Consider the following 56,884-nt stretch of genomic DNA (forward strand, 5'->3'; position numbering starts at 1 on the left):
GGCCCACCCGAAGCCGAAGCAGCCGACTCACCAGGCGCGGCCTGGCTCGCCGAGCCCTCACCCGCCGTGCGGGTTCGCCGTACCGGGCGTTCGCGTTCGGCTGCGGGGCGGGCCGGGCCTCGGGTCGGGCGGTCGCCTGCGGCGCGGGCGCCGCGGGCCGGAGCCAGGGGGAGTTGGCCCTTCAGGGGGCCCCATTCGTTCGGGTCGGGGACGCCGGGGGGAAGCATCTGGCGGCGCTTGGGGCCGCCGTGTTCGGACTCGCCGGGTTCCTTCGCGCCGGGCCAGGCCTTGGCGACGCGTGCGGCCAGGACGAAGTCCTTGCGCAGGGGGTGGCCTTCGAAGTTCTCGGGCAGGAGCAGGTGGTCCAGTGCCGGGTGGCCTTCGAAGGTGACGCCGAACATCTCGTGGGTCTCGCGTTCGTGCCAGGCGGCGCCCGCGTAGACACCGACGGCCGAGGGCAGGGTGGGGGCCTCGTGCGGAACCGTCGTACGCAGGAGGAGACGTCGGAGCGGGGACAGCGCCGCGACGTGGGCCGTGACGCGCAAGCCCGTGCCCGGTTCGTCGACCGCGCTCAGCCAGTCGAAGTACGTGCAGGTCAGGCGGTCGCGTGCGGTCTCCAGGGCGGAGATCCAGGTCGTCGGCGGTACGTCGACGGTCAGGACCTCGTACGACTCCTCGGCCGTGGCGTCCGGGCCGAAGAGTTCCTCGACGTCGGCGGGGAGCCAGCCGACCGCGGTCATCGCCCCTCCCCCGGCGTCGGGTCCGAGCCCGGGGCGGGGGCCGGCGGCTGCACCAGACCGCTCTGCAGCGCCGCCGCCGAAGGACGGGCGGCGCCGCTTCCGTACCGCTCCCCCAGCGACTCGCGGGCGATCTTCTCCTGGAGCTTCAGGATGCCCTGGAGCAGCGCCTCGGGCCGGGGTGGGCAGCCGGGGACGTAGACGTCGACGGGGATGATCTGGTCGACGCCCTTGGTGACGGAGTACGAGTCCCAGTAGGGGCCGCCGCAGTTGCTGCACGCGCCGAAGGAGATGACGTACTTGGGTTCCGGCATCTGCTCGTAGAGGCGCTTCACCGCCGGCGCCATCTTGTCCGTGACCGTGCCGGACACCACCATCAGGTCGGCCTGGCGCGGGCCCGGCGCGAAGGGGATGACGCCGAGCCGGATGAAGTCGTGGCGGGCCATCGACGCGGCGATGAACTCGATCGCGCAGCAGGCGAGGCCGAAGTTGAAGACCCAGAGCGAGTAGCGGCGGCCCCAGTTGAGGATCACCTTCATCGGCTCGGGTGCGAGGCGTGCGAGGGCGCCGAGCCGCTTCGGCTCGGGAAGCAGCACGGGCTCGGTGCCGGCGGGGGTCACGTCCATGCCAGGACGCCCTTCTTGTATGCGTAGAGCAGGCCCACGGCCAGGAAGCCGAGGAAGATGAACATCTCCACCAGGGTCGTCGCGCCGTAGCCGGGGGCTGCGAAGACGGTCGCCCAGGGGAACAGGAAGATCGAGTCGACGGCGAAGATCACGTACAGGAAGGCGTAGACGTAGTAGCGGACCTGGGTGTGGGCCCAGCCCTCGCCGACGGGGTCGACGCCGCACTCGTACGTCAGGAGCTTCTCGGGTGTGGGGACCACGGGCCGCAGCAGACGGCCGGCCCCGAAGGCGACGGCGACGAACAGCACACCGACGACGGCGAGCAGCCCGACGACCGAATAGGACTGGAAGTAGTCCGCCGCGACGACGGTCGTGGTGACGACGGTCGGTTCCGGCACGTCCGTCCCTCGCTCCCTGAAACTCGGACTGGGTCCTTGCGACGATTCCGCGGCTCCGAGGACCGGCCGGGAACCACGGACGCCGCCGTTCGACGATCTGTACGCACGGGAGTCTAGGCCCTGATAAAGGCAGGGTAAGCAGCCCGTCACGCCCTGGCATGCGGGGGTGGGGTTTTCCTCAGTCGATCCTGGCGGTCTGCCTCATGGCGCGGGTGCCCGCCGCCGGGCACGCTAACGCATATGACCGAACGCATCCCGTCCTCCGACCCGAGCGGGGCCACGACGGTGGCAGGACCGGACGACCGCCCGCCGCCGCCCCGTCTCGCCTATGACCGGCACACCTGGAAGGAGATCGCGCATCTCCTGGCGAACCTTCCGGTCGCGCTGCTCGGATTCACCTATGTCGTGACGGTGCTGTTCACCGGCTTCGGTCTGACGATCACGGTGATCGGGTTCCCGCTGCTGGCGGCCGGGCTCAGCGGCGCGCGGCTGCTGGGCCGGATGGAGCGGGCGAGGGCCAGGGCGCTGCTCGGGGTGCGGGTGGACGAGCCGAGCAGGCTGCCGCTGCGCGGCTCGGGCGGCTTCCTCCACAAGCTGTGGATGTCGCTGAAGGACCCGGTGGGCTGGCGCACGGTGCTGTACGAGTTCATACGGCTGCCGTGGGGCGTCCTCACCTTCGCCACCACGCTGACCTCGCTGTTCGTGCTGTGGCCGGTGCTGCCGTTCATCGCGCGGGGCCTGACCAACGCCGACCGGGCCATGGTGCGCGGGCTGCTGTCGCCCTCCGACGAGCTGGAGCGGCGCATCGCCGAGCTGGAGTCGGACCGGGGGGTCGTGGTCGACACGGCCGCCGCGGACCTGCGGCGCATCGAGCGGGATCTGCACGACGGGGCGCAGGCCCGGCTGGTCAACCTGGCCATGGGGCTGGGCCTGGCGAAGGAGAAGGTGCTGGAGGACCCCGACGCGGCGGCGGCGATGGTCGAGGAGGCGCACGGCGAGGTGAAGCTGGCGCTCCAGGAGCTGCGGGACCTCGCGCGCGGCATCCACCCGGCGGTCCTGACCGACCGCGGTCTGGACGCGGCCCTGTCCGCGGTCTCCGCGCGCTGCACGGTCCCGGTCAAGGTGACGGTCGAACTGCCGGCGCGGCCGGCCGCGGCCATCGAGGGCATCGCCTACTTCACCGTCTCGGAGCTGCTCCAGAACGTCAGCAAGCACAGCGCGGCGAAGTCGGCGTCGGTGGATGTGTGGCGGACGAACGACCGGCTGCTCATACAGGTGTGGGACGACGGCCGCGGGGGCGCGAGTCTCGACGGCGGTACGGGGATGAGGGGTCTGGCCGAGCGGCTGGACGCCGTCGACGGGCTGTTCGTCCTGGAGTCCCCCGAGGGCGGCCCGACGACGGTCACGGCGGAACTGCCCTGGCGCGACCGCACGGACGACTCCGGCACGCGCGCCCCCTAGTGGGTGTCCGGAGGTAGGGAAAACCCCCCGTCCAAGACGCCGACGGACTCCATGGTCCGCCGACCTGCGGCGGAGCAGGGTGGTGGTACGGGAAGACAGCCGCAGGACGAGGGAGAAGGACGACACCGATGGCCACGGAGTACGGACAGGGGTACGGGCTCGACGGCAGGCCGGGGTTCCCCGGGAGCACCGAGCGGCGGCACCGGCTGCCCGCCGCGCTGCGGGCTCCGGTCGAGGGCCGCACCTGGCGTGAGCTCGGATATGTGCTGCTCAGCCTGCCGATCAGCATCCTGCTGTTCACCTACGCGGTCACGATGGTGTCGCTGGGGGCGGGACTGCTGGTGACGTTCCTCGGCATTCCGGTGCTGGCGGCGGCGCTCGCCGGGTGCCGTGGCCTCGGGTCGCTGGAGCGGCTGCGGGCGCGGGCGCTGCTGGACCTGGAGGTGGCCGGCCCGGAGCCGCTGCGGATGAAGAAGCCGGGCGCCATGGCGTGGGTGGGGGCCGTCCTCAAGAGCGGCGCCTCGTGGCGGGCCCTGCTGTACGCGGTGCTGCATCTGCCGTGGGCGGTGTTCTCGTTCGTCGTCGCCGTGAACCTCTGGGTGCTGGGCTGGGCCCTGCTGACGTACCCGCTGTGGTTCTGGGTGTTCCCGATGTACGCGGGGCAGGACGGGATCCAGCTGTACGGCGACGAGACGCACCGGGTCTACCTCGACAACCCCTTCGAGATCACGGTGACCGCGCTGGTGGGTCTGCTGCTGACGATCGCCACGCCGTGGATCGTGCGGGCCCTGACGATGGTGGACCGGCTGCTGGTGCACGGGCTGCTCGGGCCGTCGCGGCTGGCCTCGCGGGTGGTGGAACTGGAGTCGGACCGGGGGGTCGTGGTCGACACGGCCGCCGCGGACCTGCGGCGCATCGAGCGGGATCTGCACGACGGGGCGCAGGCCCGGCTGGTCAGCCTGGCCATGGATCTGGGGCTGGCGAAGGAGAAGCTCCAGGAGGATCCGGAGGCGGCCGCGCGGATGGTCGACGAGGCGCACGGTGAGGTGAAGACGGCACTTCAGGAGCTGCGGGACCTGGCCCGGGGCATCCATCCGGCGGTCCTGACCGACCGCGGTCTGGACGCGGCCCTGTCCGCGGTCGCTTCGCGCTGCACGGTGCCGGTGCAGGTCGAGGTCGATCTGGCGGAGCGGCCGGCGCCGGCGATCGAGGGGATCGCGTACTTCACGGTGTCGGAGCTGCTCCAGAACGTCAGCAAGCACGCACGGGCGACCTGGGCCGGCGTGGAGGTGTGGCGGACGGAGAACCGGCTGATGCTCCAGGTCGTGGACAACGGCGTGGGCGGGGCCGACGTGGCCCAGGGGTCGGGGCTGGCGGGGCTGGCGGAGCGGCTCGACGCGGTCGACGGGATCCTGGTGGTGGACTCGCCGGCGGGCGGGCCGACCCGGGTGACCGCGGAGTTGCCGTGGCGGGGCGCGCACGTGAGGTGACCTTCGCCTTCCCCCCTCCCGAATCGGTCGGATCGGCCGGGCAACCAGCCGGTCCACCCCCATCCAGCGCTCGTTCCTGAAATGCTGGAGCGGTCGCACGGGTGGGCGCGGAGCCGTTGTGGGCTGCGGACGGGCGGCGTCGGGCTCTGGGGGGCCGAACATCGTGGAGGACAGGGTGCGGGTGGTCATCGCCGAGGATTCAGTGCTGCTCAGGGAGGGCCTGACCCGGCTGCTGACCGACCGGGGGCACGAGGTGGTCGCCGGGGTCGGTGACGGCGCGGCGCTGATCAAGACCATCACGGAGCTGGACGCCCAGGGAGAGCTGCCGGACGTCGTGGTCGCCGATGTGCGGATGCCGCCGACGCACACCGACGAGGGGGTGCGGGCCGCGGTGCAGTTGCGCAAGGCGAACCCGGGGCTCGGCGTGCTGGTGCTGTCGCAGTACGTGGAGGAGCGCTACGCGACGGAGTTGCTCGCGGGGTCCAGCCGGGGCGTCGGCTATCTGCTGAAGGACCGGGTGGCCGAGGTGCGTGAGTTCGTGGACGCGGTGGTGCGGGTGGCCGAGGGCGGTACGGCCCTCGACCCGGAGGTCGTCGCGCAGTTGCTGGGCCGCAGCCGTAAGCAGGACGTGCTCGCGGGGCTGACCCCGCGGGAGCGGGAGGTACTGGGGCTGATGGCCGAGGGGCGGACGAACTCGGCGATCGCCCGGCAGCTGGTGGTCAGTGACGGAGCGGTGGAGAAGCACGTCAGCAACATCTTCCTGAAGCTGGGGCTCTCCCCGAGCGAGGGGGATCACCGCCGCGTGCTGGCCGTGCTGACGTATCTGAATTCCTGACCGGACGGCCAGTTCCCGACCGAACCACGAGGCGGGTGCGGAGCGTCTTGGAGGACAGCACCAGAGATCGGACGGCAGTGCAACCCGGGGCGCGCGAACGTCTCAAAGTCGTGTCCAACATGCGAATGACCCGAAGAAGGCGACCCTTGCGGTCGTAGTGTTGATCCTGGGAAGGCCTGCGGGAAGGCCTTCCCGGACAGCCGCCTCGAGGGAGGTCCAGTTCAGTGACCAGCCAGGTCAGTAGCCCAGCGGAGCAGGCCGACGAAACTGTCGTAGGAGAGCAGCGCAAAGCGGCGGGCACGAAGGACGTTCGTCGCCTCGACCGAGTGATCATCAGGTTCGCGGGGGACTCGGGTGACGGTATGCAGCTCACCGGTGACCGTTTCACCTCGGAGACCGCGTCGTTCGGCAACGACCTGTCGACGCTGCCGAACTTCCCGGCCGAGATCAGGGCGCCCGCCGGGACCCTGCCGGGTGTGTCGTCCTTCCAGCTGCACTTCGCCGATCACGACATCCTCACGCCCGGTGACGCGCCGAACGTGCTGGTGGCGATGAACCCGGCCGCGCTGAAGGCGAACATCGGCGACCTGCCGCGCGGTGCCGAGGTGATCGTCAACACGGACGAGTTCACCAAGCGGGCGATGCAGAAGGTCGGCTACGAGACCAGTCCGCTGGAGGACGGGTCGCTGGACGGCTATCAGATCCACCCGGTGCCGCTGACCACGCTCACCGTGGAGGCGCTGAAGGAGTTCGACCTCACCCGCAAGGAGGCCGAGCGCAGCAAGAACATGTTCGCGCTGGGCCTGCTGAGCTGGATGTACCACCGGCCCACCGAGGGCACGGAGAGATTCCTCAAGTCGAAGTTCGCGAAGAAGCCCGACATCGCGGCGGCCAACATCGCCGCCTTCCGGGCCGGCTGGAACTTCGGCGAGACGACCGAGGACTTCGCCGTCTCCTACGAGGTCGCCCCGGCGGCCACGGCGTTCCCGCCGGGTGTCTACCGCAACATCTCGGGCAACCTGGCCCTGTCGTACGGCCTGATCGCCGCCTCGCAGCAGGCCGATCTGCCGCTGTACCTGGGGTCGTACCCGATCACCCCGGCGTCGGACATCCTGCACGAGCTGAGCAAGCACAAGAACTTCGGGGTGCGGACCTTCCAGGCCGAGGACGAGATCGCCGGTATCGGGGCGGCGCTGGGCGCGGCCTTCGGCGGTTCCCTTGCCGTGACCACGACGAGCGGCCCCGGTGTGGCGCTGAAGTCGGAGACGATCGGTCTCGCTGTCTCGCTGGAGCTGCCGCTGCTGATCGTGGACATCCAGCGCGGTGGCCCGTCGACCGGTCTGCCCACCAAGACCGAGCAGGCCGACCTGCTCCAGGCGATGTTCGGGCGCAACGGCGAGGCGCCGGTCCCGGTGGTCGCGCCCCGCACGCCGGCGGACTGCTTCGACGCCGCACTGGAGGCCGCGCGGATCGCGCTGACGTACCGGACGCCGGTGTTCCTCCTCTCCGACGGTTACCTGGCCAACGGCTCCGAGCCGTGGCGCGTCCCGGACCTGGAGGAGCTGCCGGACCTGCGGGTGCAGTTCGCGCAGGGCCCGAACCACACGCTCGACGACGGCACCGAGGTGTTCTGGCCGTACAAGCGCGACCCGCAGACCCTGGCCCGGCCATGGGCGATCCCGGGCACGCCGGGGCTGGAGCACCGGATCGGCGGCATCGAGAAGGAGGACGGCTCGGGCAACATCTCCTACGCCCCGGCCAACCACGACTTCATGGTGCGCACCCGGCAGGCGAAGGTGGACGGCATCGAGGTCCCGGACCTCGTCGTGGACGATCCGCACGAGGCCAGGACCCTCGTCCTCGGCTGGGGCTCGACGTACGGGCCGATCACGGCCGCGGTACGGCGGCTGCGCCGGGCCGGGGAGTCCATCGCGCAGGCGCATCTGCGCCACCTCAACCCCTTCCCGAAGAACCTCGGCACGGTCCTCGAGCGTTACGACAAGGTGGTGATCCCCGAGATGAACCTCGGGCAGCTCGCCACGCTCATCCGGGCGAAGTACCTGGTGGACGCCCACTCGTACAACCAGGTCAACGGTATGCCGTTCAAGGCGGAGCAGCTCGCCTCGGCTCTGAAGGAGGCCATCGATGGCTGAGACGTCCACACAAGGCACGGGCACCATCGAGGCGCTTTCCCTCGTCCCCAAGGCCGAGGGCAGGCAGTCGATGAAGGACTTCAAGTCCGATCAGGAAGTGCGCTGGTGCCCTGGCTGCGGCGACTACGCCATCCTCGCCGCGGTGCAGGGCTTCATGCCCGAGCTGGGGCTGGCGAAGGAGAACATCGTCTTCGTCTCGGGCATCGGCTGTTCCTCCCGCTTCCCGTACTACATGAACACGTACGGGATGCACTCCATCCACGGCCGCGCACCGGCCATCGCCACGGGTCTGGCCAGCTCCCGCCGCGACCTGTCGGTGTGGGTCGTCACGGGTGACGGTGACGCGCTGTCCATCGGCGGCAACCACCTGATCCACGCCCTGCGCCGCAACGTCAACCTCAAGATCCTGCTGTTCAACAACCGGATCTACGGTCTGACCAAGGGCCAGTACTCGCCGACCTCCGAGGTCGGGAAGATCACCAAGTCGACGCCGATGGGCTCGCTGGACGCGCCCTTCAACCCGGTGTCGCTGGCGATCGGCGCGGAGGCGTCGTTCGTGGCGCGGACCGTCGACTCCGACCGCAAGCACCTGACGGAGGTGCTGCGCCAGGCCTCCGCCCACCAGGGCACGGCCCTGATCGAGATCTACCAGAACTGCAACATCTTCAACGACGGTGCCTTCGACGCCCTCAAGGACAAGCGGCAGGCCGAGGAGGCCGTGATCCGGCTGGAGCACGGCAAGCCGATCCGCTTCGGCAGCGACCTGGCCAAGGGTGTCGTCCGGGACCGGGCGACCGGTGATCTGAAGGTGGTGGCGGTGACGCCGGAGAACGAGGACCAGGTGCTCGTCCACGACGCGCACGCCGAGTCCCCGACCACGGCGTTCGCGCTGTCCCGCCTGGCCGACCCGGACACCCTGCACCACACGCCGATCGGTGTCCTGCGCTCCGTCGACCGGCCCGTCTACGACACGCAGATGGCCGACCAGTTGGACAGCGCGATCGAGCAGCACGGCAAGGGCGACCTGGCGGCGCTGCTGGCGGGCGGCGACACCTGGACGGTCGTCGGCTGAGCATGCCCCTCGCAGAGCGAGGCCCGGGACCGTCTCAGGACGCGGCCCGGGCCTCGTCGTATGCCCGGCGGGCCTTCTCCACGTCGTCCATGCGCCGGTGCGTCCACTGGGAGAGGGCCCGCACCTGCTCGGCGGCCTCGCGACCCAGATCCGTGAGGGAGTAGTCGACGCGGGGCGGGATCACGGGCTTGGCGTCGCGGTGGACGAGGCCGTCGCGCTCCAGGGTCTGGAGCGTCTGCGTGAGCATCTTCTCGCTGACGCCCCGGCCCCCGTAACGGCTGATCGCCCGGCGCAGCTCGCTGAACCGGTGCGGGCGGTCCAGAAGCTCGATCAGTACGAGCACGCCCCAGCGGCTGGTGACGTGCTCCAGCACCAGCCGGTACGGACACAGGACCTCGGCCTCGCTGTTGATTACTGCCATGCCAGTACCTTACTTCAAAGTGGGTACTTTCCAACAGTTAGCGCCTCTCGTAGGGTTAGTGCCATCGCACCCCACAAGGAGAGTCGCCCTCATGAGCATCATCGTCACCGGAGCCACCGGAAACCTCGGCCGTCACGTCGTGGAGCAGCTGCTGGAGAAGGTCCCCGCCGAGCAGATCACCGCGGTCGTCCGCAACGCGGAGAAGGCCGCCGACCTCGCGGAGCGCGGTGTGCGGATCGCGCTGGCCGACTACAACGCCCCGGCGTCCTTCGACGGGCTCTTCTCCGCCGGTGACAAGGTGCTGCTGGTCTCCGGCAACGAGTTCGACAAGGGTCGTGTGCAGCAGCACAAGGTCGTCATCGACGCCGCCAAGGCGGCCGGTGTGGCCCTGCTCGCCTACACCAGCGCCCCGGGCACGCTGACCGCCGCGCTCGCCGACGACCACCGCGGCACCGAGGAACTGCTGCTGGACTCCGGCGTTCCCTACACCCTGCTGCGCAACGGCTGGTACCACGAGAACTACACCGAGAACCTCGCCCCGGTGCTGGAGCACAACGCGGTCGTGGCCGCCGCCGGCGAGGGCAAGGTCTCCTCCGCCTCGCGCGCCGACTACGCCGCTGCGGCCGTCGCCGTGCTGACCGGCGAGGGGCACGAGAACAAGACGTACGAGCTGGGCGGCGACACCCCGTGGAGCTTCGCCGAGTACGCGGCCGAGCTGAGCCGCCAGACCGGCAGGGAGATCACCTACAACGCGGTGTCGACCGAGGTGCTCACCGGAATCCTGACCGGCGCCGGCCTGCCCGAGCCGCTGGCGCGGACGCTCGCGGGCGTGGACGCCTCCATCGAGAAGGGCGAGCTGGTCGTCTCCACCGGCGACCTGTCCCGGCTGACGGGCCGCCCGACCACCCCGCTCTCCGAAGCCATCGCCGCGGCGCTCAAGGGCTGATCTCCCCCGGCGGGCCCCTGAGACGCCACCGCCCCCGGCTGTCATGACCGTATGCCGATACGGACATGACAGCCGGGGGCGCCCGGCGTTACCGTCGTGGACGCGGAACACCACGTACGGAGGAGGGACCCGTGAGCGGCAAGCCGAGGGGTGAGCGGCACATAGGACTGCTGAACGGCTTCGCGGCCTACGGGATGTGGGGGCTCGTCCCCCTCTTCTGGCCCCTGCTGAAGCCCGCGGGGGCGGTGGAGATCCTGGCCCACCGGATGGTGTGGTCGCTGGTCTTCGTGGGCGCCGCCCTGCTCGTGCTGCGCCGCTGGGCCTGGGCCGGTGAGCTGCTGCGGCAGCCGCGCAGGCTGGGCCTCGTCACGGTCGCCGCGACGGTCATCACCCTCAACTGGGGCCTGTACATCTGGGCCGTGAACTCCGGCCACGTCGTCGAGGCCTCGCTCGGGTACTTCATCAACCCGCTGGTCACCATCGCGATGGGTGTGCTGCTGCTGAAGGAGCGGCTGCGGCCGGTGCAGTGGCTGGCGGTCGGGACCGGCGTCGCGGCGGTCGTCGTACTGACCGTCGGGTTCGGCCGGCCCCCGTGGATCTCCCTCGGCCTCGCCTTCTCCTTCGCCACGTACGGGCTGGTGAAGAAGAAGCTGAACCTCGGCGGCGTGGAGTCGCTGGCCGCCGAGACCGTGGTCCAGTTCCTGCCCGCGCTCGGCTTCCTGGTGTGGCTGACCGCGCGGGGCGACTCCACCTTCACCACCGAGGGCGCGGGGCACGCGGTGCTGCTCGCCTCGGCCGGGATCGTCACTGCGCTGCCCCTGGTCTGCTTCGGCGCCGCCGCCATCCGCGTGCCCCTGTCCACGATCGGCCTGTTGCAGTACCTGACGCCGGTCTTCCAGTTCCTGCTCGGCGTCTTCTACTTCCACGAGGCGATGCCGCCGGAGCGCTGGGCCGGGTTCGCGCTGGTGTGGCTGGCGCTGACGCTGCTCACCTGGGACGCCCTGCGCACCGCCCGCCGGGCCTCCCGCACGCTGACCAGCGAGATCAACGTGCCCAGCACCACCAGGACCACCGGCACGGTGAGCGCCGCCCGGAACGCCGACAGCGTGGCCTCGGAGCCGGACCCGGTGGACGCCAAGCCGTAGACCGCGGTCACCGCCGAGATGCCGATGGCGGAGCCGAACTGCGTGGCGGTGGTCAGCAGACCGCCGGCCAGGCCCTGCTCCGACCCGGTCACCCCGTCCGTCGCCGCGATCGTCAGCGGTCCGTAGGCCAGGGCGAAGGCGAGGCCCGAGAGGAACAGGGTGGGGAACATCGCGGCGTAGGACCAGTCCATGCCGACCGGCAGGAACAGCGCGTACGCGATCACGGCCAGGACGAAGCCGCCGACGATCACCTGGGCGTTGCCGAAGCGGGCGACCAGTTTCGGGGTGAGCGTCGGGGCGAGGACGGCGTCGACGCCCATGACGATCAGGGCCACCGCCGTCATGAGGGGTGACCAGCCCCGCAGTTCCTGGAGATAGAGCGTGACGACGAACTGGAAGCCGAAGAAGGCCCCGAGGAAGAGCAGCGCTCCGAGGTCGGCGCGCACGACGGGGCCCTGGCGCAGGATGCCGAGGCGGACGAGCGGATCCGGGCAGCGGCGTTCGACCACGACGAAGGCACCGGCCAGGACGAGCGCCGCGAGGCCGGAGACCACGGTGAGCGGCCAGTCGTGCAGCCCGTGCTCGAGGCGTACGACGGTGTAGGCGGCCAGCAGCATGGCGCCGGCGGCGGTGAGCACGCCGGGCAGGTCGAACCCGCGCCGGCGGGCGGGCGGCCCGTCCTGCCGGGGCACCAGGCGTACGGCCGCGGCGAGCAGCGCCGCTGCCAGCAGGACCGGCGCGAAGAACACCCAGCGCCAGCCGAGCTGGGTGAGCAGACCGCCGATGACGAGGCCGAGGGAGAAGCCGGCCGCGCCCGTGCCGGCGAAGACCAGCAGGGCCTTGTTGCGCTGCGGCCCCTCCGCGTACGAGGTCGTGATCAGGGAGAGCGCGGCCGGGGTCATGAACGCGGCGGCGACGCCCGTGACGAATCGGGCGACGACCAGCATCCAGCCCTCGGTCGCGAAGCCGCCGAGCCCCGAGAAGGCGAGGAAGACGGCCAGCCAGAGCAGGAACATCCGCCGCCGCCCGAGCAGATCGGCCGCCCGGCCGCCCAGCAGGGTGAAGCCGGCGTAACCGAGCACGTAGCCGCTCATCACCCAGGCCGCGGTGTCGGTGGCCAGACCGAGGTCGGAGCGGATGGCCGGGATCGCCACCGCCATCATCGCGACATCGATGCCTTCGAGAAAGATCGTCCCGCAGAGGACCAACAGCAGCGCCCAGGCACGGGTGCCCATGAGTCAACACTCCTCTTGTCACCGGTGGTTACGCAAGTGAGGGTCGGTTCCCTCTTGTAACCACGACCACCCTGCGGCAGCATCGACAGACATGGAAGAAGGCACTTCGAAGTCACCGAGTAACTGCGCGAGCACCGTGGACTACGGCGACGCCGATCCCTTCCAGTGGGACACCCGCGAGGACTGCCAGGTCCGGCAGATCCTCGACCGGATCGCCGACAAGTGGTCACTGCTCGTCATCGCGCTGCTGGAGAACCGGCGGCTGCGCTTCACCGAGCTGCGCCGGGAGATCGACGGGGTCAGCCAGCGGATGCTGACGGTGACGCTGCGGTCGCTGGAGCGGGACGGCCTGGTGAAGCGGACGGTGCACCCGGTGGTGCCGCCGCGGGTCGAGTACGAACTGACCTCCCTCGGCCGGACCCTGCACACCACCATCCAGTCGCTGGTGACCTGGACGGAGCGGCACCAGGAGGAGATCGCGGCGGCCCGCAGCGCCTACGACGCCCGTGAGTCGGAGGCGCGGGCCGCGGAGGCTACGGCGTCCTAGGAGCCTGGCGGGACCGGTGCGCCCGGGCCTTCTCGCGGTTGCCGCAGTGCTCCATCGCGCACCAGCGGCGGCGGCCCGGGCGGGAGGTGTCGACGAAGAGCAGGTAGCAGTTGTGGGCCCCGCATTCGCGGACGCGGTGTGCGTAGGGGCCGGTGAACAGGTCGATCGCGTCCCGGGCGACCGTGGAGAGCAGGTGGGCTCCGGTGGCGCCCGGGGCCCAGGCACGGGTGCCGTCCGGCTCGATGCGGGGGACCAGCGGCGGCCCGGCCGCGGCGGCGTTGACGACGTCCAGGTCGGCGGCTTGCAGCGGGCGGCCGTGGGCGCGGTCGGCGGCGAGCGGGAACACGGCGTCGCGCAGGGTGCGCACGCGCTCCAGCTCGTCCTCGGTGACGGTGATGTCCAAGCCGTCCGGGAGACGGCTGCGGGCGATCCAGGCGACCAGGTCGGCGGGCTCGTGCAGCACCTCGTACCGCGCGAACTCCCCCGGGCCGCCCGTCGTCAGCAGCTCCAGGCACAGGGCGCCGGGGTCGAAGCGGAAGACCTTCCCCCCGTACGAAGTCAGCCTCAGTCCCGGCGTTTCCGTTGCGCGCTCATTCACGTAACCAATATAAGTGGTTACATGGCCGACAACACTCCGCACCCCCTCCACTGGAAGATCGTCATCGACTGCGCGAACCCGCAGGCACAGGCCGACTTCTGGGCCGCCGCGCTGCGCTACGAGGTCGAGGACAACAACACGCTCATCGAGAGGCTGCTGGACTCCGGCGCCGTACCGGCCGACGTCACGGTCGAGTTCCACGGCCGGCGCGCCTTCCGGGACCTGGTCGCCGTACGGCATCCCGACGACCCGTACGACAAGGAGAGCGGGACCGGGCTGGGGCGGCGGTTGCTGTTCCAGCGGGTGCCGGAGGCGAAGACGGTCAAGAACCGGCTCCACCTGGACCTGCACCCCGGTCAAGGGACGCGCGAGGACGAGGTGGTACGCCTGGAGAGGCTCGGGGCGAGCGTGCTGCGGCGAGTGGCGGAGCAGGGCACGGCATGGGTCGTGATGGAGGATCCGGAGGGAAACGAGTTCTGCGTGCACTAGTGCGGCGACAACCCAACTGTCTGGCCACTTAAGGCTCTTGACGGATATTCAGCCGGGGCTTCACCATCCAGGCACCCCATTCACTGTGGGCGCCCGTGGACACCCACGGGCTTCCCCATGGAATTCGGAGCCCCCACATGAAGCTCTCCGCATCCGCGCGTGCCGTGGCGGCAGGTGCCGTGGCGACCGCCATGCTCCTGACCGGCGGTGCCGTGGCGGACGCCGCGTCCGCTCCCCCAAGACCGGCCGCCGCGCCCGACATACCCCTGGCGGGCGTCAAGGCCCACCTCTCCCAGCTCCAGTCCATCGCCACCGCCAACGGCGGCAACCGCGCGCACGGCCGCGCCGGCTACAAGGCCTCGATCGACCACATCAAGGCCAAGCTGGACGCGGCCGGGTACACCACCACGGTCCAGCAGTTCACCGCCTCCGGCCGCACCGGCTACAACCTGATCGCCGACTGGCCCGGCGGCGACGCGAACCAGGTCGTGATGGCCGGCTCGCACCTCGACAGCGTCTCCTCCGGGCCCGGCATCAACGACAACGGGTCCGGCTCGGCCGCCGTCCTGGAGACCGCCCTCGCGGTGTCCCGGGCGCAGTACAAGCCCACCAAGCACCTGCGGTTCGCCTGGTGGGGCGCGGAGGAACTCGGCCTGGTCGGCTCCCGCCACTACGTCAGCCGGCTGGCCACCGGGGACCGTTCGAGGATCAGCGCCTACCTGAACTTCGACATGATCGGCTCCCCGAACCCCGGCTACTTCGTCTACGACGACGACCCGGCGATCGAGAAGACCTTCAAGGAGTACTTCAGTGGCCTCGGCGTCCCGACCGAGATCGAGACCGAGGGCGACGGCCGCTCCGACCACGCGCCCTTCAAGAGCGCGGGCGTGCCGGTGGGCGGCCTGTTCACCGGGGCCAGCCGGACGAAGACGGCGGCGCAGGCGGCCAAGTGGGGCGGTACGGCCGGGCGGGCCTTCGACCGCTGCTACCACTCCTCCTGCGACACCACCGCCAACATCGACGACACCGCCCTCGACCGCAACAGCGACGCCGTCGCGTACGCGGTGTGGGAGCTGTCGCAGTAACGGCGCCTACTGGTTGCGGGCCCGTTCGGTCAGCCGGCCCATGCGGGCGCGGGCCGACTCCAGTTGCTCGATCTCCTCGGCGGCGGGGCCGTCCTCGCCGGCGAGTTCGGTCCACAGGCCGATCAGGTCCCGGCCCAGCTCCAGCCCCACCGCGGGGTCGCGCACGGCGCGCCAGGCGGTGGCCGCGCTCTGCACGTTGCCGTAGGCGGCCTCGGCGTCACCCGTGCGGCGGCGGGCGGCGGCCAGGTCGAGGGACAACCGGAAGGCACGGAGCGGATCACCGGACAAGTAGGAGATGTACGCGGTGAGTTCGCGCAGCCGGAGCACCTCGGGGTGCTCCGGCCCGAGCGTCCCCGACGCCTCCACGACGGTCTGGTCCGCCAGCCCGGCCGCCGCGTCGATCCGGCCCTCCTTGACGGCCTCGTTGATCCGCGCGATCGGCTCCGCGAGGAGGGCGGGGGCGGCCGGGTCGCCCGGGGCGCCGAGGGGTTCGTCGCCGAGCACGGCCTCCGCGACGGCGTCGAAGCCGCGGGCGGGGGTCGGCTTGGCGTCGGCTTCGGCCGCGAGCAGCTCCGCTTCGGACATCGGCTCGGGTTCGCGCCTGCGCTGCGGGCCCGGGCCGGTCCCCGGGACGGGGAGCGGCCTGACGTCCATGAGCGGCGGCGGGCCGAACTCTCCGGTCGGGGGCGCGACGGTGCCGGGGGGTGTCGTGGCCGGGCCCGGCCGCGTGTCTTCCGGTTCGGGCCGCGGCGACTCGGTGACGGCTCGCAGCTCGAAGGTCGGTACGGGCTGATCGGCCGGCTGCGGTTCGGGCACCGCCCGCAGCGGGAACGTCGAGGCCGGGCCACGGCCGGGCTCCTGTGCGGGGCGCAGGACGTGCGTGGCCCTGTCGTCCTGCGGGTGCTGCGGCTCCGGCGCGGGCGGCGTCGGTCCGGGCGGCGTCGGTCCGGGCGGCGTCGGTCCGGGCGGTGTCGGTCCGGGCGGTGGAACGGGCGGCTCCGTCACCGCACCCGCCGCAGGCGTTCCCGCGGCGGCGACGGCGTCCTCCGGCGGGGCCGTGCGGACCGGCTCGGCGGTGAAGCGGCTGGAGCCGTCCGGGTCGACCTGGAGGGGCACGACGTAGCCGATGCGCTCGTCGTGGACCGTGGCGAGGACGGGATGGCCGGTGGCCAGGGCGATGTGGTGAAGGCGGTTCAGGACGGCCTGCTGGATCTCCTCGCCGGGGGCCGCGAAGACGGGGACGCCGCCGACCGACGCACCGTCGCAGACACCCCCCGCTCCGGCTCCCGGCGCCGCTCCTGCCGGGTCCGCTCCGGCCCCGGGGACACGGACGTCGATCGGCGCCGCCGGGGTCGCCGCGTGCGCGGCCTGCTTCTGTTCCCGCTTCTTCTCGCGGCTGAGTCGAGCCATCGTCCCCTCATTCGGCGTCGTACACCTAGTGTCGAGTGTGTCCGCTCGCTCCCGTTTCTCACGTCACCGCGGTGTCACAGGCTCGTCCCAAGGATTCCAGGTCCCGGTATGGATCGTTCCGGATGGCATGAGGATCAGGAGCACGAGGGAGGAGAGGGGCATGCAGACAGGCATGCGACAGGGGCCGGAGATCTGGATCCGCGGCCCGGTGACCGGCCAGGGGCCGGGGGCGCCGGGGCCCGCTCACGCCCATGCCGCGGCACGGCGTTTCTCCTGGGTCGGCACACACGGCGGCGCGGGCGTCTCCACCCTCGCCGCGGTCTACGGCGGCCATGACAGCGGCCGCGCCTGGCCCGGGCCGGGCGATCCGCCGTCGGTGCTGCTGGTCGCGCGGACGCACGCGGCCGGGCTGGACTCGGTCGCCGGTGCTGTGGATGTCTTCCGGCGCGGTCAGGCCCCGCCCGGGCTGGACCTCGATGCCGTCGTCCTCGTGGCGGACGCTCCGGGCCGGCTGCCGCGTCCGCTCGCCCAGCGGGTCAAGTCCCTGGAGTCGGTCATCGACGTGTACCGCGTGCCCTGGGTGCCGGCCTGGCGGCTGGGCGAGCCGGGGCATCCGCCGCGCGAGACATCGGCCCTGGTCCGGCTGACGGGAGCGGCGCGCTGACGGCGGTGTCCCTGTCGGCCGGGGAGATCGCGGCGGGCGTGCGGGCCCGGGAGCTGCGCGCGGTCGACGTGATCGGGGCGGCGCTGGAGCGGATCGAGCGGGCCGATCCGGAGCTGTGCGCGTTCGTCGAGGTCTGGCGCGAGGACGCGTTGCGGCGGGCCGGCGAGGTGGACGCGCTGCTCGCCGGGCGTGCCGCAGATGTCCCCCGAAAGAGGGAAGCGCTGCCGCTGGCCGGGGTGCCGATCGCGGTGAAGGGGCGGCACGGGCTGCGTGCGGCGGGGCCGTTGCTCGCGGCCGGTTGTGTCGCCGTGGGCGCGACCTCGGTGCCCGGGCCGGGAACGCCCTGGCGGACCTGGGGGCTCGGCGCGCGCGGCCGGACCGTCAACCCGTGGCGCGCGGACCGTACGCCGGGCGGCTCGTCGGCCGGGGCAGCGGTGGCGGTGGCGGCCGGGCTGGTGCCGCTGGCGACGGGCAGCGACGGGGCCGGGTCGGTGCGGATCCCGGCGGCCTGGTGCGGGGTGACCGGCCTGAAGACCACGGCCGGACGGCTGCCCTCCGCCGACGGTACGGGGCTCGCCGTCCCCGGTGTGCTCGCCCGCTCGGCGTCGGACGCGGCGAGTTGGTGGCACGTGGTGTCGCAGGAGCCGGTGCCGACCGGCACGCCGCTCCCGGTCACCGCCGTCTGGTCGCCCGACCTGGGCTTCGCGGAGCCCGACCCGGAGCCCGTCGCGCTGGCCCGGGCGGCGGTCGAACGGCTCGCGGCGGCCGGTGTCCTACGGCTCGTACGGCCGCGCGTGCCGTTGCGGCTCGCGGACCCCGGGCCCGCCTGGCTCGCCCTGCGCACACCCGGTGCCGATCCGGGCGGAGCCCACCGCGTCCGGGCGGAGAACGACCGGCGGCTGGCCGGACTGTTCGCCGAAGCGGAGCTGCTGCTGACGCCGACCACGCCCACCCCGCCGCACGGGCACGACGGCCCGGGCGACCGCTACTCCACCTCCCTCACCTGGGCGTTCAACCTCAGCGGGCATCCGGCGCTGAGCCTTCCGGCGGGCTTCGGCGCTGACGGCTGCCCGGCCGGGCTGCACCTGGTGGCGCCGCACGGCCGGGAGGCGCTGCTGCTGGCCGTGGCACGGGAGGCGGAGCCGCGCATCGGGGGCTGATGGCGCCCCTGGCGGATTTAGATGCGCACGCATATGATGCAAGCGCGTGTAATTGACCCGCGCCTACCTTCTGGGGGGACACCCATGACCCGTCGCTTCCTCTTCGTCCTGGGCAGTGCCCGTGCCGACGGCAACACCGAGCTGCTGGCCCGCCGGGCAGCCGAGCAACTGCCCCCGGACGTCGAACAGCAGTGGATCGACCTGGCCGAGCATCCGGTGCCCGACTTCGAGGACCTGCGGCACGACAGCGACCACGTCCGCCCGACCGAGGGCAACCTGGCGCTGCTGCTCGACGCCACCCTCGCGGCCACGGACATCGTGATCGCCTCGCCCCTGTACTGGTACTCGGTCTCCGCGCACACCAAGCGCTACCTGGACTACTGGTCCGGCTGGCTGCGCACGCCCGGCCTCGACTTCAAGGCGACCCTGGCGGGACGCACCCTGTGGGGCGTCACCGCGCTCGCGCACACGCAGCCGGAGGTGGCCGACCCGCTGGTCGGGACGCTCAACAACTCGGCCGCGTACATGGGGATGCGGTTCGGCGGAGTGCTGCTCGGCAACGGCAGCAAGCCCGGTGACGTGCTGAACGACACCGAGGCACTGACCCGCGCGAAGACGTTCTTCGCGCAGGAGGCGCCGCCGGCCCGGTTCGTGTACGAGGACTGAGCACCACGAGGCTGGGAGGACCGAGCGGACTGAGCGGACCGAGCGCTACGCGGTGATGTCCTTCGTCGTGAAGCGCGCCCAGGCCGCCGAGCCGAACACCCCCGCGTACAGGGCCTGGAGGCCGAGGTTCTTCGCCAGGTCGTCCCAGTACACGGGCTCGCGCATGAGGTCGGCGAAGGACAGCCAGTAGTGCGAGAAGAAGTACGGCTGGAGGGCGTGCAGTTGCGGGATCTGGTCGAGGATCTGGACCGTGATCAGCAGACCGACGGTGGTCGCCGTCGCCGCGATGCCGCTGCCCGTGAGCGTCGAGACGAACAGTCCGAGCGCCGCGACGCCGATCAGTGACGCGGCGACGACCAGGGCGATCAGCAGGGCTCTGCCCAGGCCTTCGGCGAAACCGATCCGGGTGCCGGAGATGGTCGTCAGGTCGCCGAGCGGGAACAGCAGCGCGCCGACCGTCAGCGCCGAGACGGCCACGACAAGGGTGGCGGCCAGGCAGAAGATGACGACGGTCGCGTACTTGGTGAGCAGCAGACGGGTGCGGCCGGCCGGGGCGACCAGCAGGTAGCGGAGCGTGCCGGCGTTCGCCTCGCCGGCGATCGCGTCGCCCGCGACGACACCGATCGCCATCGGCAGGAAGAACGGGAGGGTGGCGGCCAGCGCGGTGAAGACGAGGAACAGGCCGTTGTTCGTGATCTGCGAGATGAAGGCCGGTCCCCCGCCCCCACCACCGCCGGGCGACGAACCGTCACTCGTCTCCATCTTGACGGCGATGCCGACCAGGACGGGCACGCCCGCCAGCACGGCCAGCAGCGCGAGGGTGCGCCAGCGCCGGAAAGTGGTGGTGAGCTCGCTGCGCAGCAGCCCGAAGGTCCACAGCGGGCTCACCGGCCGTACGGCCCGTGCGGCTTCAGCCTGCGACATCGAAACCCTCCCCGGTCAGCGCCACGAACGCGTCCTCCAGCGAGGCCCGTCGGACCGTGAATCCGCGGACGCGCACACCGGCCGTGACCAGCGCGGCGTTCACCTCGGCGAGGTCGCGGTCCGGTGGTTCGCCGGTCACCCGGTCCGCCGTGACGACGACGTCGCCGACGCCCTGCTCCTTCAGCACCCGGGCCGCCTCGGCCGGATCCGGCGTGGTCACCACCAGCCGACCGCGCGCCCCGGCGGACAGCTCGGCGACCGCGCCCTGCGTGATCAGACGGCCCTGCGTCATCACGGCCGCGTGCGTGCAGACCTGCTCGATCTCGTCGAGCAGGTGGGAGGAGAGGAACACGGTCGTGCCGTCCGAGGCCAGCTCCCGTATCAGGGTGCGGATCTCGCGCATGCCCTGCGGGTCGAGGCCATTGGTCGGCTCGTCGAGCACGAGCAGCCGGCGCGGCTGGAGCAGCGCGGCCGCGAGGCCCAGGCGCTGCTTCATGCCCAGCGAGTACGCCTTGGCCTTCTTGCCCGCGGCGGCCGTCAGGCCCACCCGGTCCAGCGCGGCGGCGACCCGGGCCTTCCGGGTGCGCGGATCGGCGGCCGGGTCGGCGGAGTCGTACCGGACGAGGTTGTCGCGGCCGGAGAGGAAGCCGTACAGGGCCGGCCCCTCGATGAGGGCGCCGACGTGCGGCAGCACGGCGCGGGTGGCCCGGGGCATGGGCTGTCCGAGCACCGTTGCCGTGCCGGAGGTGGGCTCGATGAGGCCCATCAGCATGCGGATGGTGGTGGTCTTGCCGGAGCCGTTGGGGCCGAGGAAGCCGAAGACACTGCCCGCCGGGACGGTCAGGTCGAGGCCGTCGACGGCGAGTTGTCCGCCACGGTAGCGCTTGGTGAGCGCGCGGGTGGCGATGACCGGTTCCCCGGACTCGGCCTGCGCGTCGCTGTGCTCCGGCTCCGCGGCGGACGGTTCGCCCATCGGCTCCCTCGTTCTCTCGAAAGGACTTACTTCCCGGCGTCGGCCGCCTTCACCAGCGCGTCCTTGGTGACCATGCCCACGTAGACCTTGCCGTCGTCCGTGATCAGGGCGTTGACCAGGCGGGTGGAGAAGACCGTGCCGGAGCCGAACTTGCCGGCGACCTTGTCGCCGAGCGAGTTCACGAAGCCGCCGAGGTCGCCGCCGGCCTTGCCGGAGGGCACGCCGTGGCCGCCGGTGTCGAAGGTGGCTATGGAGCTCCAGCCCTCGCCGATGGTCTTCATGCCGTCGAGGCCCTTGCCGAGGTGCTCCTCGGCCCTGGGGGCGTGCTCGCGCGGCCCGCCCTTCTCGAAGCCCTTGCCGAAGTCCTTGTCGGAGCCCTTGCCGGCGTCCTTCTCCTCGGTGACCTTCGCGCCCTTGGGCGGGGTGAAGTCGAAGGTCGACGCGGCCGGCTTGCCGAAGGTGACCTGGGTGAAGCCCGCGTCGACGACGGCGGCGCCGCCGCTCGCCGGGGTCAGCGTGAACTTCAGCGGCATGCCGGTCTTCGCGTCCACGGCCACGGTGACCGCGCCGACCGTCGAGCCGGACTGCTTGGGCTTGATGACCAGCTTGTAGGCGTCCCGGCCGGCGACCTGGGCGGTGCCGTCCACGCTCACGGAGGTCGTGTCGTCGGTGGCCTTCAGGGCCTCCTCGGCGAAGTCCTTGGGCGTGGCCGGCGGCTGCTGGTCCTTCCCGCGCTCCGGGCTGTCGGAGGCGGTGCCGTGGTAGACCTCGTTCGACTTGCTGTCGTAGCCCCAGACGTCCTTGCCGTTGTGGATGATGCTGTACTCGGCGGCGTTCTCCAGCAGCGACAGCTTCTGCTTGTCCGGGCCGTCGGCCGCGACACGCAGGGTGTGCGTGCCGGAGGCCAGTTCCGTGAGCTTGGCCGTCGGATCGGCGGAGGAGCCGCCCCGGTCCCGGCTCGCGGCACCGGACATCAGGCTGCTCTCCAGCCCGCCGAGGTCCGGCAGGCCGAGGTCCGTGCTGATCTTCACGGTGCCGGACAGCTGCTGGACGTCCGACTTGGCGATCTTCTCGATGAGCTGCTGTGCGGTGATCTTCGGGAGGTCGGGGTCACCGGAGTCGGCGAGTGCGGGGACCAGCCCGATCGTCGCGGCCGCCACCCCCACCACCGTGACCGGGACGACGTACCGCGCGGCCTTGCGCCGCCCGGAGCGCTGCTCGTCGACCTCCCCGGCGGTCGTGCTGTCGTCGGATGCGTACGGTGCCATGTGTGCCCTACCTCCGTGATCGGCGGCGGCTGTCCGTGTCGTACACGCACTCGTCCCTGAGCCGCCATTCTCACCCGAACTGGTGAGGAGTGGTGTTTTCCGTGGTGACCATCTGACCAAATCGGCCAGGGAAATACGTCAGACCCCGGGCTCAACTCCACGTACTGCTGCGGTATGACACGAGAGCGCGGCTTCTCCCCCGACCCGTAGGGGTCGTACGGGAAGGACCGGCTAACCGGCCCGGTGCACCACCGCGTCGGACAGCTCCACCAGCGCCGTCTTCGCGGCGCACTCGGGCAGCGGGGCCAGCGCCGAGCGGGCGTCCTGGGCGTAGCGGACGGTGTCCCGCCGGGCCTGTTCCAGCGCGGGGTGGGCCCGCAGCAGGCGCAGGGCCTCGGCGTGCCGGTCGTCGTCGGTGAGGTCGGAGTCCAGCAGCTCGCACAGGGCGATGTCGTCCGCGAGCCCGAGCCGGGCCGCGCGCTCGCGCAGCCGCAGCACCGGCAGCGTGGGGATGCCCTCGCGCAGGTCGGTGCCGGGCGTCTTGCCGGACTCGTGGGAGTCGGAGGCGATGTCCAGGACGTCGTCCGCGAGCTGGAAGGCGACGCCGAGCCGCTCGCCGTACTGGGTCAGCACGTCCACGACCGTGTCGTCGGCGCCGGACATCATCGCGCCGAACCGGCACGACACCGCCACCAGCGAGCCGGTCTTGCCGCCCAGCACGTCCAGGTAGTGCTCGACCGGGTCGCGGCCGTCCTGCGGTCCGGCCGTCTCCAGGATCTGCCCGGTCACCAGCCGCTCGAACGCCTCGGCCTGCACCCGCACCGCCTCCGGGCCGAGGTCGGCCAGGATGTGCGAGGCGCGGGCGAAGAGGAAGTCGCCGGTGAGGACCGCGACGGAGTTGCCCCAGCGGGCGTTCGCACTCGCCACCCCGCGCCGCACGGCGGCCTCGTCCATCACGTCGTCGTGGTACAGCGTGGCGAGGTGGGTCAGCTCCACGACGACGGCCGACGGCACGATCCCGGGCGCGTACCGGTCGCCGAACTGGGCGGAGAGCATCACGAGCAGCGGACGGAACCGCTTGCCGCCGGCCCGGACCAGGTGCTGGGCGGCCTCCGTGATGAAGGGCACCTCACTCTTGGTGGCCTCGAGCAAGCCTTCCTCGACAGCCGCCAACCCGGCCTGGACATCGGCTTCCAGAGCCTGGTCCCGCACGCTCAGCCCGAACGGCCCGACGTCGGTCACGAGGGGTCTCCTGTCTGCTGGTGTCTGCCGGTGATTACGCGGTTTGTCGATAGGTCGCTGCCATCACTCGAGTCAGCGTATCCGGTCACGTTTCGATCACCACCAGCGCCCAGGGTTACAGGCCGGGTGGTATCCGATCACGACCGCTATGTTTTCGATCAGCTCATAAGAGCAGACATTTATCGACTTACCGGGAGGTAGCGAACTATGCACGATTTGCCGTAATGAGTAAGCGAATTCCCCTTGATGGAAATTGCCCCACGGACTCGTGATCAGTGAGTTCAATCACGTCTTCCCCCGCGACACCCCACTCCGACAGCGCCCCGTACCCCCTTCCGGTGAACGCGAGTTGAGCCTTGGCTTCCGCAAAGGATCAAGTACCTCATTCCCCCCTGACCAAGGTCAACCACCTCGATATGTGACTCCGGCGCTTGTTCCCGACATGTGCTCTCGCATACGTTCCGGGCCTGTCCGGCGGACGCCGAATCCTGCCGCCGCCCGGACTCCCCACAACCGACTCACTCACGCAGGGCAGGAGCGGGGGACCCAGGTAAGTCGCCGGTCCGCGCAGCGGAACGGCTCGGGGTGAAGCCGCGTACGGCACACAGCGCCGTAGGCGGCCGGGCACCTCCCGGCCCGAACCCGACAGCTCACCTCGCAGGCGCCGGAGAGGAACATCGCCATGCCCCGAGGCAAGCACCGTCGCCCCAGAACCAGCCAGATCACCCGTCGCGTCGTGGCCGCCGGCACCGGCGGAGCGGCACTCACCCTCCCGCTGCTCGGCGCGACGCACGCCAGCGCCGCCGAGCCGGCCCAGAGCGCAGAGTCCGTGTCGCAGGCGGCCCAGCCCGCCAAGTCCCTCACGTACACCGTCACCAAGGGCGACACGCTCTACCGCATAGCGGAAAAATACGACGTGTCGGGCGGCTGGAAGCAGCTCTACAAGGACAACCGCGCCGCCGTCGGCGACAACCCGAAGCTGATCCACCCGGGTCTGAAGCTGAAGGTGAAGACGGCCAAGGCGGACGCCGTGAAGAAGACGGCGACCAAGGCCTCCGCCCCCGCCAAGCCGGCCGCGAAGCCCGCCGGTGGCGTCGCCCAGGCCACCCAGGCCTCGGCGAAGACCTACGCCAACAACCTGGACGGCTGGATCCGCGAGGCGCTGGACATCATGGCGCAGAAGGGGATTCCGGGTTCGTACGACGGCATCTACCGCAACGTCATGCGGGAGTCGTCCGGCAACCCCCTGGCGATCAACAACTGGGACTCGAACGCCGCCGCCGGCACCCCGTCCAAGGGTCTCCTCCAGACCATCGACCCGACCTTCCAGGCCTACCACGTGGACGGCACGTCGTGGGACCCGTTCGACCCGGTCGCCAACATCACGGCGGCCTGCAACTACGCGGCGGCCCGCTACGGCTCGATCGACAACGTCAACGGCCCGTACTGAGCCGTCCCGCCCAGCAGTCGTTCGAGGACGACGGCGATGCCGTCGTCCTCGTTCGACAGGGTGATCTCGTCGGCCACGGCCTTGAGTTCGGGATGGGCGTTGGCCATGGCGACGCCGTGGGCGGCCCAGTCGAACATCGGGATGTCGTTGGGCATGTCCCCGAAGGCGACGGTGTCCGCCGGCCGCAGCCCCAGGTGCTCGGCGGCCAGCGCCAGGCCCGTCGCCTTGGTGATCCCGCACGGCTGGAGTTCGACCGTGCCGGGCCCCGACATGGTCACCGTCGCCAGTGAACCGACCACCGACCGGGCCGTCGCCGCCAACTCGTCGTCCGTCAGGTAGGGGTGGCGCAGCAGCACCTTGCTGATGGGCTCGCCCCACAGCTCGTCGCGCCGGTCGACCCGTACCGCCGGCAGGGTCGGGTGCGGCATGAGATAGCCCGGCTCGATGAGCGTGAGCCCGTCGACCCCGTCCTGGTCGACCGCGGCGTACACCTGCCCCACCTCGGCCTCGATCTTGCCGAGGGCGGTCTCCGCCAGCTCCCGGTCCAGGGTGATGGACCACAGCAGCCGGTCCGCGCCGGCGTCGTACACCTGCGCGCCCTGCCCGCACACCGCGAGCCCCGTGCAGCCGAGGTCGTCCAGGAGCGGCCGCACTCTCGGCGCCGGCCGGCCCGTCACCACGAGGTGCTGGGCACCGGCGTCCGCCACCCGCGCGAGCGCGGCGAGGGACCGGTCGGACAGGGTGTCGTCGCCGCGCAGCAGCGTCCCGTCCAGGTCGGTGGCGATGAGTGAATATGCGATGGGTGCGGCCATGATCAGAGAATACGGACAGCGCGCCCTTTCGTTTCATCGCGCGGCGGGCGCCGATTGCCCGGTTGAAGGCCTCTGCACCAGTTGGCAACAACATGGTCCGCTACCTACCGTCGAGGCCGTCTCGGGCGGTACCTTCCAAGTGTCCAGGGGGGACTTGATCGGGGGGTCGGGTTGAGCAGTGGACGTGTGCGTGTGGCTGGGCCCGGGGAACTCGGCGAGGGGGAGAAGGAGCGTTGGCGCGCGCTGCGCGCGGCGGCGGAGACACCGCGCAACCCCTTCATGGAACCGGAGTTCACCGAAGCCGTCGGCCTGGTGAGGCCCCAGGCGCGGGTCGCGGTGGTGTACGAGGGGCTGGAGCCGGCCGGCTTCCTGCCCCATGAGCGGGGCCCGTTGGGGCAGGGCCGGGCGATCGGGCTGGGCGTCTCGGACGCGCAGGGCGCGATCCTGCGGCCCGGCCTGCGTCTGGACACGGGCGAACTGCTGCGGGGCTGCTCGCTGTCCAGCTTCGCCTTCGACAACCTGGAGGCCGAGCAGCGGCTGTTCGTCCGGTACGCGGCCGAGGAGCACGCCACCTACGTCATCGACGTGGAGAAGGGCTACGAGACGTACGAGTCGGTGCTGCGCGCCCAGTCGCCGAAGTTCCTGAAGACCACCCTGGCCAAGGAGCGCAGGCTGGGCCGGCAGGTCGGCGAGCTGCGGTTCGTGTTCGACGAGCGCGAGCCGGCCGCGCTGCGCACGCTCATGGGATGGAAGTCGGCGCAGTACCGCAGGACGGGCCGCCGGGACCGGTTCGCCCAGGAGTGGATCACACGGCTCGTGGGGCGGCTGGCCGAGACCCGGGCGCCGGAGTGCAGCGGCACGCTGTCCGTGCTGTACGCCGGCCAGCGCCCGCTGGCCGCGCACTTCGGGCTGCGCTCGGCGTCGGTCCTGGCCTGCTGGTTCCCGGCCTACGACCCGGAGTGCGCGAAGTACTCGCCGGGTCTGGTGCTGCACCTGCGCATGGCCGAGGCGGCGGCCGCCGAGGGCATCGGCATGCTCGATCTGGGGCGGGGCGCGGCCGAGTACAAGGACGCGTTGAAGACGGGCGAACTGCCCGTGTACGAGGGTGCGGTGACGCGCCCGGGGGTGGGCGCGGCGCTGCACTGGCTGAGCCGCGAGCCGGCGCGCCGCGCACACAGCTTCGTCCGCGCCAGGCCCGGGCTCGCGGCGCTGGCCGCGCGGACCCTGAAGAGCGCGGCTCGGCTGCGCCGTACCTGACACAAGTCGTACCTGACGACAGGGGGGGGGAGGGCGCATGGCCCGTTCGGCACGTGCGCAGGAGGAGATACGGCGGTTCCTGGACATCGAGGCGGTCCAGGTCGCCGAGCTGGACCTGGACGGTGACGAGGCGGTGCTCAGACCGGGCCCGGGGAGCCCGCCGGTGACGTACGGCGAGGTGTTCGCACTGGTCAGGCGGGGCGGGCGGCCGGTGGGGACGCTGCTCGGGCGGGTGCCGGAGGGGGCGGACGCGAAGGCGGTGCTCGCGGCGCGGGCGCGGGCGGAGTGTGCGGACGCGGCGTCGCCGGGCCGGGCGTCGCAGTCCGGGGAGCCGCCGTACACGAGTGTCGTCGTCGCCACCCGGGAGCGTGCCGGGCAGTTGGCCCGGGCACTGGACTCGCTGCTGGCGCAGGACCATCCCCGGTTCGAGGTGGTCGTCGTGGACAACGCCCCGGTGACGAGCGAGACGCGGGAGCTGATCGAGCGGAAGTACGCCGAGCGCGTGCGGTACGTCTGCGAGCCGGTGCCCGGCCTCGCGGTCGCGCACAACACGGGGCTCACGGCCGCGCGGGGCGAGGTCGTCGCGTTCACCGACGACGACGTGGTCGCCGACCCGCGCTGGCTCACCGAGCTGACCGCGCCCTTCGCCGCCGACCCCGGACTCGGGTGCAGCACCGGGCTGATCCTGCCCGCGCGGCTGACCACCCCGGCCCAGGTGCTGCTGGAGAGCCACGGCGGCTTCGCGAAAGGCTTCACTCCAAGGACGTACGACCCGGCGCGTCCGCCGGGCGACGAGCCGCTGTTCCCGTTCACGGCGGGGCGGTTCGGCTCCGGTGCCAACATGGCCTTCCGGACGGCCGTCCTGCGTTCCGTCGGCGGTTTCGACCCGGCCACCGGTGCCGGCACGGCAGCCCGGGGCGGCGACGACCTCTACGGCTTCGTCCGCGTCCTCGCCCAGGGCCACCGGCTGCGCTACACCCCGTCCGCACTGGTGTGGCACCACCACCGGGAGACCTGGCGCGACTTGGAGACCCAGGCCTACGGGTACGGCGCCGGACTCACCGCCTACCTCACCGCGGTGCTCGTGAACCGCCCCGGGCTGCTGCCGGCGTTCCTCGCGAAACTGCCCCGGGGGCTCGCCCACGCCCGCGCGCTGACCGCCGTACGCGACACGGAGGGTGGCGGGGCGCCGGGCGACCACGACACGCGGACGCATCCGTGGCCGCGGCGGCTGTCGCGGTTGCAGCGCCGGGGGATGGTGTACGGGCCTGTCGGATATCTGCGAGCGCGGCGGGCGCTGCGCGCGAGGGTTCAGAGGGTTCAGAGGGTTCAGGGGGCGAGATGAGGACGTCGGCGCGTGCGCGTGGTGAGGGGCGGGGGGACGGCAGAGGCCGGGCGGAGCGGGGTGCGCGGGACGGTGAGGGGCCGATATCGCCACCGGGTGCGGTCGGCTCCCCGGCCATCCCGGTCTTCCTGTACCACTCCGTGATGGACGATCCGCCGGACTGGATCGCCGAGTTCACGGTCACGCCGAAGCAGTTCGCCGCGCATCTCGACGCCGTGGTCCGCAGCGGCCGTACGCCCGTCACGATCAGCGCGATCGCCGACCATCTGGCCGGGCGCGCGACCCTGCCGCCCCGGCCCGTGCTGCTCACCTTCGACGACGGCTTCGCCGATCTGCCCGGCCCCACCGCCGAGGCGCTTGCCGAGCGGGCGCTGCCCGCCACCGCCTATCTCACCACCGGCGCCATCGCCCCGGGCGGCCGCAGTCTGCTGCCGCCCGCGCCGATGATGACCCTGGACCGGGCGGCGGAGCTGGAACGTTACGGCATGGAGATCGGCAGCCACACGGTCACGCACGCGCAGCTCGACACGCTGTCCGGCAAGGACCTGGCGTACGAACTGCGCTCGTCGAAGGCGGTGCTGGAGGACGCCCTCGGGCACGAGGTCCGTCATCTCGCCTATCCGCACGGCTACAACAGCCCGCGCGTGCGGGCGATGTCGGCCCGGGCCGGTTACGAGACGGCGACCGCCGTGCGGCACGCGCTCAGCTCCGACCGCGACGAGCGCTACCGCATCGCCCGGCTCATCGTCCGGCGTACCCACACCGTCGCCGACGTCGAGGGCTGGCTGGCGGGTGCGGGCGCCCGGGTCGCGCCGTACCGGGACGGGCCGAAGACGATCGCCTGGCGTTGGTACCGGCGGGCCCGCGCCGTGGTGCACGGACCCGAGTTCGCGGGCTGAGCGGTCATTTCAGCGGCTGGTTGAAGTACGGGTCGGCGACCGCCTTGCGCAGGCTCTTCCAGGCCGCGTCGTTCGCCAGGGCCAGGTTGCAGTGCGGTCCGGGGTCGCGGTAGTTCCACTGGAGGGCGGCCTTGACGCCGTCCAGGCCCTTCAGCACGCCGGGCACCTGCGCGTACCACTCGGCCTGCCGCTGCGGGCGGGCCGGGTCCGCGGCGGTGCCGAACTCCGAGAGCATCAGCGGCTTGTCGTCGGAGATGTTCGCGCGGATCCAGTCGTGCACGGAGTGCTGGGTCTGCGCGAAGGTGAGCCAGCCGGTGTTGTGGCAGTGGTAGTAGTTGTACTGGTTGTAGCCGATCCAGTCGACGTACTCGTCGCCGGGGTACATCCGCTTCATCTCCTCGGCGTGGTCGAGGTAGCCGGTGGTGATCCACGTCCACACCACGTTGTCGACGCCCAGTTCGCGGAACCGGTCGTGGATGTGCCGGTACGCCTTCACGTACTCGGCGGGGGTGCCGTTGGCCGGGGTGCGGGTGTCCATCTCCAGGTCGAAGGAGAGGAACACCTTCTTGCCGTAGTCCTTGATGCGCCTGGCCTGGACGTCGATGACGGTCTTGTCCAGCTCGCCGGAGGCGATCTGCTTCCAGGTCGGCTGCTGCTCCTTGGTGCCGCCCCACCACTTGCTCTCCCAGGACAGCAGCAGCAGGTGGTCCTCGCCGACGCGCTGCTCCTCGGGGGTGAGCAGCTGGCCTTCGCGGCGGGTGCCCTCGGGCAGGGACATGTCGTGGTACGTGTACACGATGTCGAGTTCACGGCCGACGCGCTTCTCGTAGGCGCGCACCTTCTCCGGCAGGTCGTCCCGCTCGTGCGGCACGAACGCCCCGAACCAGGCGCCGCAGGGCGGTTCCAGGAGCGCCGTGGGGCGGCAGTCCGCCTTGGAGCCGGCGGCTCCCGGGTCCGGCCCGGAGGCGTCCCGGAGGGCGAGCACTCCGACCAGGACCGCGCTGACGACCGTGGCGGACGTCATCAGCAGACGGCGCCGGCTCGATGTGAACGGGCCGGCGGACGGCTGTTCCTCGTGTGGCTGTGGCCTCCTGCGGTGCTGCCCGGTCGGAGTCGGTGTGCGGCGAAAGGGACGGTGGGGACGGTTGAACCTCACTGAGCAGAACCCTTCGGTGTCCTCGGTGTCGTCCTCGGCGGCGGGGAGGCGCGCAGCGGCGGACAGAACGCGGCGAGTGTGGTCAGCAGCGTCAGTGTCAGCAGCACCCGCTGTGCGCTGAAGGCGTGTGCGGCGATCAGCACGGTCGCGACGAGCATCACCGCGCCGATGCTCAGGAACAGCACCAGCATCAGCCGCTCCAGGAGGTCGGAGCGGCGGGCGAAGTCCGGATCCCGGTGCTCGACGGGGCCCTCGGCGGGCCGCGCCCCCAGCGCGGGGGCGCAGATTCTGACCACGGCCGTGCCCGGGCCCGCCGCCAGGAAGAGGGCGACGGCGGCGCCCCGCAGCGGCGATCCGCCGGGCAGCGCGAGGGCGGCGAGCGCGAGCCAGCCGCCGAACGGCGGCAGCATCCGGACCACGAGTTCCTGCGGTGTCATCGCTCCGCTCCCCCGGCCTGCTTCAGTACGTAGAGCCATCCCGCGCTGTTCTCCGCCACGAGCTGGAAGCGTGGTGAGGCGGCGACGGACTTCTGGATGCGGTCCAGCTGCGCCTTGTCGAGCTGTCCGTTCATCTCGGAGTTGGCCGACTGCCCCTGGGTGAGCAGGAAGTAGGCCCGGGCCGGCCGCTCGACCCCGGCCATGTCACCGGCGAGCGTGCCGGCCGGGTTGCGGACGATCCGGTCGACGTGGCTGCGGGCGTCGTCCAGGAACCAGTAGTGGTCGACACGCCAGTAGGAGGCGTACGCGAGCGGGTAGTTGCGGTTGGCCGCCACGACCAGCGAGCCGTCGGGCGCCTGGTCGAACAGCTGCCGTACGAGGGCCACTTCCTGCGGCGGGAAGTAGTTGATCCGGTCCTTGCCCGAGTAGGCCGGGACGAACGCCAGGGTTCCGCCGAGCAGCGCGGCCAGCCCGGCCCAGGTGCCGAGCCCTCGTCTCCGGGCCTTCCCGGGGGCGGCCTGCCGGCTGCCGGCCTCCTTCGCGGCGGCGTCGGCGGCCAGCGTGCGGACCTTGGGCAGCAGCGCGGCGGCGGCGAAGAACGCGGCGCCGGGCAGCATGAACAGCAGCACCCGGAAGATCATCTCGCTGCCGTAGCTGCTCGCCGCGAACATCGGCAGCGGGGCCGCGGCGATCAGCAGCAGGGGCCGGGCCCGGTGCCGCAGCACCCGTTGGCGCAGGACGCCGAAGGCCGCGAGCAGCAGGACGGACGCGGACAGCAGCCGGGCCGCCCAGGAGGTGGCGATCGCTCCGGTGCCGGTCGGCGTGGCGCCGTACCCCGTCTCCACGTTGGCGCCGACGTCACCGACGGAGCGGATCATGTCCGGCATCGCCGCGGACAGGAAGGGCAGCGCGGCCGTCAGACACCAGGCCAGGAAGATCACGACGGTCGTGACCACCGGGACCCAGTCGCGGTAGCGGCGGCTCAGGCACAGCGCGAGCAGGCAGACGACCAGCATGCCCGGCGTGAGCTGGTGGGAGATGACGATCGCCACGACCATGACGACGAGCACCACCGTCCACACGGCCTGCCGGGGCCGCCCGCCCCGCACCGCGGACCGGCCGAAGCGGCGCAGGACCAGGGCCAGGACGCCGACATGCAGCGCGTACGCCACGGACTGGGGGGAGAAGTAGTCCTGGCCGACCCAGTTGGCGACGTAGAAGAGCCAGACCGCGGTCCAGATCAGCCGCCGGTCCTCGGTGAAGGTGCGGTAGATCAGCAGCAGCGGGAGCAGCAGCATCAGGCTGGAGACCAGGGGCCACCAGGCCATGAACATCGCCGCCGAGTCCACGCCCAGCAGCCGCATCAGGGCGGCCTGCGCGGCGAAGAAGCCGGGCCACTGGTCGTACACCGCCATGTCGCCGACCTGGTCGGCTGTCTGCAGACCGCCGGCCGTCAGCAGATGGTCGATGACCGCCTCGTGCTTCCACGCCCAGGCGTACAGCGGGGTCGGGTAGAGCACGGCCTGCGTGGCCCGCTCCATCACCAGCAGCCCGAGGACGTAGGCCGCGGCCCAGGCGCCCGGCCGGCGCGGATCGCGCACCGTGAACCAGAAGCCGGTGGTGAGCACCACGAGGCCGGCCCAGAAGGCCGGGTGCAGCGCGGTGACCAGCCCGTAGTCGTCGAGCCGCGAGACGTCGGTGTGCCGCACGGCGTACGCCCACAGGGCGAGCGCGACGAACAGCGGAACGCCGGGCCAGGCCACCGCGCGCCGCCCGGACCAGGCGGGGGGCAGGTCGGACAGATCCGTCACGGGCTCATGGGCGGGGCTCGACGACTCCGAGGAGGAGGGGCTGGAGGACTGGCTGGAGGTCTCGGGGCTGCTGCCGGGGGTGTTCGCGCCGTCCCGTGCCGGTGTGGGTTCTGGCGTGGATCTCTCCCTCGGAGTTACTGGCGGACGCACGGTGGTTCCCCCCTGGCGGTTCGGCTCTGTTCGGCTCTGGAGCTTGATCAGGCGCTGGGTCGGCCGTTCGGACTTCTGCGGGGCCCTGGCCCCATGGCCGACGCGGCACGGCGGCAGAGCGGCAGGAGCAGGACGAGTACGACAAGTACGGCGAGCAGGGGCGGCGCGACCGGTGCGAGCGCCTCACGCCACACCCAGCCGCCGACCGCGACGAGATACAGAACCCCCCAGCGCCCCGGCCACGTCAGCCGCCCGCCCGCGCTCGCGAGCAGCAGCCACAGCGGTACGAGACACAGCAGCTGGCAGACCGGCGGCGCCCAGCGGAGCAGCGGCTCGGGCCCGTCGAGCCCGACCGCGTCCGCGAGGAAGCCGGCCGTCTTCACATACAACGCCCCGTCCGCCGGCCGCGGTTCCCGCCCGAGGGCGACCGGTGCGGCGTACAGGGCGAGCAGGGCGGCGTAGAGCGCCGTGCCGGGCAGCCACGGGTCGCGCCTGGTGCACAGCGTGACGGCGGCGACGAACACCACGAGCAGCAGACCTCCCGCGGTGAGCGACGGCAGCGGCAGGCCCTCCAGCAGCTGACGTCCCGTCAGTGCCGCTTCGGTGGCGCCGTCGAGCCAGGGCAGGTCGCGCAACGGCGCCCAGAAGAAGACGGTGGCAACACCGAGCAGGCTCCAGAGGGCGCCTCTCAGCCGCCGCTCCTGCGGATCCTGGTCCGGTTCCGCCGGTTTTGCGACCTCGTGGCGCGGTGGCTCACCGGCCGGCCCTTCCGGCCGCACGATCAGCGCCAGCGTGTCCGCCTGGAGCGCCTCACGTTCGTATCCTGGGCGCCCTATGAAGAGCGTGACCGTGTCCTCGTCGCCGTCCTTGGGCTGGTACGCCGCCCGGCGGGCCCAGGTCGTGCCGTACCCGGCGGTGGCGTTCAGCTTCGCCCAGCGGGTGCCGTAGGAGGGGTCGGCGGGCGTACGGGCCGCGGGCGCGCTGTCGTTGTGCCGCAGTGCCGCTCGCAGCCCGGCCGTGGAGACGACCGCGATCAGCGTCATGCTCAGCAGCACCGCCCAGCCGGCGCCCGCGATCCCGGCCGGGGTGAACAGCACGGCCGCGCTGCCGAGCACCAGGGCGCACATGGCGCCTTGGAGCGCGGCGAGCACCCCTGTACGCCCCTGCACGCGCAGTACGCCGATGTACAGCTCCACCACCACCCGGGGCAGCGCGCCGAGGGCGAGCAGCCGCAGCACGGTCGAGCCGTGCTCGGCGTAGTCCGGGCTGAAGGGCGTGAGGATGTACGGGGCGAAGAGGACCAGCACGGCCACGACCGGGACCAGCAGCAGCGTCATGCGCCGCAGCGCGCCCCGGACGCCGTCGGCGAGCTGTCGGGGGTCGTGGGAGGCGTGCGCGGTGAGGGACGAGGCCATGTTGATGGCCATGAACTCCATCGTGCCGCCGACGGTGTACGCCACGTAGAAGTAGCCGTTCTCGGCGGCGCTGAAGCGGACCGCGACCATCACCGGCAGCAGGTTGATCATCGCCAGGCTGAACAGCGCGCCCAGCGAGTCCCCGGCCAGGAAGCGGCCCATGTCGCGGAGTTTCGGGGGCTCTTTGTCGCGGTCGAGTTCGGCCTGGCGCGGGATGAGCCGGCGGAAGATCAGCCAGCCCAGCGGCAGCGTGGAGAAGGCGATCGCCACCGCCCAGGAGACGAAGATGCCGAGGACGGGCAGCGCGCCGGCGAAGACGGCCAGCAGGGCGAGTTTCCCGACCGAGAACACCGCGTTCCCGGCCGGCACCCACTCCGCCTTGCGCAGGCCGGTGAGCACTCCGTCCTGGAGCGTGAGCAGCGCCCAGGCCACGCACGCCGCGACGAACACCGCTCCCGCCATGGGCGTGCCCAGTGGGGCGTACGACGCTCCCCACGCGTCGAGCGTGAGCAGGAAGACGGCGGCGGCGAGCGCCACGACCAGCGAACTGGCCGCGTACGTGCCCCACACCAGGCGTCCGGTCTCGCGACCCGCGCGCGGGACGAACCGGACGACGGCGCCGATCATCGTCGTCGCCGTGATGCTGGCGAGCAGCCGCATCGCGGCGATGGCGGCGGAGCCCTGGCCGACGGCCTCCTCGGAGTAGTAACGGGCGGCCACCAGCCAGAACCCCAGGCCCAGTACGGCGGACACGCCGGTGCTGAGCATGAGGAAGTAGGCGTTCTTGAACAGTGAGTCGTGCGTGTGCTCGTCGACGGCAGTTTTCGGTCCGCCGCCGTCGGCGCGCGCGGTGGCGGGCTCGTGCACCTGGATCTCAGCCACGGGACTGACCCAGCCCTCCCGGCGCCGGCCCGCCGCGGGGCGGTTCTCCCGGTGCCTCGGCCGGCCGTGCCCCGGACCGCTCCAGCACCTCGACGACCGTCCGGGCCCGCAGCGGGTCAACGGGCAGTGCGTGCCGCGCGAACCAGCGGGCCGCCTCGGGGGCCGGTGAGAGGTCGGTGAACTGCTCCCCGGCGTAGTCGTCCAGGGGCGGGTCGTAGAGGTAGCCGACGACGATGCCCTGCCGCGCCAGCGCAGCGATCGCCGCGTCCCGGTCCGCCACGAACAGCGGGACGCGGAACAACGGCTGGGTGCCGTGCGCGTCACGCCGCTTGGCCCAGGGCGTGGACAGCAGCAGCTCCGTGCCCGCCCGGCAGGCCTCCAGCACCTCGTCCAGCCGGTCGAGCTTGCGCCCGACGCGCCGCAGCCGCAGCCGGCCGGACTCCTGGCGGTAGTCGTGCATGTCGACGCGTACCCACGGGTGGTGGGCGTCGAGCCCGGGCGCCCGGTGGGCGGCCCGCGCGAGTTCGTCCGGGCGCAGCGGCATCCGGATCTCCTCGCGGTCCGCCAGCCCCAGCAGCCGGATCGCGGCCCAGGCGGCGCGCCGCAGCCGCAGCCCGCGCACCGCAGCCTCCGCGTACGGCCGGACCAGGTAGGCGAGTTCGGCGCTCGTCCGGCGCGGCGCGAGCAGTCCCGCGCAGGTCTTCTCCACCGCCTCCCGTAACCCCGGATCGGCGAGCGAGAGCACGCCTCCGGCCTTCGCCCCGACGTGCTTGGACAGGCTGAAAGCGGAGGCCTCGCCCCACGCCCCGACCGGCCGGTCCCCCACCCGGCTGCCGATGGCGTGCGCCGCGTCCTCGAACAGCGGGATCCCCAGGGCGTCGCACTTCTGCCTGAGGCCCGGTGCCGGGTCCGGGTTCCCGTACAGGTTCGTCGTGAGCACGGCCGACACCGATCTCCACGTCTCGTCCGGCACGGCATCGATGTCGATGGACGCGTCGAGCGGGTTCAACGGCGCCTGCACCGGGCGAAGTCCGGCCGCGAGCACGACGAAGAAGATGACGTCGTCGTTGACCGGCGACATCAGCACCCGCCCGCCGGGCGGGCACCAGTGGCGCAGTGCCACGTACAGCCCGAAACGGCACGACGGTACGTACACGCATTCCCGGCCGAGCCGCACGCGCATGGTCTCTTCCAGCCGCTTCGGCTGCACGCCATGCCGCACCGAGCCCGGACCGGCCTCCCCAATGGCCATCCGCCCCCCTGGTGTGCCATCGGAACGCCCCCTCCCCGAGGCCTTCCGGCACCCGCCCAGAGTCGCCCCGTTCGCACCGCTCCGTCAAGATTGCGTCGCGTCCTGTGGATAACTTCCGGCACGCACGAATGTGACGTACCGTCCGCAGCGCCGGAGTCGCCCCGTCCGGCCCCACCCGGGCCCACCTGCCCCGTTCGCCCGTGTTCGCCTCCTCGGACACTGCCCAGGACCGGTCTGCCACCCGTAACGTGTGGCACGACCACGAACACGTGGCGACGACACGGCACACCCGAAAGCGAGGCAGCACCCGATGCCCCCCTTCGATGTCCCCGAGGGCGACCCCTTCGGCCCGCACAACCTGCCGTACGGCGTGTTCTCCCTCCCCGGCTCCTCCCACCGGACCGTGGGCGTCCGGCTCGGCGACCACGTGCTGGACGCCGGCGCGGCGGCCCACGCGCTCGGCTCCCCGTACGCCTCCCTGCTCGCCCGGCCGACCCTCAACCCGCTGCTGGCCGCGGGCCGCACGGCCTGGTCGGACGTCCGCCGGGCGCTGACGGCGTGGGTGACCGTGCCGTCCCACCGCGAGACCGTCGCACCGATGTTCCACCCCCTGTCCTCGGTGACCCTGCACCTCCCCTTCGAGGTCGCGGACTACGTCGACTTCTACGCGTCCGAGAACCACGCCCGGAACGTCGGCCGGATCTTCCGCCCCGACGCCGAGGACTCCCTGACCCCCAACTGGAAGCACCTGCCGATCGGCTACCACGGCCGCTCCGGCACGGTCGTCGTCTCGGGCACGGACGTCGTACGCCCCGCCGGCCAGCGCAAGGCGCCCGCGGACCCGGCTCCCGTCTTCGGCCCGTCCGTGCGCCTGGACATCGAGGCGGAGGTCGGCTTCGTGGTCGGCGTGCCGTCCCGGATGGGCGGGCCGGTGTCCCTCGACGGCTTCCGCGAGCACGTCTTCGGCCTCTGCCTCCTCAACGACTGGTCCGCGCGCGACATCCAGGCCTGGGAGTACGTCCCGCTCGGCCCGTTCCTCGGCAAGTCCTTCGCCACGTCGGTGTCGGCGTGGATCACCCCGCTGGACGCCCTGGAGGACGCCCGGGTGACCCCGCCGGCCCGGACGCACGAGCTGCTGCCCTATCTGGACGACAGCGACGAGGAACCCGGCGGCTACGACCTGCGGATCACCGTCGCCGTGAACGGCCACGTCGTCTCCGAGCCGCCCTTCTCCACCATGTACTGGACGGCCGCCCAGCAGCTCGCCCACATGACCGTCAACGGCGCCTCCCTGCGCACCGGCGACCTGTACGGCTCGGGCACGGTCAGCGGCCCGGCGGACCGCGAGCGCGGCTCCCTCCTCGAACTGACCTGGAACGGCCGCGATCCGCTCGAACTCCCCGACGGCAAGCGGACGTTCCTGGAGGACGGCGACGTGGTGACGCTGTCGGCCTGGGCCCCGGGACCGGACGGTGTGCGGGTGGGGCTGGGCGAGGTGACGGGGCGGGTGGTGCCGGCCTGACGGCGCTCCACGGCTCAGATCTGGCCGACAGTCGCCTCTCCCCGTTCCTCTGATGCCGATCGACCCCTGACTCACACCGCCCGGCACCGTCATACTGGGCTCGGGCGGTGTGCCCGCACGCGCACACGGCACGTTCGGCGCACTCGTCGGTGTGTACGTCAACCACGTCACGGGTGCGCACAGCAGCCGCCCTCCCCCGCACGACCTGTAGCCGCCCTTCTTCCGACCAGGAACCGGAGCCCGTGGCAATGACCGTCTGCCTGCTCCTGCTGAGCGTTGTCGCCGTGACGGCCGCCGTACCCGTTCCCCGTGCGCTGACCCGGGCCGACTGGCCCGAGCGGGAACCGGTGGTCGGGCTGTGGGTGTGGCAGTGCCTGGTCGCCACCGTCCTGCTGTGCTGTGTGACGGCACTCGCCCTGGGCGCCGCCGCGGTGTTCGGCACGGTCCGCGCCCAGCTCTTCGCCCCGGCTCCGCCCGCGGTGACGGCGGCGTACGACCTGTCGACCGCCCCGCCGTGGGCCGCCGCCCTCACCCTGCTGCTGGCCTGCGGTGCCGCCTGGACGACCGCGATGCTGGCGCGGGAACTCGTCGAGGCGCGCCGGCGCCGCGCGCAGGCCCGCGCCCACCTCCGCGAACGCGCCCCCGACCTGCCCGCCGGACTGCCCGCCGCCCGCGGCCCCCTCCTGGTCCTGGAGGACGAATACCCCGACGCCTGGTGGATGCCCGGCAACCCGCCCCAGCTGATCGTCACCACGGGCGCCCTGCACCGCCTCACGGGCCACCAGCTCGACGCCGTCCTCACCCACGAGCGCGGCCACGCCCGCGCCCGCCACGACTGGCTGCTGCATCTGTCCACGGCCCTGGCCACGGGCTTTCCCCGCATCCCGCTGTTCGCCCACTTCTGCGACCAGACGCACCGCCTGGTGGAACTGGCCGCCGACGACACGGCCTCCCGCCGCTGCGGCCACCTGACCACGGCCCTGGCGCTGATCGAGCTCAACCAGCACCGCGGCGTCCTGTCCTGCGCCTCCAGCCACCGCCTGCTGGGCGAGCGGGTCGACCGGCTCCTGGAGCCGCCGCCCCGGCTGGGCCGCCGGCACCGGGCCCTGACGACGACCACGGCCGCGCTGGTACCGCTGCTGCCCCTGCTGATCGTGTTCGCGCCGGGTCTGACTGCCCTGTCGTAGCCGTACCGGAGCGGCGGCCGGTGGCGGATCCTTTGGCCTGCACGCCGAAAGTCCAGCTCAGCAGCCCACCCGGTCACCCTCCCGATGGCGCAACATTCCCGCAACACCACTTTTCCTATCGGATAGGTATGGTCCGAGCCATGCCCAGCGACCGCATCCGAGACCACGCCGGCCAGGGAGCCGCGACCACCGTCGCCGCCCACCGCGCGCGGCGCCGGCTGCGCGCCGACCGGGCCCGGCAACTGGCCGACCTGCTCCGCCGGCAACTGCTCACGGGCGCCTTCCCCGACGGCACGCTCCCCCACGAGTCGGCCCTCGCCACCGAGTACGGCACCAGCCGCAACACCGTCCGCGAGGCGCTCGACCTGCTGCGGGCCGAGGGCCTCGTGGCACGCCAGCCCGGCGTCGGCACCGTGGTCGTGGCCCACAAGTACCCCCACGGCCTCGACCGCCTGATGGGCCTCGCGGAAACCCTCCGCGAACACGGCCGGGTCACCAACGAGGTCCGCACCATGGGCCCCGCCCCGGCGCCCGCGCCCGTCGCCGGACGGCTCCAGCTCGCGCCCGGCACCGACGTCCTCTACATCGAACGCCTGCGCCGCCTCAACGGTCTCCCCCTGTCTCTCGACCTCACCTACATCCCTCTCGACATCGGCACCGAACTGCTCGGCGCCGACCTGGAGAACACCGACGTCTTCCGCCTCCTGGAAGCCGTCACCGGCCGGCGCCTCGGCCACGCCGAGATCACCCTGGAAGCGGTCAGCGCGGACACCCACTCGGCCGCCGTCCTCGAGGCCCCGCGCGGCGCCGCCGTCCTCATGCTGGAACGCCTCACCCACCTCGCGGACGGCCGCCCGGTCGACCTGGAGTTCATCCGCTTCCGCGGCGACCGCATCACCATGAGCGGCCTGCTGCACCGCTCCCAGTAGCCCACCCGCTCGCGCACTCTCCTGGAGACATCCATGCCCTTGGCGCCCCAGCGGGCCGACGTGCCCGTGACCATCGACGAGTCGAAGTGCATCGACGGCTGCACGCTCTGCGTGGACATGTGCCCGCTGGACTCCCTCGCCATCGACGAGCGCAACGGCAAGGCCTACATGCATGTCGACGAGTGCTGGTACTGCGGCCCGTGCGCGGCCCGCTGCCCCACCGGAGCCGTCACGGTCAACATGCCCTATCTGCTCCGGTGAGAGGCCCGAACCACCATGTCCCGAACGATCACGACACGCACAGCAGTCGCGATATCCGCCGTCGTCCTCCTGCTCCCTCTCAGCGCCTGCGGCGGTGATGCCGAGGCGGGCAGCGGCTCCACCGTCACCGTCACCGTCGGCTACCAGTCCAGGACGATCAACACCGTCACGGCGGGCACCCTCCTGCGCTCCCTCGGCTCCTTCGAGAAGCAGCTGAACGCCCTGCACGACGGCGTGCACTACAAGGTGGACTGGCAGGACTACGCCACCGGCGCCCCCATCACCGCCCAGATGACCGCGGGGAAGATCGACATCGGCTCGATGGGCGACTTCCCGCTGCTCATCAACGCGGCCCGCGGCAAGCAGCTGAACAGCCCGACCCGTCTGGTGTCGGTCACCGGCTACAACCTGCGCGGCGGCCTCAACACGATCGTCACCGCGCCCGGTTCGAAGCTGGCCTCGCTGAAGGACGTGAAGGGCAAGAAGGTCTCCACGAGCGTCGGATCGGCCGCCGACGGCACCCTCGTCCGGGCTCTCCAGCGCGCCGGCATCGACCCGGACAGCGGCATCGAGAAGCTCAACCAGCAGCCCTCCGTCGGCGCCTCCGCCCTCACGGCGGGCAGCACGGACGCGCTGTCGCAGTTCGTCGCCTGGCCGGGCCTGCTCGCCTACCAGGGCAAGGCGAAGGCGATCTACGACGGCGCCCGGCTGAACCTGCCCACCTTCCACGGCGTCACCGCCCGCGAGGACTTCGCGAAACAGCGGCCGGCCGTGCTGGAGGCGTTCCTGAAGGCCCAGGCGGAGGCGACCGACTACCTGAACGACCACCCGGTGGACGCCGCCGAGAAGGTCGCGAAGGCGACGGGTCTGCCCGCCGAGGTCGTCTACCTCTACAACGGCGCTCACGGCATCGCCACCTTCGACCCGGCGATCAAGCCCCAGCTCGTCTCCGCACTGAAGCAGGACGTCTCGGTCCTCAAGTCGGCGAAACTCACCGGCGACGTGGACGTCGACTCCTTCGTCGACGACCAGTACGTGAAGAAGGCCCTCGGACCGAAGGCGTACGCCGAGCGTCTCGCCACGAAGCCCGCACCGGCCGCGAGCGAGGCCTGGCCCAGGGGCGCCTCGAAGACCGTCACCTTCAACTCCCCCTCTCAGCTGCTGCATTACGTGGCCGGGCACGGCGACGCCCTCCGCGCCGCCTACGTCCCCGACACCACCACCGGCACCCTCTGGTTCGCCGACAAGGCCGTGTGGGTGGCCGACGGTGACAAACTGCTGCCCTTCGTCGCGCCCGACACCGCGCAGGCGTACGTCGCCGGGCACGGCGGGGCGCGTGTCGTCCCGTACGCCGACGCTCTGGAGCGGGCCTCGTGACGCGCTATGTGCTCCGGGTGGTCTCGCTGGCCGCCGCTCTCGGCCTCTGGCAGGCGCTGACCAGCCTGCATGTCGACCTGTGGCTGCGCTTCTCGCAGTTCCCGACGGTCACCGAGGTGGCCCGGGCCTTCGCCGCCCGGCTGTCCGGGCCGGACTACTGGACGGACCTCACCGACAGCCTCACCCGGATCCTCACCGGCTTCCTGCTGGCCGCCGTCCTGGGCGTGGCCACGGGCGTGCTCGTGGCCCGCTCGCGGCTCGCCGAGGACCTGCTCGGGCCGCTGCTGGAAGTGGTCCGTCCGATCCCGGCCATCGCGCTCGTCCCCGTCGCGATCCTGCTCTTCCCCTCCAACGAACAGGGCATCGTCTTCATCACCTGCACCGCCGCCTTCTTCCCGGTCCTGGTCTCCACCCGGCACGCGGTGCGCGCCCTGACCCCCACGTGGGAGGAGGCGGTGCGCACCATGGGCGGGGGCCGGTGGCGGATCCTCGGCTCGGTCGTCCTGCCGGGCGCGCTGCCCGGCGTGTTCGGCGGCCTGTCCGTCGGCATCGGCGTCTCGTGGATCTGTGTGATCTCCGCCGAGATGATCTCCGGCCAGTACGGCGTCGGCTACCGCACCTGGCAGGACTACACCGTCGTCGACTACCCGGGCGTGTTCGTCGGCATGGTCACCATCGGCGTGCTCGGCTGGGTCACCTCCACGGCCGTGGAACTGCTGGGCCGCCGCCTCACCCGCTGGCTTCCCCGCACCGCGTACGTCCCCGGTGCCCGGCCTCCCAGGCCCGCCCGGTCCGTGAAACCCGCGCCGCCCGCCCCCGCCGCCGTACCCGGCGGGCCCGCGTCCGAGGAGGTACGCGATGAGCACCTCGTCTGAGACCGTCCTGAGCACCTCGTCCGAGGCCGTCGCCGCCGGCGCGCCGGTCCGCGGCACCCGGCTCACCCTGACCGGCGCCTCCCTCGGCCGACCCGGCGCGCCCGCCCTGGACGGCGTCGACCTGGACATCGCGCCCGGCGAGATCCTCACCGTCGTCGGCCCCTCCGGCTGCGGCAAGTCGACCCTCCTGCGCACCCTGGCCGGCCTGCTGCCGCCGCTCGACGGGGGGATCACCCAGGACGGGCACCCGCTGACCGGTCCCTCGGCCGGCCGCGCCCTGGTCTTCCAGGAGGACGCCCTGCTCCCCTGGCGCACCCTGCGCGCCAACGTCGAACTCCCCCTCGCCATCCGAGGCCTGCCCCGAGCCGAACGCCGGGAACAGGCCGACGCCTGGCTGGAGCGGGTCGGACTGGGCACGCAGGCGCGGCAGTTGCCGCACCGGGTCTCCGGCGGCCAGCGCCAGCGGGTCCAGCTGGCCCGCGCCCTCGCCGCGCGCCCCCGCGCCGTCCTGATGGACGAGCCGTTCGGCGCCCTCGACGCCCAGACCCGCGCGGGCATGCAGGACCTGCTGGTCGAGGTGCTGCACGGCACCGGCGCGACCGTCGTCTTCGTCACCCACGACGTGGACGAGGCGCTCTTCCTCGGCGACCGCGTGGCCCTGCTCGGCGCGGGCGGCCTCGTCGCCGTACGGGACGTGCCCCGGCCGCGTGACCGCGGCGCGCACGACGACCCGGCGCGCCTGGCCCTGCGGCGCGACGTCCTCAGCTCGCTCGGTACGACCTCGCCCGGTACGTGAAAGGCACCCCGGTGACCACCTCCGTGAACCCCCCTGCGGACGCTCCCCTGGCCGTCCCGTCCCTCGCCGACGCCGAGGAACTGACCTGCGACGTCCTCGTCATCGGCGGCGGCACCGCCGGCACCATGGCGGCCCTGACCGCCGCCGAGCACGGCGCGAACGTACTCCTCCTGGAGAAGGCCCACGTCCGCCACTCCGGCGCGCTCGCCATGGGCATGGACGGCGTGAACAACGCTGTCATCCCGGGCCGCGCCGAACCCGACGACTACGTCGCCGAGATCACCCGCGCCAACGACGGCATCGTCGACCAGTCCACCGTCCGCCAGACCGCCACCCGCGGCTTCGCCATGGTGCAGCGGCTGGAGTCGTACGGCGTGAAGTTCGAGAAGGACGAGCACGGCGACTACGCGGTCCGCCAGGTCCACCGCTCCGGCTCCTACGTCCTGCCGATGCCGGAGGGCAAGGACGTCAAGAAGGTCCTCTACCGGCAGCTGCGGCGGCGCGAGATGCGGGAGAGGATCCGCATCGAGAACCGGGTGATGCCGGTGCGCGTGCTCACGGCCGGGGGCCGGGCCGTGGGGGCGGCCGGCTTCAACACCCGTACGGGGCGGTTCGTCCAGGTCCGCGCCGGTGCGGTGATCCTCGCGACCGGCGCCTGCGGCCGCCTCGGCCTGCCCGCCTCCGGCTACCTCTACGGCACCTACGAGAACCCCACCAACGCGGGCGACGGCTACGCCATGGCCTACCACGCGGGCGCCGAGCTCACCGGCATCGAGTGCTTCCAGATCAACCCGCTGATCAAGGACTACAACGGCCCCGCCTGCGCCTACGTCGCCAACCCCTTCGGCGGCTACCAGGTCAACCGGCACGGCGAACGCTTCGTCGACTCCGACTACTGGTCCGGCCAGATGATGGCCGAGTTCGCGGCGGAGGTGGCGTCCGACCGGGGCCCGGTCTACCTGAAGCTGAGCCATCTCCCCGAGGAGTCCGTCTCGGCCCTGGAGACGATCCTCCACTCGACCGAACGCCCGACCCGCGGCACCTTCCACTCCGGCCGCGGCCACGACTACCGCACCCACGACGTCGAGATGCACATCTCGGAGATCGGTCTGTGCGGCGGCCACTCCGCTTCCGGCGTCCGCGTGGACGACCACGCCCGCACGACCGTCCCGCGCCTGTACGCGGCCGGCGACCTGGCCTGCGTCCCGCACAACTACATGATCGGCGCGTTCGTCTTCGGTGACCTGGCCGGCGCGGACGCCTCCCAGTACTCGGCGTACGAAGGGGAGTTGCCCGTTGAGCAGCTCCGGGAGGCGCACGAGCTGATCTACCGCCCGCTGCGCAATCCCGACGGCCCGCCGCAGCCCCAGGTCGAGTACAAGCTGCGCCGCTTCGTGAACGACTACGTGGCCCCGCCGAAGTCCGGTGCCCGGCTGTCGCTGGCCCTGGAGGCCTTCGAGCGGATGCGCGCCGACATCGCGGCGATGGGCGCCCGCACGGCGCACGAGCTGATGCGCTGCGCGGAGGTCACCTTCATCCGCGACTGCGCGGAGATGGCCGCGCGGTCCTCCCTGGCCCGCACGGAGTCCCGCTGGGGCCTCTACCACGAGCGCCTCGACCATCCCGCTCGGGACGACGCGTCCTGGTTCCACCATCTCGATCTGCACAAGTCCCCCTCTGGTGCGATGGAGTTCACGGCCCGTCCCGTGGCTCCCTATCTCGTTCCGGTCGACGGCTTCACGCCCGTCGGCGGCTCGTCCCGTTCCCTCGGCGAGGTCCACGCCGAGGACGTGGCGACGGCGGGGTCGCGGGACGTGGCGCCGGTGGCGGCCCGGGTGGGGGCTGACGGCACCGAGCAGGAACGGACTCCGAGTGAGCGGCACGCGCCCTCCGCTCCCGCCCTGGAACAGTCCTCCCCTCCGGCCCCGGAACAGTCCTCCGCCCGTCTCCTCGAACTCGTCGCGCTCGCCGATGAGGAGCCCGAACTCGCCGCCCTTCAGCCCTACCTGACCGACCCCGTGCCCGCGGTCCGGCGCGAGGCGGTCACCGTGCTCACCGAGACGCTGCCGCCGGGAACCGGCCCCGCCCTCGCCGCCGCCCTGCGCGACACCGCCGCCGAGGTCCGTGCCACCGCGGCCGCGTCACTGCGCGAGCTCGTCGAAACGCTCCCGCCCGAGCCCGACCTGCGCGACGGTCTCGCCGCCGCCCTGGCCGAGCCCGACCCGGTGGTCCGCGCCGCCGCGCTGGACGTCCTGCGCGCCCTGCGCCTCGGCGACACCGACCTGTTCGCGGACGCCCTGGCAGACTCCGACATCGCGGTCCGCATCGAGGCCGTGCGCGCGCTGGTGTCGGTCGACGCCGCCGGCGAACTGGCCCAGGCGGCTGTCGCCGACCCGTCCCGCGAGGTCCGGGTGGCGATCGCCAAGGGGCTGGCCACCGTGGGTGCGGAGCGGCTGGCGGGTGACCTCCCGTCGACCGCCGACCCGGCCGCCGACGTCATCGCCGCGGCCCTCACCGGCCTCCTCGACGACCCCGACGCCCTGGTCCGCGCAGCGGCCTACGGCGCGCTGGGTGCCACCGGCTGCCCGGCACGCCTGACCGTGCGTGCCGTGGCGGCCCTGTCCGAGCAGGCCTGGCAGGTGCGGGCCGGAGCCGCCACGGCCCTGTCCGTCGCCGACCCCGAGGTGGCCGTCCCCGCCCTCGCGAAGTCCCTCGCCGACGCCAACGCCGACGTCCGCAAGGCCGCCGTCCTGGCCCTGACCCGACACCGCACGACCGAGGAGGCCCACGCGGCCCTCGCCACGGCTACGACGGACTCCGACGCGGACGTCAGGGCTTACGCGGCACGAGCTCTGTGAGGGTGAGGTCGGGGCGTGGATGTACCCGGTCTGGACGCGCCCGTCCGAGGACGCCGACAAATGTCGTAGCCGTAGATCAGCGCCACATGTCCCCCTGTCCCGGATCGCACCGCACCCTCCCACGACCCGCCCCTTGGCCCTGCCGATGCCCCACCCCTGCCGGAGTGCGGCCCTATGTCCAGTCGGGCTCCGGCTCCCCGTCCAGCTCCGGCCACTCGTCCAGCCCGCCCGCGTCCTGGCCGGATGCCTGCGCCACGGTCGAGTCGGCCACCGCAGCCGAGCCGGCCGCCGGAGCCGAGCCCTGCGGCCCGTCCAGCGACGCGAGCACCTCCAGCACGCCCTCGCCGTACGTCGCGAGCTTCTTCTCCCCCACCCCGCTGATACCGCCGAGCTCGGCCACCGAGCTCGGCCACACCGTGGCGATCTCCCGCAGCGTCGCGTCGTGGAAGATGACGTACGCCGGGACGCCCTGCTCTCGGGCCTGCTCGGCCCGCCAGGCGCGCAGCGCCTCGAAGGCCGGCAGCAGTTCCTCGGGCAGCTCGGCGGCAGCCGTCTTGCCCTTGCGCTCGCCCCGCCCCGAGCCGGAGGACGACGACGAGCCCGACCGGGAGGTCACCGGCTTCTTCGGCTCCTTCCGCAGCGGCACCTCACGCTCCCGCCGCAGCACCGCCCCGCTCGCCTCGGTCAGCACCAGCGTGCCGTACTCGCCCTCCACCGCGAGGAGCCCCTGGGCCAGCAACTGCCGGATGACGCCCCGCCATTCGCCCTCGGTCAGATCGTCGCCGATGCCGAACACCGACAGCTGGTCGTGGTCGAACTGGATCACCTTGCCGGTCCGCTTGCCCAGCAGAATGTCGACGATCTGCACCGCGCCGAACTTCTGCCCGCGCTCCCGCTGGAGCCGCACCACCGTCGACAGCACCTTCTGCGCCGCGATCGTGCCGTCCCAGGTCTCCGGCGGGGTCAGGCAGGTGTCGCAGTTGCCGCAGCCCGCCGGGTCGGGCTCTTGGCCGAAGTAGGCGAGGAGCTGGCCCCGGCGGCACTGGGCCGTCTCGCACAGCGCCAGCATCGAGTCCAGGTGGGCCTGGGCCCGTCGCCGGAACGCCTCGTCGCCCTCGCCCGACTGGATCAGCTTGCGCTGCTGTATGACGTCGTTCAGCCCGTACGCCATCCAGGCCGTCGACGGCAGCCCGTCACGCCCCGCCCGGCCCGTCTCCTGGTAGTAGCCCTCGACCGACTTGGGCAGGTCGAGGTGGGCGACGAAACGTACGTCCGGCTTGTCGATGCCCATCCCGAAGGCGATGGTCGCCACCACGACCAGGCCGTCCTCCCGCAGGAAGCGGGACTGGTGGGCCGCGCGCGTGCCCGCGTCCAGGCCCGCGTGGTACGGCACGGCCTCGATGCCGTTGCGGCTGAGGAACTCGGCGGTCCTCTCGACCGAGTTGCGCGACAGGCAGTAGACGATGCCCGCGTCGCCCGCGTGCTCCTCGCGCAGGAAGCTCAGGAGCTGTTTCTTCGGGTCGGCCTTGGGCACGATCCGGTACTGGATGTTGGGCCGGTCGAAGCTCGCCACGAAGTGCCGGGCCGCCGGCATGTTCAGCCGCTGGGTGATCTCCTGGTGCGTCGCACGCGTGGCCGTCGCCGTCAGCGCGATCCGCGGTACGTCCGGCCAGCGCTCGCCGAGCAGCGACAGCGCGAGGTAGTCCGGCCGGAAGTCGTGGCCCCACTGGGAGACACAGTGCGCCTCGTCGATGGCGAAGACGGAGATCTTCCCGCGTGAGAGCAGATCGAGCGTGTTCTCCAGCCGCAGCCGCTCCGGCGCCAGGTACAGCAGGTCCAGCTCGCCGGCGAGGAACTCGGCCTCGACCATCCGCCGCTCGTCGAAGTCCTGCGTGGAGTTCATGAACCCGGCCCGCACGCCCAGGGCACGCAGCGCGTCCACCTGGTCCTGCATGAGGGCGATGAGCGGGGAGACGACCACGCCCGTACCGGGCCTGATCAGGGACGGGATCTGGTAGCACAGCGACTTGCCGCCACCGGTCGGCATGAGCACGACGGCGTCGCCGCCCGCCACGACATGGTCGATGACGGCTTCCTGCTCGCCGCGGAAGGCCCCGTACCCGAAGACCCGGTGCAGGGCGGCCAGCGCCTCGCTCGCGTCAGCCCCGAGGGGCCCGGCGGGGCCGCTGCCCGCACCGATCCCGGCCCCGGTCACCGCGTCCAGTTCCGTCATCACACCCGTCCCGCCCGTAGCACCCATCATTGCGTCCCCCGTGCGTCGCGCCTCGACCACAGCGTCCACCATAGGCGCCCGCACCGACAGCCCCGGAGTTATCCACAGGCCGCCCCGAACGCCTGCGTCAAGGACACGACAGTCGTTCACACGTTCGCGGGAGACCTGCCCGTTTCCGGCGGATAGTCTGAATGCACCGGCGAGACTCCGTCCCATGGGAGCACTGATGAGCGTCGCACCGAAGGCGTCCAAGCCCACCTGGCCGACCCCGCCGGAAGGCGGCTGGACCGCCGACGACCTGGACCGCCTCCCGAATCTTCCTCCGCACACGGAGCTGATCGACGGAAGCCTCGTCTTCGTGAGTCCGCAGACTCTTTTCCACTCACGCGTGTCGACTTCTTCAATTGGCAGCTCCAGTCTCTGGCACCCTCGGAATTCGAGGTGATTCGCGAATTCACCATCGACATCGATCGCCAGAACCGGCCTGAGCCAGATGTGATCGTGGTGCGCGGCGATGTTGTGGAGGACCCGGAACAGACCCGCTACCCAGCGGAGTCCGTCCTGCTCGCCATCGAGGTCGTCTCGGCGGGCTCCGTCTCCCGGGACCGCGAGACCAAGCCGCTGAAGTACGCCCGGGCCGGTATCCCCCACTACTGGCGTGTGGAGAACGAGAAGGGCCTCGCCGCGGTGCACGCCTTCGAGCTGGAGCCCACCACCGGCGCGTACACCAGCACCGGGATCTTCCGTGAGCGGATGAAGGTCAGCGTCCCGTTCCCCGTGGATCTCGATCTCACCGCCACCAAACCGCGCCGCAAGAGCGGCGAGTAACCGCCACGACGCACAGGACAGCGGCCCGGCACCCCCTGAAGGGGACCGGGCCGCTGTCTCGCGCCAAGCGGAGCGTCAGCGCACGAACACGCCCGCCTGCCCCGCCAGATCCAGGAAGTACTGCGGCGCCACACCGAGCACCAGCGTGACCGCCACGCCGACCCCGATCGCCGTCATCGTCAGCGGCGACGGCACGGCCACCGTCGGGCCCTCCGGCCGCGGCTCGCTGAAGAACATCAGCACGATGACGCGGATGTAGAAGAACGCCGCGATCGCCGACGAGATCACACCGATCACGACGAGCGGGGCGGCCCCGCCCTCCGCCGCCGCCTTGAACACGGCGAACTTCCCGGCGAAGCCGGAGGTCAGCGGAATGCCCGCGAAGGCCAGCAGGAACACCGCGAACACCGCCGCCACCAGCGGCGAACGCCGGCCGAGCCCCGCCCACTTGGACAGGTGCGTCGCCTCGCCGCCCGCGTCGCGCACGAGCGTGACCACCGCGAAGGCACCGATCGTCACGAACGAGTACGCCGCCAGGTAGAACAGCACGGACGACACACCGTCCGGCGTGGTCGCGATGACACCCGCGAGGATGAACCCGGCGTGCGCGATCGACGAGTACGCCAGCAGCCGCTTGATGTCGGTCTGCGTGATCGCGACGATGGCACCGCCCAGCATGGTGACGATCGCCACGGCCCACATCACCGGCCGCCAGTCCCAGCGCAGGCCCGGCAGGACAACGTACAGCAACCGCAGCAGCGCTCCGAACGCCGCCACCTTCGTCGCCGCCGCCATGAAACCGGTCACCGGCGTGGGCGCGCCCTGGTACACGTCCGGCGTCCACATGTGGAACGGCACCGCGCCCACCTTGAACAGCAGGCCCATCACCACCAGCGCGGCACCGATCAGCAGCAGCGCGTCATTACCCATGGTGTCGGCGAGCGCCGGGTTGACGTCCGCGATCGTACCGTCGACGACCTGCGAGATCGTCGCGTACGACATCGAGCCCGCGTAGCCGTACAGCAGCGCGATGCCGAACAGGGTGAACGCGGAGGCGAAGGCGCCGAGCAGGAAGTACTTGACCGCGGCCTCCTGCGACATCAGCCGCTTGCGCCGGGCCAGCGCGCACAGCAGGTACAGCGGGAGCGAGAAGACCTCCAGTGCCACGAAGAGCGTCAGCAGGTCGTTGGCCGCCGGGAAGATCAGCATGCCGGCGACGGCGAACAGCAGCAGCGGGAACACCTCGGTGGTGGTGAACCCGGCCTTGACCGCCGCCTTCTCGCTCTCACTGCCCGGCACGGACGCGGCCTGCGCGGCGAAGGAGTCGACCCGGTTGCCGTGCACCACCGGGTCGAGCCGCCGCTCGGCGAAGGTGAACAGGCCGACGAGGGCCGCCAGCAGGATCGTGCCCTGCAGGAAGAGGGCCGGTCCGTCGACGGCGATCGCGCCCATCGCCGCGATGCGCGCCTTGGTCGTGCCGTATCCGTCGGCGGCGAGCGCGACGACCGCGGCGAAGGCGGCCGCGAGCGCGACGACGGACACGAACATCTGGACGTAGTAACGGGATTTGCGCGGTACGAACGCCTCGATGAGGATCCCGAGGATCGCCGCGCCGACGACGATCAGCGTGGGCGCCAACTGTCCGTACTCGAACTTCGGCGCGTCGATCTTGGTGATCGGTTCGGCCGCGGTTGTCCACAGGCTGTGGACGGCTGTTGCGCTCACTTGGCCGCCTCCACCTCGGGCTGGGGGTCCTTCTTCTGTACGTCGGACATGGTCTGTTTCACTGCCGGGTTGACGATGTCCGTGACGGGCTTCGGGTAGACGCCCAGGAAGATCAGCAGTACGACCAGCGGGGCGACGACCACGAGTTCACGCACCCGGAGGTCCGGCATCGCCGCGACCTCCGGTTTCACCGGGCCCGTCATCGTCCGCTGGTAGAGGACGAGGGTGTAGAGCGCGGCGAGGACGATGCCGAAGGTGGCGATGATGCCGATCACCGGGTAGCGCGTGAACGTGCCGACCAGGACCAGGAACTCACTCACGAACGGCGCGAGGCCCGGCAGGGAGAGGGTCGCGAGGCTGCCGATCAGGAACGTGCCGGCGAGTACCGGGGCGACCTTCTGCACTCCGCCGTAGTCGGCGATGAGCCGCGAGCCGCGCCGGGAGATCAGGAAGCCCGCCACCAGCATCAGCGCGGCCGTCGAGATGCCGTGGTTGATCATGTAGAGCGTCGCCCCGGACTGGCCCTGGCTGGTCATCGCGAAGATGCCCATGATGATGAAGCCGAAGTGGGAGATCGACGCGTAGGCCACCAGCCGCTTGATGTCGCGCTGGCCGACCGCGAGCAGCGCCCCGTAGATGATGCTGATCAGGGCGAGGACGAGGATTGCGGGCGTCGCCCACTTGCTGGCCTCCGGGAACAGCTGGAGGCAGAAGCGGAGCATCGCGAAGGTGCCGACCTTGTCGACGACCGCCGTGATCAGTACGGCGACCGGAGCCGTGGACTCCTGCATCGCGTTGGGCAGCCAGGTGTGCAGCGGCCACAGCGGCGCCTTCACCGCGAAGGCGAAGAAGAAGCCGAGGAACAGCCACCGCTCGGTGCTGGTCGCCATGTCGAGCGAGCCGTTGGCGCGGGCCTCGGCGATCTCCTGGAGCGAGAAGTTCCCGGCGACCACGTACAGGCCGATCACCGCGGCCAGCATGATCAGGCCGCCGACCAGGTTGTAGAGGAGGAACTTCACCGCCGCGTACGACCGTTGCGTCGCCGCCGTCTTCTCGCCGTGCTCGTGGGCACGGTCCCCGAAGCCGCCGATGAGGAAGTACATCGGGATCAGCATGGCTTCGAAGAAGATGTAGAAGAGGAAGACGTCGGTGGCCTCGAAGGAGAGGATCACCATCGCCTCGACGGCGAGGATCAGGGCGAAGAAGCCCTGCGTCGGCCGCCACCGGCTGCTGCCGGTCTCCAGCGGATCGGCGTCGTGCCAGCCCGCGAGGATGATGAACGGGATCAGCAACGCGGTGAGTCCGATCAGCGCCACCCCGATGCCGTCCACGCCCAGTTCGTAGCGGACGCCGAAGTCGGCGATCCAGGCGTGGGACTCGGTGAGCTGGTAGCGGTCGCCGTCCGGGTCGAAGCGGACCAGGACGACGATCGCCAGGACGAGCGTGGCGAGCGAGAAGAGCAGCGCCAGCCATTTGGCGGCGGTGCGCCGCGCGGCCGGCACGGCGGCCGTGGCGATCGCCCCGACGGCCGGGAGCGCCGCTGTCGCTGTCAGCAGAGGAAAGGACATCGGTATCAGACCGCCCTCATCAGCAGGGTCGCGGCGACGATGACCGCCGCGCCGCCGAACATCGAGACCGCGTAGGAGCGGGCGAAGCCGTTCTGCAGCCTGCGCATCCGCCCGGAGAGGCCGCCGACCGAGGCCGCCGTGCCGTTGACGACGCCGTCGACCAGGGTGTGGTCGACGTAGACCAGGGACCGCGTGAGGTGCTCGCCGCCGCGGACCAGGACGACGTGGTTGAAGTCGTCCTGGAGCAGGTCGCGCCGGGCGGCCCGGGTGAGCAGCGAGCCGCGCGGGGCGACGGCCGGGACCGGGCGGCGGCCGTACTGCGCCCAGGCGAGGGCGACGCCGATGACCATCACGGCGACCGTGGACAGCGTGACCGTGAGGGCGCTGACCGGCGGGTTGCCGTGGTCGTGCCCGGTGATGGGCTCCAGCCAGTGCAGGAAGCGGTCGCCGATGCTGAAGAACGCACCGCCGGCCACCGACCCGACGGCCAGCACGATCATCGGGATCGTCATGACCTTGGGCGACTCGTGCGGGTGGGGCGGGGTGTACTCGCCGCGCGTCTCGGCGGCGGGCTCCACGTCCGGTTCGGCCGGCGACGGCGTCGGGGCGTTGCGCCAGCGCTCCTCGCCGAAGAACGTCATCAGCATCACGCGCGTCATGTAGTACGCGGTGATGGCGGCGCCGAGCAGGGCGCAGGCGCCGAGGATCCAGCCCTCGGTGCCGCCCTTGGCGAACGCCGCCTCGATGATCTTGTCCTTGGAGAAGAAGCCGGACAGGCCCGGGAAGCCGATGATGGCCAGGTAGCCGAGGCCGAAGGTGACGAAGGTGACCGGCATGTACTTCCTGAGGCCGCCGTACCTCCTCATGTCCACCTCGTCGTTCATGCCGTGCATGACCGAGCCGGCGCCGAGGAACAGCCCGGCCTTGAAGAAGCCGTGCGTCACCAGGTGCATGATCGCGAAGACGTAGCCGATGGGGCCGAGGCCCGCGGCGAGGATCATGTAGCCGATCTGCGACATGGTCGAGCCGGCCAGGGCCTTCTTGATGTCGTCCTTGGCGCAACCGACGATCGCACCGAAGAGGAGCGTGACCGCACCGACGATGGTGACGACCAGCTGCGCGTCCGGGGCGCCGTTGAAAATGGCTCCGGAGCGGACGATCAGATACACGCCCGCCGTCACCATGGTCGCGGCGTGGATGAGGGCCGAGACCGGGGTCGGGCCCTCCATCGCGTCCCCGAGCCAGGACTGCAGTGGTACCTGGGCGGACTTGCCGCAGGCGGCGAGCAGCAGCATCAGCGCGATCGCGGTCAGCTTGTCCTCACCGGCGGCGCCGGCGAGCCCTGCCTCCTCGTGGCTGCCGAGCACCGGCCCGAAGGCGAAGGTGCCGAACCACAGGAACATCAGCATGATCGCGATGGACAGGCCCATGTCGCCGACGCGGTTGACCAGGAAGGCCTTCTTCGCGGCCGTGGCGGCGCTGGGCTTGTGCTGCCAGAAGCCGATCAGCAGGTAGGAGGCGAGACCGACGCCCTCCCAGCCGACGTACAGCAGCAGGTAGTTGTCGGCGAGGACGAGCAGCAGCATCGCCGCGAGGAACAGGTTCAGGTAGCCGAAGAAGCGGCGGCGCCGCTCGTCGTGCTCCATGTACCCGACGGAGTAGAGGTGGATCAGCGATCCGACGCCCGTGATGAGCAGGACGAACGTCATGGACAGCTGGTCGAGCTGGAAGGCGACGTCCGCCTGGAAGCCCTCGACCGGGATCCAGCTGAACAGATGCTGGGCCATGACGCGGTGTTCGGGGTCCTGGCCGAGCATGTCGGTGAACAGGACGAGACCGAGCACGAAGGAGGCGGCCGCGAGCAGCGTGCCGATCCAGTGGCCCACGGCGTCCAGCCGGCGTCCGCCGCACAGCAGGACCGCCGCTCCGAGCAGGGGCGCCGCCACCAGCAGCGCAATCAGGTTCTCCACGATTCTTCCGACCCCTTACAGCTTCATCAGGCTGGCGTCGTCGACCGAGGCCGAGTGGCGGGCGCGGAACAGGGACACGATGATCGCGAGCCCGACCACGACCTCCGCGGCGGCGACGACCATCGTGAAGAACGCGATGATCTGGCCGTCGAGGTTGCCGTGCATCCGGGAGAAGGCGACGAACGCGAGGTTGCAGGCGTTGAGCATGAGCTCGATGCACATGAACACGACGATCGCGTTGCGCCTGATCAGCACGCCGGTGGCGCCGATCGTGAACAACAGGGCCGCGAGATACAGATAGTTGACCGGGTTCACTTCGACGCCTCCTCGGGCCGCTTGAACGTGGCCGGCTCGATGGCCTTCCGCTCCAGGCGCTCCTCGGCACGCTGCTCCAGGGCCCGCAGGTCGTTGAGCGCCTCCTGCGACACGTCCCGGATCTGGCCCCGCTCCCGCAGCGTCTTGCTGACGGTGAGGTCGGACGGTGTGCCGTCGGGCAGCAGGCCCGCGATGTCGACCGCGTTGTGCCGGGCGTACACACCAGGAGCCGGCAGGGGCGGCAGTTGCTTGCCCGCGCGGACCCGCTCCTCGGAGAGTTCGCGCTGCGTCTTGGCGCGTTCGGTGCGCTCGCGGTGGGTGAGCACCATGGCGCCGACGGCGGCCGTGATGAGCAGGGCGCCGGTGATCTCGAACGCGAAGACGTACCGGGTGAAGAGGAGGGCGGCGATGCCCTCCACGTTGCCGCCGGCGTTGGCCTGGCCGATGCCGTTGAACTCCTTGAGGGAGGCGTTGCCGATGCCGGCGATCAGCAGGACGCCGAAACCGAGCCCGCACAGCAGGGCCAGCCAGCGCTGGCCCTTGATGGTCTCCTTCAGGGAGTCCGCCGCGGTGACGCCGACGAGCATCACCACGAACAGGAACAGCATCATGATCGCGCCGGTGTAGACGACGATCTGGACGACGCCCAGGAAGTAGGCGCCGTTGGCGAGGTAGAACACCGCCAGGATGATCATGGTCCCGGCGAGGCAGAGGGCGCTGTGCACGGCCCTCTTCATGAGGATGGTGCACAGGGCGCCGATCACCGCGACGGTGCCGAGGATCCAGAACTGGACGGCCTCTCCGGTGGAGGTGGAGTAGGCGGCGAGCTGGGTGGTCATCGGCCGATCACCTTCTCCGACGCCGGTTCCGTCCCGCCGAAGGTCGAGTCGGCCTCCTGCACGACCTCGCCCTTGGAGTGGGCGACCTGCCGCTCGGTGCCGGGCGCGGCCTCGGTGACCAGGCCCCGGTAGTAGTCCTGTTCGTCCGTGCCCGGGTAGATGGCGTGGGGCGTGTCGACCATGCCCTCCTCCAGGCCGGCGAGCAGCTGCTCCTTGGTGTAGATGAGGTTGGCCCGGCTGGAGTCGGCGAGCTCGAACTCGTTCGTCATCGTCAGCGCGCGCGTGGGGCACGCCTCGATGCACAGGCCGCACAGGATGCAGCGGGCGTAGTTGATCTGGTAGACGCGGCCGTACCGCTCGCCCGGCGAGTAGCGCTCCTCGTCGGTGTTGTCCGCGCCCTCCACGTAGATCGCGTCGGCGGGGCAGGCCCACGCGCACAGTTCACAGCCGACGCACTTCTCCAGGCCGTCCGGATGGCGGTTGAGCTGGTGCCGTCCGTGGAAGCGCGGAGCCGTGGTCTTCTGCTGCTCCGGATACTGCTCGGTCAGCCGCTTCTTGAACATGGCCTTGAAGGTCACGCCGAAGCCGGCCACCGGGTTCTGGAAACCGGGCTTGGTGTCCTTCGGTTCCTCAGCCATCGGACGCCTCCTTTCCATCCGTAGTTCCGCCCAGAGATCCGTCACTCTGAGTATCGGGCCCACCACTGACAATCAGCTCCCGCTCACCGCGAGGGCGGCGTCGCGGAACCGGTGGAAGCTCCTGCCCCGGCAGTGGCGGTACGGGGAATCCGCCCGCCATCGGGTCGAAGGCGGCCGGGGTCTCGGCCGGCTGTTCGGCCTGCTTCGTCTTCTCGCGGAACATGTCGACGACGAAGGAGAGCACCAGCAGGGCCAGGACGCCGCCGCCGACGTAGAGGGCGATGTCGGCGAAGTCGTAGCCCTCGTTCCTGAAGGCCCGCACGCTGGCGACGAGCATCAGCCAGACCAGCGAGACCGGGATGAGGACCTTCCAGCCGAGCTTCATCAGCTGGTCGTAGCGGACGCGGGGGAGCGTGCCGCGGATCCAGATGAACATGAACAGCAGCAGCTGGACCTTGACCGTGAACCAGAGCATCGGCCACCAGCCGTGGTTCGCGCCCTCCCAGAAGGTGCTGATCGGCCAGGGGGCCCGCCAGCCGCCGAGGAACAGCG

Annotated in this window: 49 protein-coding genes, 2 pseudogenes and 1 riboswitch (1 of these 52 cut by a window edge); of the genes and pseudogenes, 26 read left to right on the forward strand and 25 right to left on the reverse strand. The window is 71.6% G+C overall.

Annotation, left to right across the window (positions count from 1 at the left end):
* From GTY47_RS35735 to GTY47_RS35745, 3 genes are all read right to left on the reverse strand, one after another.
* On the reverse strand, positions 1-740 hold a 740-nt coding region (locus tag GTY47_RS35735), incomplete at its 3' end, for an NADH-quinone oxidoreductase subunit C (RefSeq protein WP_010041422.1).
* On the reverse strand, positions 737-1,363 hold the full coding sequence (locus GTY47_RS35740) for an NADH-quinone oxidoreductase subunit B (protein ID WP_010041424.1): 627 nt from the start codon (positions 1,361-1,363) through the stop codon (positions 737-739). The genes GTY47_RS35735 and GTY47_RS35740, both read right to left, overlap by 4 nt.
* A complete protein-coding gene (locus tag GTY47_RS35745; protein ID WP_010041427.1) occupies positions 1,354-1,761 on the reverse strand; it encodes an NADH-quinone oxidoreductase subunit A in 408 nt (135 codons plus the stop codon). The genes GTY47_RS35740 and GTY47_RS35745 overlap by 10 nt, the downstream gene beginning before the upstream one ends.
* Before the next feature lie 240 nt (positions 1,762-2,001).
* On the opposite strand from GTY47_RS35745, the gene GTY47_RS35750 reads away from it, so the two are divergent.
* The 5 genes from GTY47_RS35750 (at position 2,002) to GTY47_RS35770 (ending at position 8,772) form a co-directional block, all read left to right on the forward strand.
* A complete protein-coding gene (locus tag GTY47_RS35750; RefSeq protein ID WP_010041429.1) occupies positions 2,002-3,222 on the forward strand; it encodes a sensor domain-containing protein in 1,221 nt (406 codons plus the stop codon).
* Positions 3,223-3,350: 128 nt separating this feature from the next.
* Positions 3,351-4,712 carry a sensor histidine kinase gene (locus GTY47_RS35755; RefSeq protein WP_010041431.1) on the forward strand — a complete coding sequence of 454 codons (1,362 nt, stop codon included), beginning with the start codon at positions 3,351-3,353 and terminating at the stop codon, positions 4,710-4,712.
* Positions 4,713-4,887: 175 nt separating this feature from the next.
* The gene (locus GTY47_RS35760; RefSeq protein WP_010041434.1) at positions 4,888-5,547 is read left to right on the forward strand and encodes a response regulator transcription factor; all 660 of its coding nucleotides are present in this window, start codon (positions 4,888-4,890) and stop codon (positions 5,545-5,547) included.
* 224 nt (positions 5,548-5,771) lie between these two features.
* Positions 5,772-7,700, forward strand: coding sequence for a 2-oxoacid:acceptor oxidoreductase subunit alpha (locus tag GTY47_RS35765; RefSeq protein ID WP_029181274.1), 1,929 nt, complete (start codon positions 5,772-5,774; stop codon positions 7,698-7,700).
* Positions 7,693-8,772 carry a 2-oxoacid:ferredoxin oxidoreductase subunit beta gene (locus GTY47_RS35770; protein ID WP_010041443.1) on the forward strand — a complete coding sequence of 360 codons (1,080 nt, stop codon included), beginning with the start codon at positions 7,693-7,695 and terminating at the stop codon, positions 8,770-8,772. The genes GTY47_RS35765 and GTY47_RS35770 overlap by 8 nt, the downstream gene beginning before the upstream one ends.
* 34 nt (positions 8,773-8,806) lie before the next feature.
* On the opposite strand, the gene GTY47_RS35775 is transcribed toward GTY47_RS35770, so the two are convergent.
* A complete protein-coding gene (locus GTY47_RS35775) occupies positions 8,807-9,193 on the reverse strand; it encodes a helix-turn-helix domain-containing protein (protein ID WP_010041444.1) in 387 nt (128 codons plus the stop codon).
* A gap of 91 nt (positions 9,194-9,284) precedes the next feature.
* On the opposite strand from GTY47_RS35775, the gene GTY47_RS35780 reads away from it, so the two are divergent.
* Positions 9,285-10,139, forward strand: a complete 855-nt coding sequence (locus GTY47_RS35780) for an SDR family oxidoreductase (RefSeq protein ID WP_010041446.1) — start codon at positions 9,285-9,287, stop codon at positions 10,137-10,139.
* A gap of 131 nt (positions 10,140-10,270) precedes the next feature.
* Positions 10,271-11,284 (forward strand): EamA family transporter RarD, encoded by a 1,014-nt coding sequence (rarD, locus tag GTY47_RS35785; protein WP_029181275.1) that lies wholly within the window; start codon positions 10,271-10,273, stop codon positions 11,282-11,284.
* On the opposite strand, the pseudogene GTY47_RS35790 reads toward rarD, so the two are convergent.
* Positions 11,179-12,519, reverse strand: a pseudogene (locus GTY47_RS35790) (MFS transporter); the annotation flags it as partial. The gene rarD and the pseudogene GTY47_RS35790 overlap by 106 nt on opposite strands.
* Positions 12,520-12,610: 91 nt before the next feature.
* On the opposite strand from GTY47_RS35790, the gene GTY47_RS35795 reads away from it, so the two are divergent.
* Complete coding sequence (locus GTY47_RS35795) at positions 12,611-13,066, forward strand: helix-turn-helix domain-containing protein (RefSeq protein ID WP_029181276.1); 456 nt, start codon at positions 12,611-12,613, stop codon at positions 13,064-13,066.
* On the opposite strand, the gene GTY47_RS35800 is transcribed toward GTY47_RS35795, so the two are convergent.
* Positions 13,053-13,664 carry a CGNR zinc finger domain-containing protein gene (locus GTY47_RS35800; RefSeq protein WP_010041456.1) on the reverse strand — a complete coding sequence of 204 codons (612 nt, stop codon included), beginning with the start codon at positions 13,662-13,664 and terminating at the stop codon, positions 13,053-13,055. The two genes, GTY47_RS35795 and GTY47_RS35800, sit on opposite strands and share 14 nt — an antisense overlap.
* Positions 13,665-13,685: 21 nt before the next feature.
* On the opposite strand from GTY47_RS35800, the gene GTY47_RS35805 reads away from it, so the two are divergent.
* Both GTY47_RS35805 and GTY47_RS35810 read left to right on the forward strand, forming a co-directional pair.
* A complete protein-coding gene (locus tag GTY47_RS35805) occupies positions 13,686-14,153 on the forward strand; it encodes a VOC family protein (protein WP_010041459.1) in 468 nt (155 codons plus the stop codon).
* Between the two features lie 137 nt (positions 14,154-14,290).
* Complete coding sequence (locus GTY47_RS35810; RefSeq protein WP_010041461.1) at positions 14,291-15,238, forward strand: M28 family metallopeptidase; 948 nt, start codon at positions 14,291-14,293, stop codon at positions 15,236-15,238.
* Between the two features lie 6 nt (positions 15,239-15,244).
* On the opposite strand, the gene GTY47_RS35815 is transcribed toward GTY47_RS35810, so the two are convergent.
* The gene (locus GTY47_RS35815) at positions 15,245-16,648 is read right to left on the reverse strand and encodes a hypothetical protein (RefSeq protein WP_010041464.1); all 1,404 of its coding nucleotides are present in this window, start codon (positions 16,646-16,648) and stop codon (positions 15,245-15,247) included.
* A gap of 160 nt (positions 16,649-16,808) precedes the next feature.
* Here GTY47_RS35815 and GTY47_RS35820 point away from each other — a divergent pair, with 160 nt between their 5' ends.
* The 3 genes from GTY47_RS35820 to GTY47_RS35830 all read left to right on the forward strand — a co-directional run bounded on the left by GTY47_RS35820 (position 16,809) and on the right by GTY47_RS35830 (position 19,138).
* Positions 16,809-17,312, forward strand: a complete 504-nt coding sequence (locus tag GTY47_RS35820; protein ID WP_010041466.1) for a DUF6668 family protein — start codon at positions 16,809-16,811, stop codon at positions 17,310-17,312.
* A 5-nt stretch (positions 17,313-17,317) separates the two neighbouring features.
* Positions 17,318-18,472 carry an amidase gene (locus GTY47_RS35825; protein WP_010041468.1) on the forward strand — a complete coding sequence of 385 codons (1,155 nt, stop codon included), beginning with the start codon at positions 17,318-17,320 and terminating at the stop codon, positions 18,470-18,472.
* 84 nt (positions 18,473-18,556) lie between these two features.
* Positions 18,557-19,138, forward strand: coding sequence for an NAD(P)H-dependent oxidoreductase (locus GTY47_RS35830; protein ID WP_010041469.1), 582 nt, complete (start codon positions 18,557-18,559; stop codon positions 19,136-19,138).
* Between the two features lie 45 nt (positions 19,139-19,183).
* On the opposite strand, the gene GTY47_RS35835 is transcribed toward GTY47_RS35830, so the two are convergent.
* From GTY47_RS35835 to GTY47_RS35850, 4 genes are all read right to left on the reverse strand, one after another.
* On the reverse strand, positions 19,184-20,062 hold the full coding sequence (locus GTY47_RS35835; protein WP_010041474.1) for an ABC transporter permease: 879 nt from the start codon (positions 20,060-20,062) through the stop codon (positions 19,184-19,186).
* On the reverse strand, positions 20,049-21,035 hold the full coding sequence (locus tag GTY47_RS35840) for an ABC transporter ATP-binding protein (RefSeq protein ID WP_010041475.1): 987 nt from the start codon (positions 21,033-21,035) through the stop codon (positions 20,049-20,051). Before GTY47_RS35840 ends, GTY47_RS35835 begins: the two co-directional genes overlap by 14 nt.
* A 26-nt stretch (positions 21,036-21,061) precedes the next feature.
* Positions 21,062-22,303, reverse strand: a complete 1,242-nt coding sequence (locus GTY47_RS35845) for an outer membrane lipoprotein carrier protein LolA (protein ID WP_010041478.1) — start codon at positions 22,301-22,303, stop codon at positions 21,062-21,064.
* A 231-nt stretch (positions 22,304-22,534) separates the two neighbouring features.
* Positions 22,535-23,545, reverse strand: a complete 1,011-nt coding sequence (locus tag GTY47_RS35850) for a polyprenyl synthetase family protein (RefSeq protein WP_010041481.1) — start codon at positions 23,543-23,545, stop codon at positions 22,535-22,537.
* Positions 23,546-24,047: 502 nt separating this feature from the next.
* A riboswitch (cyclic di-AMP (ydaO/yuaA leader) is annotated at positions 24,048-24,222 on the forward strand.
* A 5-nt stretch (positions 24,223-24,227) separates the two neighbouring features.
* On the opposite strand from GTY47_RS35850, the gene GTY47_RS35855 reads away from it, so the two are divergent.
* Positions 24,228-24,995 carry a LysM peptidoglycan-binding domain-containing protein gene (locus tag GTY47_RS35855; protein WP_010041483.1) on the forward strand — a complete coding sequence of 256 codons (768 nt, stop codon included), beginning with the start codon at positions 24,228-24,230 and terminating at the stop codon, positions 24,993-24,995.
* On the opposite strand, the gene GTY47_RS35860 is transcribed toward GTY47_RS35855, so the two are convergent.
* Complete coding sequence (locus tag GTY47_RS35860) at positions 24,959-25,807, reverse strand: Cof-type HAD-IIB family hydrolase (protein WP_010041490.1); 849 nt, start codon at positions 25,805-25,807, stop codon at positions 24,959-24,961. The genes GTY47_RS35855 and GTY47_RS35860 overlap by 37 nt on opposite strands.
* Positions 25,808-25,993: 186 nt before the next feature.
* Here GTY47_RS35860 and GTY47_RS35865 point away from each other — a divergent pair, with 186 nt between their 5' ends.
* The 3 genes from GTY47_RS35865 (at position 25,994) to GTY47_RS35875 (ending at position 29,308) form a co-directional block, all read left to right on the forward strand.
* Positions 25,994-27,064 (forward strand): GNAT family N-acetyltransferase, encoded by a 1,071-nt coding sequence (locus GTY47_RS35865; RefSeq protein WP_029181278.1) that lies wholly within the window; start codon positions 25,994-25,996, stop codon positions 27,062-27,064.
* Between the two features lie 37 nt (positions 27,065-27,101).
* Positions 27,102-28,409: a glycosyltransferase gene (locus GTY47_RS35870; RefSeq protein ID WP_010041493.1), complete on the forward strand. Its 1,308-nt coding sequence runs from the start codon at positions 27,102-27,104 to the stop codon at positions 28,407-28,409.
* 143 nt (positions 28,410-28,552) lie between these two features.
* A complete protein-coding gene (locus GTY47_RS35875; RefSeq protein WP_010041495.1) occupies positions 28,553-29,308 on the forward strand; it encodes a polysaccharide deacetylase family protein in 756 nt (251 codons plus the stop codon).
* Between the two features lie 4 nt (positions 29,309-29,312).
* On the opposite strand, the gene GTY47_RS35880 is transcribed toward GTY47_RS35875, so the two are convergent.
* The 5 genes from GTY47_RS35880 to GTY47_RS35900 all read right to left on the reverse strand — a co-directional run bounded on the left by GTY47_RS35880 (position 29,313) and on the right by GTY47_RS35900 (position 36,411).
* Positions 29,313-30,332, reverse strand: a complete 1,020-nt coding sequence (locus GTY47_RS35880; RefSeq protein ID WP_010041497.1) for a glycosyl hydrolase — start codon at positions 30,330-30,332, stop codon at positions 29,313-29,315.
* 128 nt (positions 30,333-30,460) lie between these two features.
* The gene (locus GTY47_RS35885) at positions 30,461-30,901 is read right to left on the reverse strand and encodes a hypothetical protein (protein ID WP_010041499.1); all 441 of its coding nucleotides are present in this window, start codon (positions 30,899-30,901) and stop codon (positions 30,461-30,463) included.
* Positions 30,898-32,712 (reverse strand): hypothetical protein, encoded by a 1,815-nt coding sequence (locus tag GTY47_RS35890; RefSeq protein WP_010041501.1) that lies wholly within the window; start codon positions 32,710-32,712, stop codon positions 30,898-30,900. The genes GTY47_RS35885 and GTY47_RS35890 overlap by 4 nt, the downstream gene beginning before the upstream one ends.
* Positions 32,713-32,909: 197 nt before the next feature.
* Positions 32,910-35,045 (reverse strand): lipopolysaccharide biosynthesis protein, encoded by a 2,136-nt coding sequence (locus tag GTY47_RS35895; RefSeq protein WP_231911240.1) that lies wholly within the window; start codon positions 35,043-35,045, stop codon positions 32,910-32,912.
* Positions 35,046-35,151: 106 nt separating this feature from the next.
* Positions 35,152-36,411 (reverse strand): DegT/DnrJ/EryC1/StrS family aminotransferase, encoded by a 1,260-nt coding sequence (locus tag GTY47_RS35900; RefSeq protein WP_029181282.1) that lies wholly within the window; start codon positions 36,409-36,411, stop codon positions 35,152-35,154.
* A 310-nt stretch (positions 36,412-36,721) separates the two neighbouring features.
* On the opposite strand from GTY47_RS35900, the gene fahA reads away from it, so the two are divergent.
* From fahA to GTY47_RS35940, 8 genes are all read left to right on the forward strand, one after another.
* Complete coding sequence (gene fahA / locus GTY47_RS35905; RefSeq protein WP_010041504.1) at positions 36,722-37,933, forward strand: fumarylacetoacetase; 1,212 nt, start codon at positions 36,722-36,724, stop codon at positions 37,931-37,933.
* A gap of 248 nt (positions 37,934-38,181) precedes the next feature.
* Positions 38,182-39,120 (forward strand): M56 family metallopeptidase, encoded by a 939-nt coding sequence (locus GTY47_RS35910; RefSeq protein WP_010041505.1) that lies wholly within the window; start codon positions 38,182-38,184, stop codon positions 39,118-39,120.
* Between the two features lie 140 nt (positions 39,121-39,260).
* Positions 39,261-40,049 (forward strand): GntR family transcriptional regulator, encoded by a 789-nt coding sequence (locus tag GTY47_RS35915; protein WP_010041508.1) that lies wholly within the window; start codon positions 39,261-39,263, stop codon positions 40,047-40,049.
* Between the two features lie 33 nt (positions 40,050-40,082).
* On the forward strand, positions 40,083-40,310 hold the full coding sequence (locus GTY47_RS35920; RefSeq protein WP_003992261.1) for a ferredoxin family protein: 228 nt from the start codon (positions 40,083-40,085) through the stop codon (positions 40,308-40,310).
* Between the two features lie 15 nt (positions 40,311-40,325).
* A complete protein-coding gene (locus GTY47_RS35925) occupies positions 40,326-41,687 on the forward strand; it encodes an ABC transporter substrate-binding protein (RefSeq protein ID WP_010041510.1) in 1,362 nt (453 codons plus the stop codon).
* Positions 41,684-42,562 carry an ABC transporter permease gene (locus GTY47_RS35930; RefSeq protein ID WP_010041516.1) on the forward strand — a complete coding sequence of 293 codons (879 nt, stop codon included), beginning with the start codon at positions 41,684-41,686 and terminating at the stop codon, positions 42,560-42,562. Before GTY47_RS35925 ends, GTY47_RS35930 begins: the two co-directional genes overlap by 4 nt.
* Positions 42,546-43,358, forward strand: coding sequence for an ABC transporter ATP-binding protein (locus tag GTY47_RS35935; RefSeq protein WP_010041519.1), 813 nt, complete (start codon positions 42,546-42,548; stop codon positions 43,356-43,358). Before GTY47_RS35930 ends, GTY47_RS35935 begins: the two co-directional genes overlap by 17 nt.
* Before the next feature lie 11 nt (positions 43,359-43,369).
* Positions 43,370-46,216 carry a fumarate reductase/succinate dehydrogenase flavoprotein subunit gene (locus GTY47_RS35940; protein ID WP_010041521.1) on the forward strand — a complete coding sequence of 949 codons (2,847 nt, stop codon included), beginning with the start codon at positions 43,370-43,372 and terminating at the stop codon, positions 46,214-46,216.
* A gap of 172 nt (positions 46,217-46,388) precedes the next feature.
* Here the strand turns inward: GTY47_RS35940 and recQ are convergent, their stop codons facing one another.
* Positions 46,389-48,476 (reverse strand): DNA helicase RecQ, encoded by a 2,088-nt coding sequence (gene recQ, locus GTY47_RS35945; protein WP_040903393.1) that lies wholly within the window; start codon positions 48,474-48,476, stop codon positions 46,389-46,391.
* Between the two features lie 199 nt (positions 48,477-48,675).
* Between recQ and GTY47_RS35950 the strand changes: the two are divergent.
* Positions 48,676-49,277: pseudogene (locus GTY47_RS35950) on the forward strand (Uma2 family endonuclease).
* 75 nt (positions 49,278-49,352) lie between these two features.
* On the opposite strand, the gene nuoN reads toward GTY47_RS35950, so the two are convergent.
* The 7 genes in view from nuoN to nuoH are tightly spaced (at most 15 nt apart) and all read right to left on the reverse strand, a layout consistent with a single transcriptional unit that may run on beyond the window.
* Positions 49,353-51,002, reverse strand: coding sequence for an NADH-quinone oxidoreductase subunit NuoN (nuoN, locus tag GTY47_RS35955; RefSeq protein WP_010041526.1), 1,650 nt, complete (start codon positions 51,000-51,002; stop codon positions 49,353-49,355).
* Positions 50,999-52,570 carry an NADH-quinone oxidoreductase subunit M gene (locus GTY47_RS35960; RefSeq protein ID WP_010041527.1) on the reverse strand — a complete coding sequence of 524 codons (1,572 nt, stop codon included), beginning with the start codon at positions 52,568-52,570 and terminating at the stop codon, positions 50,999-51,001. The genes nuoN and GTY47_RS35960 overlap by 4 nt, the downstream gene beginning before the upstream one ends.
* A gap of 5 nt (positions 52,571-52,575) precedes the next feature.
* Positions 52,576-54,540 (reverse strand): NADH-quinone oxidoreductase subunit L, encoded by a 1,965-nt coding sequence (nuoL, locus tag GTY47_RS35965; RefSeq protein ID WP_010041528.1) that lies wholly within the window; start codon positions 54,538-54,540, stop codon positions 52,576-52,578.
* Positions 54,541-54,555: 15 nt separating this feature from the next.
* Positions 54,556-54,855, reverse strand: a complete 300-nt coding sequence (gene nuoK / locus GTY47_RS35970; RefSeq protein WP_003992252.1) for an NADH-quinone oxidoreductase subunit NuoK — start codon at positions 54,853-54,855, stop codon at positions 54,556-54,558.
* Complete coding sequence (locus GTY47_RS35975) at positions 54,852-55,694, reverse strand: NADH-quinone oxidoreductase subunit J (RefSeq protein ID WP_010041529.1); 843 nt, start codon at positions 55,692-55,694, stop codon at positions 54,852-54,854. Before GTY47_RS35975 ends, nuoK begins: the two co-directional genes overlap by 4 nt.
* Positions 55,691-56,332 carry an NADH-quinone oxidoreductase subunit NuoI gene (nuoI, locus tag GTY47_RS35980; protein ID WP_010041534.1) on the reverse strand — a complete coding sequence of 214 codons (642 nt, stop codon included), beginning with the start codon at positions 56,330-56,332 and terminating at the stop codon, positions 55,691-55,693. Before nuoI ends, GTY47_RS35975 begins: the two co-directional genes overlap by 4 nt.
* Positions 56,325-56,884 carry the end of an NADH-quinone oxidoreductase subunit NuoH gene (gene nuoH / locus GTY47_RS35985; RefSeq protein WP_010041537.1) on the reverse strand. Its footprint extends 817 nt past the window's final position, so only the last 560 of its 1,377 coding nucleotides appear in the window; its start codon lies beyond the right edge, outside the window — the gene reads right to left on this strand; its stop codon occupies positions 56,325-56,327. Before nuoH ends, nuoI begins: the two co-directional genes overlap by 8 nt.

It is taken from the genome of Streptomyces sp. SID5464 (assembly GCF_009862985.1).
Classification (GTDB): Bacteria; Actinomycetota; Actinomycetes; order Streptomycetales; family Streptomycetaceae; genus Streptomyces; species Streptomyces chartreusis_D.

Excerpts from the sequence above, each read along its gene's own strand:
- GTY47_RS35750 (WP_010041429.1), top strand. The coding sequence starts at position 2,002 with ATGACCGAACGCATCCCGTCCTCCGACCCGAGCGGGGCCACGACGGTG.
- GTY47_RS35910 (WP_010041505.1), top strand. The coding sequence starts at position 38,182 with ATGACCGTCTGCCTGCTCCTGCTGAGCGTTGTCGCCGTGACGGCCGCC.
- GTY47_RS35755 (WP_010041431.1), top strand. The coding sequence starts at position 3,351 with ATGGCCACGGAGTACGGACAGGGGTACGGGCTCGACGGCAGGCCGGGG.
- GTY47_RS35870 (WP_010041493.1), top strand. The coding sequence starts at position 27,102 with ATGGCCCGTTCGGCACGTGCGCAGGAGGAGATACGGCGGTTCCTGGAC.
- GTY47_RS35960 (WP_010041527.1), bottom strand. The coding sequence starts at position 52,570 with ATGTCCTTTCCTCTGCTGACAGCGACAGCGGCGCTCCCGGCCGTCGGG.
- GTY47_RS35840 (WP_010041475.1), bottom strand. The coding sequence starts at position 21,035 with ATGGGCGAACCGTCCGCCGCGGAGCCGGAGCACAGCGACGCGCAGGCC.
- GTY47_RS35975 (WP_010041529.1), bottom strand. The coding sequence starts at position 55,694 with ATGACCACCCAGCTCGCCGCCTACTCCACCTCCACCGGAGAGGCCGTC.
- GTY47_RS35900 (WP_029181282.1), bottom strand. The coding sequence starts at position 36,411 with ATGGCCATTGGGGAGGCCGGTCCGGGCTCGGTGCGGCATGGCGTGCAG.
- GTY47_RS35920 (WP_003992261.1), top strand. The coding sequence starts at position 40,083 with ATGCCCTTGGCGCCCCAGCGGGCCGACGTGCCCGTGACCATCGACGAG.
- GTY47_RS35880 (WP_010041497.1), bottom strand. The coding sequence starts at position 30,332 with ATGACGTCCGCCACGGTCGTCAGCGCGGTCCTGGTCGGAGTGCTCGCC.
- GTY47_RS35845 (WP_010041478.1), bottom strand. The coding sequence starts at position 22,303 with ATGGCACCGTACGCATCCGACGACAGCACGACCGCCGGGGAGGTCGAC.
- GTY47_RS35885 (WP_010041499.1), bottom strand. The coding sequence starts at position 30,901 with ATGACACCGCAGGAACTCGTGGTCCGGATGCTGCCGCCGTTCGGCGGC.
- GTY47_RS35775 (WP_010041444.1), bottom strand. The coding sequence starts at position 9,193 with ATGGCAGTAATCAACAGCGAGGCCGAGGTCCTGTGTCCGTACCGGCTG.
- GTY47_RS35855 (WP_010041483.1), top strand. The coding sequence starts at position 24,228 with ATGCCCCGAGGCAAGCACCGTCGCCCCAGAACCAGCCAGATCACCCGT.
- recQ (WP_040903393.1), bottom strand. The coding sequence starts at position 48,476 with ATGGGTGCTACGGGCGGGACGGGTGTGATGACGGAACTGGACGCGGTG.
- GTY47_RS35895 (WP_231911240.1), bottom strand. The coding sequence starts at position 35,045 with ATGCTCAGCACCGGCGTGTCCGCCGTACTGGGCCTGGGGTTCTGGCTG.
- GTY47_RS35860 (WP_010041490.1), bottom strand. The coding sequence starts at position 25,807 with ATGGCCGCACCCATCGCATATTCACTCATCGCCACCGACCTGGACGGG.
- GTY47_RS35835 (WP_010041474.1), bottom strand. The coding sequence starts at position 20,062 with ATGTCGCAGGCTGAAGCCGCACGGGCCGTACGGCCGGTGAGCCCGCTG.
- GTY47_RS35770 (WP_010041443.1), top strand. The coding sequence starts at position 7,693 with ATGGCTGAGACGTCCACACAAGGCACGGGCACCATCGAGGCGCTTTCC.
- GTY47_RS35925 (WP_010041510.1), top strand. The coding sequence starts at position 40,326 with ATGTCCCGAACGATCACGACACGCACAGCAGTCGCGATATCCGCCGTC.
- GTY47_RS35820 (WP_010041466.1), top strand. The coding sequence starts at position 16,809 with ATGCAGACAGGCATGCGACAGGGGCCGGAGATCTGGATCCGCGGCCCG.
- GTY47_RS35780 (WP_010041446.1), top strand. The coding sequence starts at position 9,285 with ATGAGCATCATCGTCACCGGAGCCACCGGAAACCTCGGCCGTCACGTC.
- GTY47_RS35740 (WP_010041424.1), bottom strand. The coding sequence starts at position 1,363 with ATGGACGTGACCCCCGCCGGCACCGAGCCCGTGCTGCTTCCCGAGCCG.
- GTY47_RS35805 (WP_010041459.1), top strand. The coding sequence starts at position 13,686 with ATGGCCGACAACACTCCGCACCCCCTCCACTGGAAGATCGTCATCGAC.
- GTY47_RS35810 (WP_010041461.1), top strand. The coding sequence starts at position 14,291 with ATGAAGCTCTCCGCATCCGCGCGTGCCGTGGCGGCAGGTGCCGTGGCG.
- GTY47_RS35815 (WP_010041464.1), bottom strand. The coding sequence starts at position 16,648 with ATGGCTCGACTCAGCCGCGAGAAGAAGCGGGAACAGAAGCAGGCCGCG.
- GTY47_RS35795 (WP_029181276.1), top strand. The coding sequence starts at position 12,611 with ATGGAAGAAGGCACTTCGAAGTCACCGAGTAACTGCGCGAGCACCGTG.
- GTY47_RS35875 (WP_010041495.1), top strand. The coding sequence starts at position 28,553 with ATGGACGATCCGCCGGACTGGATCGCCGAGTTCACGGTCACGCCGAAG.
- GTY47_RS35915 (WP_010041508.1), top strand. The coding sequence starts at position 39,261 with ATGCCCAGCGACCGCATCCGAGACCACGCCGGCCAGGGAGCCGCGACC.
- GTY47_RS35830 (WP_010041469.1), top strand. The coding sequence starts at position 18,557 with ATGACCCGTCGCTTCCTCTTCGTCCTGGGCAGTGCCCGTGCCGACGGC.
- nuoI (WP_010041534.1), bottom strand. The coding sequence starts at position 56,332 with ATGGCTGAGGAACCGAAGGACACCAAGCCCGGTTTCCAGAACCCGGTG.
- fahA (WP_010041504.1), top strand. The coding sequence starts at position 36,722 with ATGCCCCCCTTCGATGTCCCCGAGGGCGACCCCTTCGGCCCGCACAAC.
- GTY47_RS35935 (WP_010041519.1), top strand. The coding sequence starts at position 42,546 with ATGAGCACCTCGTCTGAGACCGTCCTGAGCACCTCGTCCGAGGCCGTC.